This is a genomic window from Streptomyces griseoruber (assembly GCF_001514205.1).
In the GTDB taxonomy this organism is placed as follows: domain Bacteria; phylum Actinomycetota; class Actinomycetes; order Streptomycetales; family Streptomycetaceae; genus Streptomyces; species Streptomyces griseoruber.
In genome coordinates this window covers 83,805-138,030 of the sequence record NZ_KQ948772.1, presented here as the reverse complement: position 1 = coordinate 138,030, position 54,226 = coordinate 83,805, and the positions used below count along the sequence as shown (strand labels likewise).

Below are 54,226 nucleotides of genomic sequence, written 5' to 3'. Positions count from 1 at the left end.
GCGCGACATGATCGACGTCAACCTGACCGGCGTGTGGCTCACCGCCAAGGTGTCGATCCCCCACATCGTCGCGGGCGGCAGGGGCGGATCGATCATCCTCACCAGCTCGGTGGGAGGACTCAAGGGCTACGCGAACATCGGACACTACATCGCCGCCAAGCACGGTGTGGTGGGGCTGATGCGCACGCTGGGCGGGGAGCTGGGGGCGCACCGCATCCGGGTCAACACGGTGCACCCCAGCCAGGTGAACACCCCGATGGTGATGCACGAGGGCACCTACCGGATGTTCCGTCCCGACCTGGAGGCCCCCACCGTCGACGACTTCGCCGCCGTCTCCATGGGCATGCACGTGCTGCCCACCCCCTGGGTCGAGCCCGTCGACATCAGCAACGCCGTTCTCTTCCTCGCCTCCGACGAGGCCCGCTTCGTCACCGGGGTGACCCTGCCCATCGACGCCGGTGCCCTGCTCAAGTGAGCCGCACACCACCGGGAGGCGCGAACATGACCACGGCCGACACGATCCACTGGGACCCGTACGACCCCGCCCTCGCCCGCGACCCGTACCCCCTGTACGCGCGGCTGCGCGAGGAGGTGCCGCTCTACTACAACGACCAGCACGACTTCTACGCCGTCAGCCGCTACGAGGACGTCCAGCGCGGACTCGCGGACTGGCACACCTTCTCCTCCGCCCGCGGGGACATCCTGGAGATCATCCAGGCGGATGTCCAACTCCCGCCCGGCACCCTCATCTTCGAGGACCCGCCGGTCCACGACATCCACCGGCGCCTGCTCGCCCGGGTGTTCACACCGCGCCGCATCGCGACCCTGGAACCGAAGGTGCGGGCCTTCTGCCGGCGGGCGCTCGAGGCGGTGGACGGCGCCGAACGGTTCGACCTCGTGCAGGCCGTCGGCGCCGAGATGCCGATGCGCGTCATCGGCATGCTCCTCGGCATCCCGGAAGCCGACCAGCCCGCCATTCGTGACAGGACCGACGAGACGCTCGGCACCCAGGACGGCGGGAAGATCGACGAAGGGGAGATCCTCAGCACCGATGCCTTCCGGGACTACATCGAGTGGCGCAAGAAGCACCCCTCGGACGACCTCATGACCGAGCTGATGACCGCCGAGTTCGAGGACGAGAACGGGGTCACGCGCACGCTCACCGACGAGGAGGTCCTCACCTACTGCTCGGTGGTGGCCGGCGCGGGGAACGAGACCACGGGACGTCTGATCGGCTGGTTCGGCGCCCTGATGGCCCGCTATCCCGAAGCCCGCCGGGAGCTGGCCAACGACCCCTCCCTCGTCCCGAACGCCATCGAGGAGATCCTGCGGTTCGAGCCGACCGGCCCGTTCACGGCGCGGTACGTCACCCGGGACGTGGAGTTCCACGGCCGCACGGTGCCGGCCGGCAGCGCCATCCTGTTCATCCAGGCCGCCGCCAACCGCGACCCGCGGCGCGTTCCCGATCCGGACCGGTTCGACATCCACCGGGTCACCCAGCACCTGAGCTTCGGCGTCGGCGCCCACTACTGCCTGGGCGCGGCCCTCGCCCGGCTGGAGGGCAGGGTGGCCGCGGAGGAACTCCTCGAGCGGTTCCCGGGCTGGGAGGTCGACTGGGACCACGCGGAGCTGGCCCAGACCTCGACGGTACGCGGCTGGAAGACCCTGCCGCTCGTGGTGACGGGAGGCCGGCGATGACGGAGCGGTGGACCGTCAGGGTCGACAAGCGGCTCTGTGTCCGCACCGGTCTGTGCGTGGCGTCCGCGCCCGCCGACTTCGAACTCGACGAGAGCGGGCAGGGGCGCGCGCGGGCCGAGAGGACAGCGGAGTCCGACGTGGTGCTGGAGGTGGCCGAGTCCTGCCCGATCGAGGCGATCTCGATCACCGACGCGGACACCGGACACCGGGTCTTCCCGCCGGAGACCTGACAGGCCGGGGCGGCGGCCCGGTCCGGCACCCGGGCACCGGGCCGCAGCCCCGACCTGCGTAGCCGCCGAGGACGGTGCCGTGCCGGGCCCGGTCCCGGTGCCGGGGTCAGGGCCGTCGGCGGCCGTCGCCGCGCAGGAACGGCAAGGAGACCTTCGGCAGCAGCGGGGCGGGCGAACGGTGCCGCCAGGCCGACGCGGTCACGCCGGTGCCGTAGCACAGGTCGTCGAGGCATCTGAGCGCGGTCCACCGCGGGAGGTCCAGGCCGTGGCCGTGCGTCACCCATTCGGCGACGACCGGAGCGAGCATGGCCGCCGTCGCCGCGCGGGCGGTCCTGTCGCGGGGCGCGCGGGCCAGGCACAGCAGTCCCAGCGGCCACCACTCGCGACGCAGGGCCAGTCCCAGCGCGGCCGTGTCGGCGATCAGGCCCTGCGCCACGACGGACGCGCTCAGCCCCGTCGCGGCCGGCGTCCCCGACAGACGGCGCCGCAGCAGCCCCGCGGTCAGCAGCGCGCTCGCGGCGGCCGCCCGAGGACGCCCGCCGACGACGCAGGCCAGCGTGAGGAGGTTCCAGGCGGAGGGGCGGGCCGGCGCCAGCCGGCCGGGGTGGCGCTCGGCCAGCGCGGCGGCGGAGGTGCCGTACTCGTGGCGGCGGCGGGCCCACTCCCACGGGCCGAGCCGCGGTGTGTGGGCGACGCGGGCCCGCGGCTCGTAGCGCACGTGCCGCCCGCGGTCGTGCAGCCGCCAGACGAGGTCGACGTCCTCGCCCAGGCGCAGTTCCTCGTCGAACGCGGCGTCGCGCAGGGCATCCGTGCGCACGACGAGGGCAGCGGTCGGCACGAAGCCCACCCGCGCGCCCGGACGTACCAACGCCGGCTCCCGCCCCAGGTCGAGGGCGGAGCGGGCGGCCTCGTACCGGGCGAGCGCCCCGCGACCGCGGGAGCGGACGGCCGGCACGACACGCGGGGCGACGGCGGCCACCTTCGGGTCGTCGAAGCACGGGACGAGGAGATCCAGCCAGCCCTCCTCGGGCCGGCAGTCGGAGTCGACGAACGCCACCAGCGGGGTACGGACCACGGCCAGGCCGGTGTTGCGGGCCGCGGCCGGGCCGCGGTTGACCTCGTGGCGCAGCACCCGCGCGCCGTGGGCCGAGGCGGCGGCGCGGACCGGCCCGGGGTCGGGTGAGCCGTCGTCCACGACGACGACCGGCAGTCCCCGCAGCGAGGCCAGACAGCGGTGCAGTTCCGCCGGCCGGCCGAAGGCCGGGACCACGACGGTCACCGGATGGGGCCCCGGCCGGGACGGGGGCACGGGATGGGCGAGTCCCCGGTCGAGCAGTCGCCGCGCCAGCGCGCGCGCCACCGCCGTCCCGGGGGTCAGACCGGTGCGTCCCGCGCGGCGAAGGGCGGTGAGGTGGGGCAGCGCGGCCTCCTTGAGCAGGGCGACCCCCCACGGGGCGCCGCCGGTGACCACCCGCCCGCCGGCCCGGAAGGAGACGGCGTGGTCCAGGGCGACGGGCAGTCCCGGCGGCGAGAGCGACGGTGACGGGTCCGGGTTCATCGCAGCAGCCTTCCCGTGTCGTCGACCCGCCAGGCCGTGAGGCGGCCTGCCACGTCCGACGCCAGCGCCCGCAGCGTCCGCAGGCCCTGGTCCGCGCTGGCCCCGGTCGGATCGCCCAGCACGCCGGTGGGCGACACCGCGCGCACCCCGTCGGTCCGCAGCCGGGGCATGAGCACGCTGAGCGGCCGGCGGTCACCGGGGACGGCCCGCTCCGTCAGCACCAGTTCCGGGGCGAGGTGGAGCATCAGCGACGTCTCCGTGACACCGGCGTGGGCATCGCCGCCGGGCACGCGGCACGCCGTCCAGACCACGTCGTGGCCCTCCCGGCGCAGCGCGCGGACGGCCGCCGTCAGCGTCGCCCCGTTGCCGCCGTGCCCGTTGACGAAGGCGACCCGCCCGGCCCACAGGACGAGGGAGCGCACCGCCTCGACGAGCACCGCCCGCAGGGCCTCACCGCCGAGGGAGACGGTTCCGGGGAAGCCCGCGTGCTCTCCGCTCGCCCCGTACGGGATCGCCGGCGCGACCGGTGCCGCACCGGGCAGCAGGGCGGCGGCCCGCTCCGCGACGGCCCGGGCGATCACGGTGTCGGTGGACAGGGGCAGATGCGGGCCGTGCTGTTCGGTCGATCCGAGCGGCACCAGGACCAGGCCGCCCTTCGCGACATCGGGCCAGGACCGGTCGCCCAGCGGGCCGGTCATCTCACCGCTCCGCGGCCGGACCGGAGCCGAGGGTCACGGCGAACCCCCGGGGCACGTGCAGGTCCCGCGGGCGCAGTTCGTGGACCGAGCCCCGGCCGAGCCCGAGCACCGCCGAGTCCAGGCCGCCGCGCAGGATGTCCAGTACGTTCTCGACGCCGGCCTGTCCGTTCGCGGCCAGGCCCCACAGGGAGGCGCGGCCGATGAGCACGGCCCGGGCACCCAGGGCGAGCGCCTTGGCGACATCGCCGCCGCGCCGCACTCCGCCGTCGAGCAGCACCTCGACCTCGTCCCCGACCGCCTCGGCGATCGCGGGCAGCAGTCGAATGGTGGCAGGGGTGGTGTCCAGGTTGTTGCCGCCGTGGTTGGACACGGAGATCGCGTCCACGCCGGCGTCCACCGCCCTGCGCGCGTCGTCGACCCGGCAGACCCCCTTCAGCAGGAACGGCCCCTGCCACTCCTGCCGTAGCCATGTGACGTCCTCCCACGTCGGCGGCGGGGTGGACATCCACTCGCCGTACGCCCCGAAGAACGTGGGAGCCGCCCCGTCCGGCGCCCCCAGGTTCGGCGCGGTCAGGTCCGGTGCGCCGCCGGCCCGGGCGAACCGCCACAGCCAGCCGGGCCGGGCGAGGACCTGGGGCGCCATCCGCAGGGCCGTCCGCAGGTCGATCCGTTCCGGGATCACCGGGCTGCCCCAGTCGCGGCCCTGGGAGAACGACCAGTCCAGGGTCGCGACGAGCGCCTTCGCACCGGCGCGGCGGGCCCGCTCCATCCGCCGGCGCATCACCTCGCGTCCGCCGCTCCAGTAGATCTGGAAGAACACGTTCGGATGAACCGCGCAGACCTCCTCCACCGGCCTGCTCGCGAACGAGCTCAGTCCCATGATCACGCCCCGGTTCGCCGCCGCCCGGGCAACGGCGACCTCGGCCTGCGGATCGACGGCCTGCACACCGGTGGGCGAGATGACCACGGGGAACGACGTCTCCACACCCAGCACGGTGGTGGTGAGATCACGGCGGCCGTGATGTCCGGCGACCCGCGGGGCGAAGCCCAGGTCGGCGAAGGCGGCGGTGTTGTCGTCGACCGTCCGGCCGCGTTCGGAGCCCGCGAGCAGTGCCCCGTAGACACCGGCCGGCAGGCGCCGGCGGGCCCGGCGCTGTGCCTCGGCGACCGTCTCGAACCAGGGGTTGCGGCGGAAGGGACTCATCGCGGAAACCTCCTCGGGGGGCGGGACCCGGCCAGCGGATTCTCGTCGCAGGCGGACACCGGGGGCCGGCGGGTCAGCGGCACCAGCACCGGCCGGGAGTGGTCGGCCCCCGGCCGCGGCAGGTGGGTGCGGTCGGCCGGCCGCCGCGCCAGCAGTTCCTCTCCGAGGCCGCGCACGCACTCGGGGTCCGGGCCGTCCAGGGGCAGGCCGGTGAAGAACTTGGCGGCCATGCAGCCGCCCTTGCACGTGTCGTGGAAGGAGCACGAGGCACACGCACCCCCCGACTGCGGCGCGCGCAGGCGGTGGAAGAGGGGCGCGGACCGCCAGACCTCGGCGAAACCGCCCGGCTCGCGGACGTTGCCCGCGAGGAAGTCCTCGTGGATCGCGAACGGGCACGCGTACACGTCACCGACCGGATCGATCAGGCACACCACCCGTCCGGCTCCGCACAGGTTCAGCCCGGGCAGGGAACGCCCGTACGCGGACAGGTGGAAGAAGGAGTCACCGGTCAGCACGGTGTCGCCGTGGGCCAGCAGCCACTCGTACAGCTCCCGCTGCTGCCCGGGGGTGGGGCGCAGGTCGTCCCAGACGTCGGCGCCGCGGCCCGACGGCCGCAGCCGGGTCAGCCTCAGCTGCGCCCCGTAGCGGTCGGCGAGCCGCTCGAACTCGTCGAGCTGCGGGATGTTGTGCCGGGTGCACACCACCGACAGCTTGGTGCCGCGCAGGCCCGCCTCGGCGAGGTGGCGCAGCGCCCGCAGGGCGGTCGCGTACGAACCCGGCCCGCGCAGCGCGTCGTTGACCTCCTGCGTCGCTCCGTCGAGCGAGACCTGTACGTCGACGTAGTCGTTGCCGGCCAGTCGCCGGGCGGTGCCGGGGGTGATGCGCACCCCGTTGGTGGAGAACTTCACCCCCACGTGGTGTCCGGTGGCGTGGTCGAGCAGGTCCCAGAAGTCCGGGCGCACCGTCGGCTCGCCGCCGCCGATGTTGACGTAGAAGACCTGCATGGCCTCCAGTTCGTCGATGACGGCCATGGCCTCGGCCGTGGTCAGCTCGCGCGGATCACGCCGCCCGGAGCTGGACAGACAGTGGGCGCAGGCCAGGTTGCAGGCATAGGTCAGTTCCCAGGTCAGGCAGACCGGCGCGGCGAGTCCGGTCTCGAACAGCTCGGTCAGGCGACGCGGCTTCGCGGGGGCGGTCATGGGGGTACCGGATCCTTCGGCTCGGCGATGTCGGGCGGGGTGCCGACGGGGACGGCTCGTACGGGAACGGCGCCGCCGCCGGGGAGGCCGTGGTGCAGGGGCCCATGGGTGCGGCGCAGGGGCAGGGCGCTGCCGCCGTGCCGGACGGCGATCACCTCGGCGGCGATGGCCACCGCGGTCTCCTGCGGGGTGACCGCACCGAGGTCGAGTCCGATGGGAGAGCGCAGCAGCGCCAGCTCGCGGTCGGTGAGCCCGGCGGCGCGCAGCCGGGCCAGCCGCTCGTCGTGGGTCCGCCGCGAGCCCATGGCGCCCACGTAGCCCAGCGGCAGGCGCAGGGCCCTCTCCAGCAACGGCACGTCGAACCTGGGGTCGTGGGTGAGCACCACGACCACCGTGCGCGGGTCGGTCCCGGTGGACGCGAGGTAGCGGTGCGGCCAGTCGAGCACGACATCGTCGGCGTCGGGGAACCGCCCCGGAGTGGCGAACACCGGGCGGGCGTCGCAGACGGTCACGCGGTAGCCGAGGAACCGGCCGATGGTCACGACGGCACCCGCGTGGTCGTTCGCGCCGAAGACGAGCATGCGCGGCCGTGCGGCGTACGAGGAGATGAAGACCTCCGTGTCCGGACGGCACCGAACCGAACGGATCCCGGTGGCCCCGGCGTCCAGCATGGCCCGCGCCAGGGCGGCCACCGCGGCGTCGGTCTCCCCGGTGCCCAGAGTGCCGTGGCGGACGCCGGGGCCGACGGCCATGACGGAGCCCGGGCCGGTCAGGAGGTGGGCGACAGCCAGCGGGCGGGTGCCGGTGACCGCCCGCACCACCGCGGCGGGGGGTTGCGGCTGCACGAACACCTCGATCGTCCCGCCGCAGGTCAGTCCGGCCTCGACGGCGGTGCCGTCGGAATAGCCGAAGTGTGCGCGGACCGCCGAGCCGCTGTCGAGGACCTCGCCGCAGAGCTCGTACACCGCGCTCTCCACGCATCCTCCGGACACGCTGCCCCGTACGTCCCCGTTCCCGGCGACGGCCATGGCCGCTCCGGGCCGGCGCGGTGCGCTGCCGGTCGTCGCGATCACCGTGGCGAGGGCATACCGCACTCCGGTCCGCTCCCAGGCCACGAGCTGCGCGGCGATCTCACGCACGCGCGCGCTCCGACGCGCCGGGCGTCGGTCCGCCGGGCGTCCGTTCGACGAGCATGCCGCTGCCCGCCAGGGCGGCCAACGCCGACGCGAAGCGGTCGAGTTCGCCTGACGGAACGCCGCCGGCCGCGCAGGCGGAGCGGGCTGAGGGCGCGTCGGGCAGCCGGAGGACGACCTCGGCGAGCCTCGGGTCCTTGAGGAAGGTCAGCCGGCGCGTGCCGAAATGGTAGAGCAGGGCGCCGAACGCCTCCGGACGCACGGAGACCTGGCGGTGCGGCGCCCAGGCCCGGTCGAGGTCGAAGCCGGCCATCAGTAGACGCCGCACATGCCGTCGATGGACACGTCCTCGATCAGCGGGTCGGCGAGTTCCGTCACACCGTCCGCCGAGTCCGCGGCGCGGTCCTGCGGGCTGTCCGGATGCGCGGCCCGCGGCTCGTCCGCCGCGTTCGTGTCCCGCATGGCGACTCCTCACATCGATGTCGATATGGTAATTCTCTGAACTTGAGAATGGTATTTCCATGGTGGGCGGAAGGGAACCCCGGTGCGCAACCCGGACGTGGTGGTGGTGGGGGCGGGCGGCGCCGGTGCCGTGCTGGCCGCGCGTCTGAGCGAGGAGCCCGGCTGCCGCGTACTGCTGCTGGAGGCCGGGCCGGTGCCCCGCGACGGATTCCCGGCCCCTGTGCTGGACGCCCGGCTGGTACCGGGCGCGATGCCGGCCCACCCCTACGTGCGCCCGATCCCGGTACGGCTCACCCCCGACCGGTGCTACGCCGCCCCCAGGGGCCGGGTGCTCGGCGGCTCCACCACCGTCAACGGCGGCTACTTCGTCCGGGCGCGGCGGGCGGACTTCGCGCGGTGGGCCCGGTGCTGCGGCGACCCGCGCTGGTCGTACGAGCGGGTGCTGCCGCTGCTGCGCGCGCTGGAGACCGACCTGGACCTTCCGGACGACCCCGGTCACGGCCGCACCGGCCCTGTCCCGGTGCACCGGACACCTCTGACGCATCCCGCGGCGACCGCCTTCGCCGCGGCCGCCCGGGAGCTCGGCCACCCCGCGGAGCCCGACAAGAACGCGCAGGACCCACCCGGCGTCGGTCCGGTGCCGACCAACACCCTCGGCGGGCTGCGCGTCAACGCGGGCCTGGCGTATCTGCTCGGCGCTCTCGACCGGCCGAACCTCGCGGTGCGCGGTGACTGCACGGTCCGCTCGGTGGTCATCCACCGGGGGCGGGCCACCGGCGTGGTCGCCGAGAGCGCCGGGCGGCGCGTCGTCGTCCCGGCCGGTGAGACCGTCCTGTGCGCCGGATCCCTCGCCACACCCCATCTGCTGCACCTCTCCGGCGTCGGACCCGCGACGCGGCTCACCCGGCTGGGCCTTCCCGTCGCGGCCGACCTGCCCGCGGTGGGCGCCGCGCTCAGCGATCACCCCCAGGTGGCCCTGACGTGGCGCCCCCGGCGCCCCGTGGCCGATCCCGAGGGCACCTGGCTGGGCGGCGCGCTGCATCTGACGTCCTCCTTCGCCGAGCCGGGCGCGGGGGATCTGGAGATCCTCCAGTCGCTGGTGCCGATGACCGCCCTGGCCGAGGGGACCACGGCCGCCGGGCGGGCGCCGCAGCTGTTCCTGGCGTCCGTGCAGACGCCCCGCAGACGCGGCGGACTGCGGACCGTGTCGGCCGATCCGGACGTCCCGCCGCGCGTCGACCACGGCTATCTGGCGACCGCCGCCGACCGGGCCGGGCTGCGGGAGGCGGTCAGGGCCGCGGCGGCGCTGACCGCGGCGGGCGCGTTCGCGGAGATCGGCGCGGGCGTGGAGGACCCGGCCGCCTCCGTCCTCGGCGACGACCGTGCCCTGGACGGCTGGATCCGGGCACGGCTCGGCACGGCCCAGCACACCTGCGGCACCGTTCCGATGGGCCCGTCCGCCGCCGTCGACGCCCACGGGCGGGTGCACGGCGTCGCCGGCCTGCGGGTGGCCGACACCTCGATCCTGCCGGACGCGCCGCTGCGCGGGCCCGCCGCGACGGCCGTCCTCATCGGGGAACTCGCCGCCCGGTCTCTCCGGTACGGCGTCTGAGGCGGTACGGCGTCCGAGGCGGTACGGCGTCCGAGGGGGGCGCAACTGCCGTGCCGCCAAGGCGGTTGACTTCGCCGTCGGCGCGTGGTTCGATTTTTCCTCGTACGGAAATGACATTCTTCTTTATATAAAGTATCGCTCTCCAATTTTGGGAGTGACCTTGACGTCTCCGTCGGTGAAGCAGCAGATCGTCCTGTCCAGGAGATCGTCGAGTAGCGGCTTCCGGGCCTGAACGAACGCCGCAGGCCGCTGAGAACGCGATGCTCCAGCAGTACGGCCGCCGGGACGTCTTCGAACGGAGCCGGCGCATCTGCCCGATCCCCTGCGCGGTCACCGGATCGCTCTTCACCGTCGCTCGCCGGGACCGAGCCGCACGAACCCGTACCGCCGCTCCACCCCTGACCAGCCGTCCCGGCCACGAGCGAAGGAGTCACAGCCCGATGAGCATCGACCTGCACCACGCCGTGGCCGTGGTGACCGGCGCGGGCAGCGGGATCGGCCGTGCCGCCGCACACGCCTTCGCCCGGCGCGGCGCACGGGTGGTGGTGACCGATCTGATCGGCGAGCGGGCGCGGACCGTGGCAGACGAACTGGGTCCCAGGGGGGTCGCCGCGGCGTGCGACGTCACCAGCGTCGACGACCTGCGAGCGGTCCGCGGCCTGGCTCTCGACCACTTCGGCCGCGTCGACCTGGTCATGAACAACGCCGGTGTCCTGGCAGTCGGCCCCGCCGAGGACATCCCCCTCGAGGCCTGGCAACGCGTCGTGGACGTCAATCTGCTGGGCGTGGTGCGCAGCAACCTCGTCTTTCTGCCCGGGTTGCTGGAGCAGGGGTCGGGGCATGTCGTCAACACCGCCTCCACGGCCGGTCTGCTGCCGTACGGCTTCGACCGGCTGCCGTACACCGCGACCAAACACGCGATCGTCGGCCTGTCCGAGGCGCTCGCCCTCTATCTGCGTCCGCGCGGCATCGGCGTCTCCTGCCTGTGTCCGGCGGGCGTGGCCACGAACATCGTCGAGCAGATCGCCTTCTACGGAAAACCGGCACCACCCCGCGGACCCGCCTTTCCCGTCCTGGACGCCGAGTCCGTCGGTGAACTCGTCGCCGACGGTGTCCTGCGCGACCGGTTCCTCATCCTCACCGCACCACAAGCCGCCGACGAACTGCGCGAACACGGCGCCGACATCGACGCCTACCTGTCCCGTCTGACGAAGGACACCCCATGAGCAGCAGCACACTCGACCGGCTGCGTCTCGACGGCAAGGTCGCCGTCGTGACCGGTGGGGCCGGTGCCATCGGGCAGGTCTACGGCCGGGCGCTGGCCGAGGCCGGAGCCGCCGTCGTCCTCGCGGACCTCGACGGCGCACGGGCCGAGAGCGCCGCCGCGACGCTGGCCTCCGACGGTCTGCAGGCCCTCGGCGTGCAGACCGACATCACCGACAGGGCCTCCACCGCCGACATGGCCGCGAAGAGCACCGCCGCGTTCGGCGGCATCGACATCCTGGTGAACAACGCGGCACTCATGGCGGAGATCCCCCAGGTCGACATCCTGGACCTGCCCACGGACTGGTTCGACCGGGTCATGCGGGTGAACGTGCTCGGCGCCGTCCTCTGTGCGGGGGCCGTCAAGGCGTCGATGACCGAACGCGGCGGTGGACGGATCATCAACCAGGTGTCCGCGGGCGCCTTCATGGGCGGCGGCATCTACGGCGTCAGCAAACTCGCCCTGGTCAACATCACCGTTGGCCTCGCCCGCTCGCTCGGCCCGCTCGGCATCAACGTCAACGCCATCGCCCCCGGCCTGGTCGAGAACGAACCCGGGCTGCGCAGCCTGCCCGCCGACCACCCCGCTCGGGCCGCCCTGACCGCCGCCATCCCGGGCAAGAAGTCCGCTCCCGCCGAAGACCTGCTGGGCACGTTGCTCCTGCTCGCCTCGCCGGCCGGTGAATGGATCAACGGCCAGGTGATCAGCGTCGACGGCGGCTGGGTCACCCGGTTGTGACCGAGCCGGCCGCCGCGTGCCGCGCGCATGCCCCACCGCCCCACCCGGACGATCCCAAGGCGGAACCGACATGACCTCCTCCTCGACCACCGCGTCCCACGACCTCGGTACCACCGGCCCCCTCGTCGACGGTGTCTGGCTCGACCGCCCGTCCGCCGGCCGTGCCGACCACGTCAACCCCGCCACCGCCCGCCCGAACGGCGCCGTCCTGCTTGCCGGGCCGCAGGAGATCGACGCGGCCGTCGCCGCGGCGAAGGCCGCCTTCCCCGCCTGGCGGGCGATGTCCCCGGACGAACGCCGCCGCATACTCCAGCGGATCGAGGACCTGCTGCGGGAACGCGTTCTCGAACTGGCCCGGCTCACCACCCTCGAACTCGGCGTCCCGTTCCGTACGTCGGCCGGCCTGGCCCATCTGTCCTCCGCGTGGTTCGGCTACTACGCGGGCTGGGCCGACAAGATCGAGGGGGCGACGGTCCCGCCGAGCCCCCGCATCGCGGCGGGGCTCGACTACACCGTGCCGGAGCCGTACGGCGTCGTCGGGGTCGTCCTCACCTGGAACGGCCCGGTCATGTCGCTCGGGATGAAGGTCGCTCCCGCCCTCGCGGCGGGCAACTGCGTCGTGGTCAAGTCCCCCGACCTGGCCCCGTTCACCGTCGCCCGGTTCGCCGAGATCGCGCTGGAGGCCGGGCTGCCTCCCGGGGTGCTGCACGTGCTGCCGGGCGGGCCGGAAGCGGGGGACCGGCTGGTCCGGCACCCCGACGTCGCCAAGATCTCCTTCACCGGCGGGATTCCGACCGCGAAGAAGATCCTCGACGCCGCACGCCACACCCTCAAGCCCGTCCTGCTCGAACTCGGCGGGAAGACCGCCAACGTCGTCTTCCCCGACGCCGATCTCGCGGCGGCCGTCGCCGAGACCGTCCGTTCCTGCTTCAACCTGTCGGGCCAGGGCTGCAACCTCACCACCCGCATGCTCGTGCACCGGTCCGTGTACGACGAGGCGGTCGCCGCGGCCGTCGGGGCCGCCGGCGCGCTGCGGGCCGGAGACCCGTTCGACCAGGGGACGGCACTCGGCCCGGTCGTCGCCGAGGCCGCCCGCGAACGGATCCTCGGGATGATCGAGCGGGCGGCGAAGGACAGCCGGGTGGTCGCCGGTGGCCACGCCACCGACCCGTCCCGGCTCGCGCCGGCCGTCCGCGACGGCTTCTTCATCGACCCGACGGTCCTCGCCGACGTCGACCCGCACAGCGAGGTGGCACAGCACGAGGTGTTCGGTCCCGTGCTGTCGGTGATCCCCTTCGACGGCGAGGACGAGGCGGTCGAACTGGCCAACGCCACCCCCTACGGGCTGGGCACCGTCCTGTACACGCGCGACGCGTCGCGGATCCAGCGCGTCGTGCCGCTGCTCCAGTCGGGCACCGTGCTCGTCAACGGAGCCTCGGGCCAGCCGCCGGGCGCCCCGTTCGGAGGCTACAAGCACAGCGGGTACGGCCGGGAGGGCGGCAAGGAGGGCCTGTACGAGTTCCTCCAGACCAAGAACGTCTTCATCAGCGCTTGAGGCTTTCCCGACGCCGACCTCAGGAGGCACCCATGGACGGCACCGACGCGACCCGGACCCGGGCCGAGGTCATGGCCACCGCTGGACAGTCCGCCGTGAACACCCCGTTCGCCCGAGCCTCACGCGAGTTCCTGTTCGGCGAGGTGTGGTCACGTCCCGGACTGAGCCGCAGGGACCGGCGCTGGGTCACCCTGACCTGTGTGGCCGCCGCCGACGCGCCCGGTCCCATCGAGGACCACGTCTACGCGGCGCTCGCCGGCGGGGACATCGGGCTGGAGGCCCTGCTGGAGTTCGTCCTGCACTTCGCGGTGTACTGCGGCTGGCCCAAGGCCTCCCACCTGGAGGGGGCCATCGCCCGGCAGTGGGACCGTGTTCACCGCGAGCGAGGTGAGGAGACCCCACCCTGGCCGCTCCTGACCGACGACACCCTCGGCCCGGCCGTCTGGGACGAACGGCTCAAGCGCGGCGTCGAGGAGTTCGTCGACGTCAACCTGACCCCCGCGCCGCCGGTCAACTCGCCGTACCGGCAGGCCGGGATCCTCAACTTCGTGTTCGGCCACGTCTGGCAGCGGGCCGGACTGACCCGCCGGGAGCGGCGGATCGTGACGGTGGCCAGCGTCGCGCTGGACGACTCGCCCCTGCCGCTGCGCACCCATGTCACCGCGGCGCTGCACTCCGGCGACCTGACCAAGGAGGAGATGGACGAGATCGTGCTGCAGTTCGCCGCGTACTACGGTTTCGCGAAGGGCGAGGCACTGGCCGACGCCGCCGAGGCGGCCTGGGAGACCAGGCCCGCCTGACAGGCCCCTAGAGCGGTACGGCGTCCTCCCCCATCCCCCCGTCGTCCATCCCGGCGTCGTCCATCCCGGCGTCGGGTTCCACGCCGAAGGCGTTGTAGGCCAAGGCCTGCAGCCCGTATGCGCCGACGATGAACACGAACTCCATGAGCTGCCGTTCATCGAGTTCCCCGGCCAGTTCCGCGTAGGTCCCGTCGGAGAGCGCGAAGGCGGTCTCCAGCTCGTCCACGGCCCGGTTGACCAGGGTGTCGGCGCCCCGCCGCACCTGGTCCAACTCGTCTTCCGTGATGCCTGCCCGAGGTGCCATCCGTATGTGGTGCGCCCACTCGTAACGGCACCGGCGCCGCCAGGCGACCCTCAGGATCGCCAGTTCCCGTGTCCTGTCCGGCAGCGTGCCGCGGTAGACCAGCTGGGTGCTGAAGGTCAGGAAGGCCTTCGCCAGGCGGGGGTGGTTGAGAAGCAGGCCGAGGGCGTTGGACGGGGGTATCGTGCGCCCGCCCGTCAGCGGGCGCAGGACCTCGGCGTCCCACTCCTCGTAGGGGATCGGGGGGATCCTCGTCATGTGGTGCGGCCCCCGTTCACCCCGAGGATCTGGCCGGTGATGTAGCCGGCCTCCTCGCTCACCAGGAAGGAGCAGGCCGCCGCGATGTCCTCCGGGCGGCCGACGCGGCGTACCGGCGTACGGGCGATGTGGTCCTCGACGGAGCCGCCGAGCTGCTGCTCGCGCTCGGCGGTGCGCAGCATCGGGGTGTCCACGAAGCCGGGCGGGACCGCGTTGACGGTGATGCCGCGCGGGCCGAGCTCCAGGGCCAGGGACTTGGTCAGGCCGTTCACCGCGGACTTGGCGGCGACGTAGTGCGCCATGAAGGGCTGGCCGGAGTGGGTGCTGCTGGAGGAGATGTTGACGATCCGGCCCCAGCGGCCGTCCCACATGTCCGGCAACGCGGACTGCACACAGTGGAAGACGCCGTTGAGGTTGATGTCGACGATCCGCTGCCAGTCGGCGAAGGACAGATCGCCGAACCGGGTGAAACCGTCCTTCCCGGCCGCGTTCACCAGCACCGAGATCGGGCCGAGGCGCTCGCGGACCGCGTCCATGGCCTTGTCGACCTGCGTCCGGTCGGTGACGTCGGCCGTCAGGCCGTAGCCCTCTTCGGCGGGCGTGAGGTCGAGGACGGCGACCTCCAGGCCGTCGGCGGCCAGGCGCCGGGCGACGGCCCGGCCGATGCCCGAGGCGCCCCCGGTCACCACGGCGACCCGCGCGGCCCTCATGCGAACGCCTCGTCGCCGACGACCGTCGTCCGGTGCAGCAGCCGCTCGGAGTTCTCCTCGTAGGGCAGCGCCCGGTGCAGGATCCCGGTGTTGTCCCAGATCACCAGGTCGCCCACGGACCAGTCGTGGGCGTACCTGAACCGTTCCCGAGTGGTCCAGTCGAGGAGTTCGTCGAGCAGGGCGCGGCTCTCCCCGGGGCCCATTCCCACGATGTGGTCGGCGGTGGCTCCGGTGACCAGGGAGCGGCGGCCGTCGCGGCGCCGCCAGATCAGGGACATCTCGTGGGTGGGCTGGGTGCGCCATCCGGCCAGTTCGCTCTCCGTGGGATCGGGTTTGACCAGCCGCTGCGCCGCCTCGAAGCTGTGCACCACGCGCAGGCGCTCGTAGCGCTCGCGGTCCTTGCGCGGCAGGTTCTCGTAAGCGGCGTAGGTGCTGGCGAACTCCGTTCCGCCCCCGACCGCGGCGACATGACGGGCCGTCAGTGTGGTCGCCTTGACGGGTACGTCGTCGGTGGTGCCGTCGAGGTGCCAGTAGAAGGCGCCCTTCAGGTACTCGGCGGTGCGGTTGACGGCGGGGTCGAGGGAGATCGGGAAGATCTCCCGGCCCCTGAGCGAGACCACCTCGCCGAGCCGCCGGCTGAACGCCAGCTGCTGCTCGTCGTCCAGGTGCAGCCCGCGGACCAGCAGGACTCCCCGCCACTTCAGGGCCTCGGCGGCACGCGTGACGAAGGCGTCGTCGAGGGGATCGGACACGCCCGTGAACTCCACCCCGAGCGACGGGCTCAGGGCCTTCGAACCGATCATGGAAACACCCCTTCCGTTCGCGAGAACCATATTCTCATCAGGGTTGCGACGGGAAGTGCAGAGCATCAGATTCTCTCGTCCGAATCCTTGATTCGCACAAATAGAGAATGTAGTTTCCGGACATCGGAACGAGGAGGCGGGATGCGGTTCAAGGACAAGGTGGCGATCGTCACCGGGGCCGGACAGGGCATCGGCGAGGGGTGCGCGAAGGCGCTGGCCGCCGAGGGCGCGAAGGTCGTCGTCGCCGAACTGAACGAGGAACAGGGGCAGCGGGTCGCCAAGGAGATCGGCGACGCCCTCTTCGTGAAGGTCGACGTCGCCGACCCGGCCTCGGCGCAGGCCCTCGCCGACACCGTGGTCACCGAACTCGGGCGCGTCGACCACCTGGTCAACAACGCCGCGATCTTCCACGGCATGCGCCGCGAGGGCATCGTCACCGTCGACTACGACTACCTCGACCGCTTCCTCAAGGTGAACCTGCTGGGCGCGCTGCACGTGACCCGTGCCGTCCTGCCCCACCTGAAGGAGGGCGCGGCGATCGTCAACCAGTCGTCCACCGCCGCCTACCAGCCCACCGGGTTCTACGGGCTGGCCAAGGCCGGCATCAACCACCTCACCGTCTCCCTCGCCGCCGAACTCGGCGGGCGCGGCATCCGCGTCAACGCGATCGCCCCCGGGCCGACGGACACCGAGGCCACCCGCAGCATCGTCCCCGAAGAGCACCGCGGCGCGATGGTGCAGAACCTCGCCCTCAAGCGGCTGGGCACCCCCGCCGACCAGGCGGGCGCGGTGCTCTTCCTGCTCTCCGACGACGCGAGCTGGCTCACCGGACAGATCGTCGCGGTGGACGGCGGACAGGTGGTGCGGCTGTGAGCTCCCTCGTCGTCAAGTCACAGCTGATCGACGGCAAACTGGTCGCGGCGGAGACCACCTTCGCCTCCCACAACCCCGCCACCGGTGAACTGCTCGGCCACGCCCCCGACGCCACGGCCGCGGACGCACAGAGCGCGGTCGCCGCCGCCCGCCGCGCCTTCGACACCACCGGCTGGTCCACGGACCGGGAGCTGCGGCTGCGCTGTCTGCGCCAGTTGGAGCGGGCCCTCGACGAACACCGTGAGCAGCTGCGCGAGTTGACCATCGCCGAGGTGGGCGCCCCGCGCCAGCTCACCCACGGCCCCCAGCTCGACGAGCCGATCGGCCTGGTGACGTACTACGCCGACCTGCTGGAGACGTACGAGTTCACCGAGGATCTCGGGGAGATCGCCTCGCGTGGCCGGCGCCACCACCGCTGGGTGGAGAAGGAGGCCGCCGGGGTCGTCGCCGCGATCCTGCCGTACAACTACCCCAACCAGCTCGCCCTCGCCAAGCTCGCCCCCGCCCTCGCGGCCGGCTGCACGGTCGTCCTCAAGGGCGCCCCGCAGAACCCGCTCATCACCCTCGCCCTCGGCGAACTCATCGCCGAACACACCGACATACCGCCCGGCGTCGTCAACGTGCTCAGCTCCTCGCGCGCCGAGGTCGGCGAACTCCTCACCACCCACCCGGACGTGGACGCCGTCACCTTCACCGGGTCGACCCCCGTCGGCCGCCGGATCATGGCCGCCGCCGCGGACACCGTGAAGCGGGTCTTCCTGGAACTCGGCGGCAAGTCCGCGATGATCGTCTTCGAGGACGCGGACTTCGCCGAGGCTGCCCTGTTCGCCGCGTTCACCATCTGCTCCCACTCCGGCCAGGGCTGCGCGCTCACCTCCCGGCTCCTCGTCCCGCGCGCCCACCACGACGAGATCGTCCGGTTCGTCGCCGCCGGGCTCGACCGCGTCAAGGTCGGCGACCCCACCGATCCGAAGACCTCCATGGGCCCGCTCATCAGCGAGCAGCAGCGCGACAAGGTCGACGGCATGGTGCGGCGGGCGGTCGCGGACGGCGCGACCCTCGTCCGCGGCGGCCACCCCGTCGACCCCGGCTGGTTCTACGAGCCCACCCTCCTCGCGCATGTCGACCCCGACAGCGAGATCGCCCAGGAGGAGGTCTTCGGACCGGTCCTCGCGGTGATCCCCTTCGACGACGAGGAGGACGCCGTCCGCATCGCCAACCACTCCCGGTACGGCCTGTCCGGCGCCGTCCACAGCGCCGACGAGGAACGCGCCCTGCGCGTCGCCCGCCGTATCCGCACCGGCACCTTCTCCATCAACGGCGGCAACTACTTCGCCCCCGACGTGCCCTTCGGCGGCTACAAGCAGTCCGGCGTCGGACGGGAGAGCGGACGGGCGGGCTTCGAGGAGTTCCTGGAGGAGAAGTCGTTCGCCCGCGTGGTCGTTCCGCAGGACCCGGCATGAGGCCCCTCGAAGGCATCCGGGTCCTGGAGGTCGCGATGTACGGCTTCGTGCCCTCCGCCGGGGCCGTGCTCGCCGACTGGGGCGCCGACGTCGTCAAGGTCGAGCACGCCGTCACCGGCGACCCGCAGCGCGGACTGCGCCGGACCGGCACCTTCGAGGTGGAGGGCGAACCCAACCCGAACGTCGCCCACGCCAACCGCGGCAAGCGCTCCCTCGGCCTCGACATGGCGACCGAGGACGGCCGCGAGGTGCTGTACGAGCTGGCCCGGGGCGCCGACGTCTTCCTCACCAGCTTCATGCCCGCCTCCCGCGCCCGCCTCCGTATCGACGTCGACGACATCCGCGCCGTCAACCCGCGGATCGTCTACGCCCGCGGCAGCGCCCTCGGCCCCCGCGGCCCCGAGTCCGGCAAGGGCGGCTACGACATGACCGCCTTCTGGTCCCGCGCCGGAACGGCCCGCTCCGTCACCCCGCCCGGCACCGAGGGCCTGATCAGCCCGCCCGGCCCGGCCTACGGCGACACCGTCTCCGGCACCAACCTCGCGGGCGGCATCGCGGCCGCCCTGCTGTGCCGCGAGCGCACCGGCGAGGCCCCGGTGGTCGACGTGTCCCTGCTCGGCAGCGGGCTGTGGGCGCTCGGCCACTCCATCGGGCTCTCCCTCCACCTCGACCGGGCCTGGGAGGGCGTCACCCCGAGCGCCCACGGCTCGCCGACCAACCCCCTCTCCGGCCTCTACCGCACCGCCGACGACCGCTGGATCTCCTTCGTGATGCTCCAGCCCGCGAGGTTCTGGGCGAACGTCTGCCACTGCCTCGGCCGCCCCGACCTCGCCGGCGACCCCCGGTTCGCCACGGCCGAGTCCATCGCCGCGCACACCGACGAAGCGGTGAAGATCCTCCGCGAGGTGATCGCCGGCCGCACCCTCGCCGACTGGTCAGAGGACCTCGCCGCCCTGGACGGCCCCTGGGCCCCGGTCCAGGACACCCTCCAGGCCGCCGCCGACGCACAGGTGCGCGCCAACGGCTACATCGGACAGGCCGGCGAGCTCGAACTCGTCGCCAGCCCGGTCCAGTTCGACGTCGAGGACACCCGCCTCGGCCCCGCTCCCGAGTTCGCCGCGCAGACGGAGGAGATCCTCTCCGAGCTCGGCTACGACTGGGACCGCATCCTCGCCCTCAAGGCGAGCGGCGCGGTCACCTGAGTTCCCCGAAGGCCCCGCACTTCCCGAGGAGACATCGTGCGCAGGCTGCTCATCGGCTCGGTCACCGTGCTTGCGGTGCTGCTGGCCGGCTGTTCCACCCGATCCGACGACGACACCGGCACCGGCGCCGCGCAGACCCCGGCCACCGGCGCCTCCACCACCTCGGCCGACTTCGGCACGCTCAAGGACGTCTGCGGCCCCGGCACCGCCAAGCCCTCGTCCGTACAGGGTGTCACCGGCAGCAGCGTCAAGGTGGGCGTCATGTCCGACGTCGGCTTCACCAAGAAGTCCGAATTCGCCGACGCCGCCAAGGTGTTCACCGACTGGTGCAATGACGCGGGCGGCATCGGGGGGCGGAGGATCGAGCCCGTCGTCCGCGACACCAGGCTCATGGACGTCCGCCAGCGCGTGCTGGAAGCCTGCACGTCCGACTTCGCCCTGGTCGGCGGAGGCGCCGCACTGGACGCCCTCGGAGTCCAGGACCGGCTGAAGTGTCTGCTGCCCAACTTCCCCGCGCAGTCCAGCCAGACCGGCGCCGTCGGCTCCGACCTCCAGGTGATCGCCTCGCAGCCCGTGGCCGGGTACTTCCAGTACACCGGCTACTACGGCTGGCTGATCGGGAAGAAGTACCCCGGCTCCGCGCAGCACGTCGGCATCGTGTCCGGTGACTCGCCCGTCACCAAGCTGATGTCCACTCAGTTCGAGGAGGGGGTCGCGGGTCTCGGCGGCAAGGTCGCCTACACCGACCTCTACCCGGCGGCCGGCGTCTCCGACTGGACTCCCTACGCCCAGGCCATCAAGACCAGGAAAGTCAGGGGCCTGATCTTCCTCGGGGACTTCGCGAGCCTCGCCAAGCTGGAACAGGCCCTCACCAGCATCGGCTACGCGCCCGACTGGACCGACGCCAACAACAACGCCTACGGCCCGGCCTTCCTGCAACTCGCGGGACCGGCCCTGGCCAAGCAGCACAACTACGCCGAACTGGCCGCCACCGCACCCCTGGAGAGCGCCGCCGACAACCCGGCCACCCAACAGGTCGTCGACCTGTTCAGGAAGTACGCGCCGGACAAGCAGATCACCTACCCCGTGCTGCGCGCCTTCTCCGCCTGGCTGCTGTTCGCCGTCTCCGCCCGCGACTGCGCCGAACTCACCCGCAGGTGCGTCTACGACAACGCGCTCAAGCAGACCGCCTGGACCGCCGGCGGCCTCCAGGCGCCCTTCGACCTGTCCTCGAAGGAACCGACCAGGTGCTACTCGGTCGTCGTGGCCACGGCCGAGGGATGGAAGGCGGCCGACTTCGACCCCGATCAGGGTGCCTACCGCTGCGACGCCCCCGTCTACAAGTACAAGGGGAACTACGGACAGCCCGCCACCCTGGCCTCCGTGGGCAAGTCCCTCTCCGACCTCACCTGAACGGGAGTTGAGCAACGTGAAGGTTCGTGTCGACCCCGAGCGCTGCCAGGGCCACACCCTGTGCTTCATGCGCGCCCCGGAGGCCTTCGAACTCAGCGAGATCGACGGGCACTCCACACCGGTCGCCGACGAGGTGCCCGAGGACCAGGAGGCAGCGGTGGTCGAGGCCGTCCGCTCCTGCCCCGAGCGAGCCATCGGCGTGTTCTGAGAGGAGGTACACCGGATGAGCGATGACGACGAGGCCCGCAAACACCCCCGCGTCCACTTCGACCGGCACGCACCCGAGTACCGCGACCGGTTCGAGGAGGAGACCCGCGGCTTCCACGAGGGCTGCCCGCTCGCCTGGTCCGACACCTACGGCGGGCACTGGGTGGCCGCGGGCAACCGCGAACTGCTCGCCTTCGCCCGCGCCCGGGAGAAGCTCTCCAACGACCACGACGTGCACGGCGAACGCCGCGGCTACCAGGGCATCAACATCCCCGCCCCGGCACGCGGACGCGGTATCCGGGGCGGCTTCCTGGAGATGGACCCGCCCGAGCAGCGCGCCTACCGGGACGCCCTGAACCCCTACCTGTCCCCGGCGGCGATCGCCCGCTGGATCCCGTTCATCGACGAGGTGGCCCACGCCTGCCTCGACGAGCGGATCGAGTCCGGCCGGATCGACTTCGTCGACGACCTCGCCAACATCGTCCCCGCCGTCTTCACCCTCGCCATGATGGGCATCCCGCTGAAGAAGTGGGAGCTGTACAACGAGCCCGCCCACGCCGGCGTCTACACCCCGCCGCACTCCCCGGAGACGGCCCGCGTGGTCGAGGCGCACCGGGCCATGCTCAAGGACATCGGCGCCACCCTCCACGAGGTGCGGGCGAACCCGCGCCCCGGCCTCGCCGACGCCCTCGCCCGCATGGAGATCGACGGGCGGGCGCCGTCCGACGGCGATCTCGTCGGCGCGCTCGCCCTCCTCATCGGCGGCGGCTTCGACACCACCACCGCGCTCACCGCGCACGCCCTGGAATGGCTCTCCCAACACCCGGCCGAACGGGACCGGTTGAGCCGGGAGCGGGCCACCCTGCTCGACCCGGCGACCGAGGAGTTCCTGCGCTACTTCACCCCGGCGCCCGGCGACGGCCGTACCGTCGCCGAGGACTGCGAGATCGCCGGCAAGGAGTTCCGGGAGGGCGACCGGCTCTGGCTGTCCTGGGCGATGGCCAACCGCGACCCGGCCGTCTTCCCCGACCCCGACCGCGTCGACCTCGCCCGCCCCGGCAACCGCCACACCGCCTTCGGCCTCGGCATCCACCGCTGCATCGGATCCAACGTGGCCCGTACGGTGTTCAAGCGGATGCTCCTCCACGTCCTCGACCGTGCCCCGGACTTCGTGTGCGATCCCGGGGGCGCCGTCCACTACGAGACCATCGGCGTCATCCAGGGGATGCGCCACCTCCCCGCCACCTTCACCCCCGGCCCGCGGCTCGGCCCCGGTCTGGCGGAGACCCTGGAGACCCTCCAACGGATCTGTGACGAGCAGGGGTTGGCGGAGCCGGTCACCGTCCGCAAGGCGGAGGCGAAGATCCGTTGAGCCCGCAGCACGAACAGAGCGCCCGTCCGCAGCCGGTCGTGTCCCAGGAGACCGAGTTCTTCTGGACCTCCGGCCGCGACGGGCGGCTCCGCTTCCAGGCCTGCACCGCCTGCGAGGCCCTCGTCCACCCGCCGCAGCCGGTGTGCCGGCACTGCCGCTCCCACGACCTCGCGCTCCGCGAGGTCTCCGGCCGTGCCACCCTCATCGGCTTCACCGTCAACCACCGCTTCCCGTTCCCCGGCCTGCCCACCCCGTTCGTCGTCGCCCAGGTGGCCGTCGAGGAGGACCCCCGGGTCCGCCTGACCACCAACGTCGTCGACTGCGCACCGGAGGACCTGCGGATCGGCCTGCGGATGAAGGCCGTCTTCGCGCAGGCCGGGGACACCTGGCTCCCCCTGTTCCGCCCGGCCCCCGACCAGCCGCCCCCGGCCGAACTCCCCCCGGACGACCCGCTCCCCGAGCGCATCGGCGCGTGCGTCCGTCCGCCGGTGAGCCCCCGCAGGTTCGAGGAGCGGGCCGTCATCAGCGGGGCCGGTGCCTCCCGGCTGGGCCGCCGTCTGATGGTCCCGCCCCTCGAACTCACCGTGGAGGCCTGTGAGAAGGCCGTCGCCGACGCCGGGCTCGCCTTCGACGACATCGACGGCCTCTCCACCTACCCCGGCGGCGGCGCGTACGGCGGCTTCGCCGAGGGCGGCGTCACCGCCCTGGAGTCCGCCCTCGGTATCCGCCCCGTCTGGCACAACGGCGCCGGCGAGACCTTCGGCCCCGGCGGCTCGATCATCGCCGCGATGCTCGCCGTCGCGGGCGGACTCGCCCGGCATGTGCTGTGCTTCCGTACGGTGTGGGAGGCGACGTACGCCGAACTGATCCGGCAGGGCCGCATCCGTCCGCCGCAACCGGCGGGCCCCGAGGGCTGGTTCAAGCCCTTCGGCGCGGTCTCGCCCGCGATCATGCTGGCGATGAACGCCCAGCGCCACATGCACCGCTACGGCAGCACCCGCGAGACGCTCGGCTGGATCGCCCTCAACCAGCGCGCCGGCGCGGCCCTCCACCCGGACGCGATCTACCGCGACCCGCTCACCATGGACGACTACCTGTCCGCCCGCACCATCACCACCCCCTTCGGCCTCTACGACTGCGACGTCCCCTGCGACGGGGCCACCGCCGTCGTGGTCTCCGCCGCCGAGACCGCCCCCGACCGGCCCGGGCCCGTGATCCGGATCGAGGCCGTCGGCACCCAGATCGTCGAACGCCCCGAGTGGGACCAGGCCACTCTCACCCACGAACCCCAGGTACTGGGCCAGGCCGCCCACTTGTGGACCCGTACCGCGCTGCGCCCCGCCGACGTCGACGTGGCGCTGCTCTACGACGGCTTCACCTTCAACTGCCTGTCCTGGCTGGAGGCGCTCGGCTTCTGCGGCATCGGCGAGGCCCGGGACTTCCTGGACGGCGGCAAGAACATCGCCCGCGACGGGGTGATCCCGCTCAACCCGCACGGCGGCCAGCTCTCCCACGGCCGCACCCACGGCATGGGCCTGCTGCACGAGGCCGTGGTCCAGCTCCGCGGCGAGGGCGGCGCGCGGCAGGTGGCGGGCGCGCGGACCGCCGTGGTCTCCAGCGGCGGGCTCACCCCCGGCGGCGTACTCCTGCTCAGGACGGACGGATGACCTCACTCGGACCCGAACTCGCCACCGCCGTACGGCGGCAGACCGTGGACGTGCGCGGTGTGCCCGCCTCCGCGCTCGTCGCCGAGGCCACCCGCCCGCAGGCGGTGATCGTCGCCCTGCACGGCGGCGCCACCACCTCCGCCTACTTCGACCACCCCGGCCACCCCCGGCTCTCCCTCCTGCGCACCGCGGTCGCCGCCGGATGCACCGTGATCGCCCTCGACCGTCCCGGCTACGGCAGTTCGGCCGGACACGAGGACCGGATGCGCACCCCCGAACAGCGCACGGACTTCGCCTTCGCGGCCGTCGAGGCGCTGCTGGAGGGCCGGGAGCGCGGGGTCGGTGTGTTCCTGTGGGCGCACTCGGCCGGCTGCGAGCTCACCGTGCGGATGGCGAGCGACCCGCGCGGAGCGGACCTGCTCGGCGTCGAACTCGCCGGGATGGGCCGGGTGCACCACCCCAACTCCCTGCGGGCGATGGAGGAATGGCGCCGCGACCCGACCCGTGCCCGGCCCGACCTGCGCCGTGTCCTGTGGTATCCGCCGCACGCCTACCCGCCGGACGTGCACGGCGGCCGGGGCATCGGCGCGGCCTCGCCCGCCTACGAGGGTCACCGGGAGAACTGGCAGGCGGAGTTCGCGCGCCTCGCCGCACGTGTGCCGGTGCCGGTGCATCTGACCGTCGCCGAGTACGAGCAGGTCTGGCTGAGCGGCCCCGAGGGACTCGCCGACCTCGCCTCCCTCTTCACCGGCGCGCCCCGCGTCGTACGGCACGAGCAGGCGGGGGCGGGCCACAACACCAGCGTCGGCCGCACCGCCCTCGCCTACCATCTGCACGTCCTCGCGTTCGTGGCGGAGTGCGCGCTGGGGGTCCGGGCGCTGCCGGGCGTGGAGGGCCGCCATGGGTGAGGCCTCGGACGCGGCCCTGCTGCTGGTGCGGGTCGTCCTCGGCGCGGTCATGGCCGCCCACGGCTGGAACCACTGGCGGGGCGGCGGCGGCATCACCGGCACCGCGGGCTGGTTCGCCGGCCTCGGCCTCACCCGCCCCCGCCTCCAGGCCCGGCTCAGCGTCCTCACCGAACTCGGCGCGGGCGCCCTGCTGCCGGCGGGTCTCTTCACGCCCCTGGCCTGCGCGGCGGTGCTGTCCGTGATGCTGGTCGCGGGACTGCTCGCCCATCGCCGCAACGGCTTCTTCGTGTTCAAGGAGGGCTATGAGTACGTCCTCGTCCTGGGCGTCCTCGCGCTCGCGCTCGGGGCCTGGGGGCCGGGGCGGTACGCGGCCGACCGGGCCCTGGACATCACCCTGACCGGCTGGGCCGGCGCCGGCACGGTGCTCGGCGTGGGCACGGCGGCCACCGCCGGACTCCTGGCCGTCTTCTGGCGCCCCACGAGAGAGGACTGATCACATGCGTGTCGGCTTCATCGGACTGGGCAGCCAGGGGGCGCCCATGGCCCGCCGGATCGTCGAGGCGGGCTTCGAGACCACGGTGTGGGCACGGCGCCCCGCCACCCTCGCCCCCTTCGCCGGCACCGCCGCCCGCACCGCGGACTCACCAGCCGAACTGGGAGCCGCCAGCGACCTGGTGTGCCTGTGCGTGGTGGACGACGCCGATGTGGAGCAGGCCGCCGAGGGCGTGCTCGCGGGCCTGAGCCCGGGCGGGGTCATGGCCGTGCACTCCACCGTCCACCCGGACACCTGCCGACGCCTGGCCCACCGTGCCGGAGCCCAGGGTGTCCGCGTGCTCGACGCGCCCGTCAGCGGGGGAGGCCGGGCCGCCGAGAAGGGCACCCTGCTGGTCATGGTGGGCGGCGACCAGGAGGCCTTCGCGTCCTGCCGCCCGGTCTTCGCCACCTACGGCGACCCGGTCGTCCACCTCGGACCCACCGGCTCCGGGCAGATTGCCAAGCTCCTCAACAACCTCCTGTTCACCGCCCAGTTGGGCCTGGCCGCCGACACCCTCGCGCTCGGCGACCGCCTCGGCCTGGACCGGGACGGCCTCGGCCGGATCCTCCCGCGCGGCAGCGCCGCGAGCTTCGCGCTGGAGCGGGTCGTCGACGCGGGCGGCACCCTGGACCGTATCGCCGCGCACGCGGGCGGGCTGCTCGCCAAGGACGTACGGCTGCTCACCGAGGTCGCGGGCACGGCCGGTGCGGGACCGGCCCGGGACGCGGCCCGCACCGCCCTCGCCGCGATGGGTCTGTGAGGAACATCCCGTGATCGGTACTGTGTGCGGGCACCCGTCCAACGGCGGAAAGGGGCGTTCCGTGGTGTCCGCACGGCGTGGGGAGATCCTCGAGGCGGCGCTGGAGGTGTTGGCCGACCGCGGGTTCAAGGGCACCTCGATCGACGCCGTCGCCGAGTGCGCCGGGCTGACCCGGCAGGGCGTCCTGCACTACTTCCCCAGCAAGACGCGGCTGCTCCTGGAGGTGCTGGACCTCCGCAACGCGTTGAACCGGGAGCATCTGGCCGACCGCAACGTGGGCGAGGACTGGGCCGGCGACTTCGCCGAGGCCGTCGCCTTCGAACAGGACCACCCCTCCCTCGCCCGGATGCAGTGCGTGGTGCTGGCCGAGGCGGTGACCGGCCAGGAGCCCGCTCGCGGCTATGTCCGCGACCGCTGCCGCACCGTCCAGGACCATCTCGCCGGGCACCTCGCCGCCCGGTACGGGGACCGGCTGCCCAGCGGCCTGGACACCCGCACCGGCGCCATCGCGCTGTTCGCCCTGATCGAGGGCGTCCACCAGCTGTGGCTGGCCGACCAGGACGGCGAGGACCACTACCCCGAGGTCGTGCGCGAGGTGCTGTCGGTGCTGCTGGGGGACTCGGCGGTTCCCGCGGTGAAGGGATAGATCCGGGTGAAGTCCGCCCCCGGCTCCGCCGCCGCGAACGCCCCCCACACCCCTTCCGTCACCACCGCCACCGCCACCGCCACCGCGCCGCCCAGTCCGGCGGCCTCGCGCAGATAGAGCCGTACGTCCTTCGCCATCAGCGTGTTGCTGAACCCCGACGCGTACCGCCCGGTCAGCACCTCGTCGGGGAACTTGTCCGCGGTGGCCCCGCTGCGGCCGCTGGAGGCGTCGAGGACCTCCACCATCACCGCCGGATCCAGCCCCGCCGCCGTGCCGAAGGCCACCGCCTCGCTGGTCGCGGCCAGCGCGGTGGCGGACAGGAAGTTGTTGGCGAGCTTCAGCGCCTGCGCCTGGCCCGGCCGGTCGCCCACCCGGCGCCGGCGGTCGCTGAGCCCCGCGAGCACCGGCTCGACCTGCGCGCAGTGCTCGTCGGTGCCCGCGTACATGACCATCAGGGTCCGCCCGCGGGCCCCGGCCGCGCCGCCCGACACCGGTGCGTCCACATAGGCGAGCCCCATCGAGGCCAGCCTGCGCGCCGCCGCCACCCCGACCGTGGAGGTGTCCACGACATGCGTGACCCGCCGGTCGCGGACGCCCACCAGATCCCGCACCACCTCCTCGCAGACCGTCCCGTCGGGCAGGCTCAGCACGGCGAGGTCGGCACCCCGCGCCACGTCCGCCGGCCCGGGCGCCCAGCGGGCCCCGAGCGGGGTGCGCTCCGGTCCCGCGGCGTCGTACGCGACGACCTCGAACCCGGCCCGCACCAGGTTGGCGGCCAGTGCGCCGCCCATGTTCCCGAGCCCGACGAAACCCACGACCGGCGCGGTCACGCTCCCTCCCGCGCGGCCCGCACCTCACGGATGGCCGAGCGGGCCGCGGTGCCCGCCGGAGCGCCGCAGTACGCGGTGATCTGGTACAGCAGCTCGTTCACCTCGTCGTCCGTCACGCCCGCGTTCACCGAGGCCCGCAGATGGATCCGGAACTCGTCCATCCGGCCGTTCGCCGCCGTCATCGCCAGCACCAGCAGGCTGCGGTCGCGGTTGCTGAGCGGGCCGCCGCGGGCCCAGACGCCCCAGGCCATCGCGGTGAGGTAGTCCTGGTACTCGCGCGGCACCGGGTCCCCGGGCGGGGCCGTCCGGCCGCCGTCGTCGCCGATGACCTCCGCGCGTACCGCGCGTGCGGCCCGCTGCCAGTCGTTGTCGTCCATCCGCTGCCTCCTCGTCAGAGCCGTGCGCTGACGGTCTCGAGCTGGGTGTACTCGTGCAGGGCGGCCAGCCCCTTCCCCCGCCCGTGACCGCTGCGCCGGCAGCCGTCGAACGGGGTCTCGACGGTCAAGGGGCCGCCGTTGACGGCCACTTGGCCGGCGTCCATACGCTCGGCCGACCGCAGCCCGCGGGCCAGGTCGCCGCTCGCAGGCGCGCCGGGACCTTGCCGCGCACTCCCGCTCCAGTCGCATCAGCGTCGTCGCGTCCTCCTCCACCACGTCGGCGGCCGCGTCCTCCCGGGGCCGGGTGTTCTGAGAACTCTGTCGACGATAGGTGGAAACGGTATTCTCTTCAAGAGAGATCGCTGTTATCTTGACGGGGTCAACCGACCGGAGGTTCCGTTCCATGGCGCACTTCCCGAAGCCCTCCGAGGGCAGTTGGACCGAGCACTTCGAGATCGACACCCAGCCGGTCTCCTACGCGGACTCGATCTCACCGGAGTTCTACGAACGCGAACGAGACGCGATCTTCCGCCGGACCTGGCTGAACGTCGGACGCGTCGAACAACTCCCCCGCAAGGGCAGCTACTTCACCAAGGAGCTGGACGCCGCCCGGGCCTCCGTGATCGTGGTGCGCGGCACGGACGGCGAGGTGCGCGCCTTCCACAACGTCTGCCGGCACCGCGGCAACAAGCTCGTCTGGGACGACTATCCGCGCGAGGAGACCAAGGGCACCTGCCGCGCCTTCACCTGCAAGTACCACGCCTGGCGCTACGACCTCGAGGGCAAGCTCTCCTTCGTCCAGCAGGAGTCGGAGTTCTTCGACCTGGACAAGTCCCGCTACGGACTGCTGCCGGTGCACACCGAGGTCTGGGAGGGGTTCATCTTCGTCAACCTCGACCCCGACAACACCCGGACGCTCAAGGACTACCTCGGCAGGTTCGGCGCCGGCATCGAGGGCTACCCGTTCCACAAGCTCACCCAGGTCCACAAGTACCGCGCCGAGATCGGCAGCAACTGGAAGCTGTTCATCGACGCGTTCGCCGAGTTCTACCACGCGCCGATCCTGCACTCCGGCCAGTACGTCGCCGAAGAGGCCGCCAAGGTCAAGAAGTACGGCTACGAGGCGCTGTCGTACGACATCGACGGCCCGCACAGCATGGTCTCCTCCTGGGGCGGCATCGCCCCGCCGAAGGAACGGGCCATGGTCAAGCCGGTCGAACGGGCCCTGCGCAGCGGTCTGTTCGGTGCCTGGGAGGCACCCGACATCGGCCTGGCCACCGAGGAGCTGCCACCGGCGGTCAACCCCACCCGCAGCAAGGTCTGGGGCATGGACTCCTTCGTGTTCTTCCCCAACTTCATGCTGCTGATCTGGCGGCCCAACTGGGTGCTGACCTACCACTACTGGCCGACCTCGTACAACACGCACATCTTCGAGGGCACCGCCTACTTCGTCCCGCCGGAGAACGCCTTCCAGCGCCTGCAGCAGGAACTCGCGGTGGTGTCGTTCAAGGAGTACGGCCTCCAGGACGGCAACACCCTGGAGGCCACCCAGACCATGCTGGAGTCGCGCACCCTGGACAGCTTCCCGCTGTGCGACCAGGAGGTTCTGCTGCGCCATCTGCACTCCACGGCCCGCAGGTTCGTGGACGAGTACGCGAAGTGAGGGAGAACCCGGACATGGCCAACGTCTTTCCCGCCGAGTTCGCCGCCCTGGAACCCTTCGCCGACTGGGCGATCCACGGCGAACGGGCCCGCTACGCCAAGCGGATCGCCTCCACCATGGAGGAGCTCCAGGCCTTCTACGACGTCGCCTTCCCGCTGCTGGAGAAGGGCACCGCGTATCTGGAGAAGGTCCGGCTCGACGGCATCGGCGACGAGGACACCCACCTGCTGTGGGCGTTCTGCTCACTGATCACCGTCGCCTTCCCCGTGGAGTCCTGGGGGCAGCCGCGGGTCCCCGACAGCGGTCCGTCGAGCATCGACGCCGTCGTCGAACCGGCCGTGTGATGAGACGGCCCCCCGAGCCACCGGTCCTGCTGCGGGCCGCCCGCCTCCTCGACGTCGACAAGGGCGAACTCGTCGAACCCGGCGAACTGCTGGTGGTCGGCGACCGGATCGCCGCGGTCGGCCGGCCGGCCCGGCTGCCCGAGGGCACGGTGGTGCGCGACCTGGGGGACGTCACCCTGCTGCCGGGCCTGATGGACATGGAGGTCAACCTCTTCCTCGGCGGCCCCGACCACCGCAGTCCCCTCATCCCGGTCCAGGAGGACCCCGCCGTACGGACCCTGCGCGCGGTCGCCAACGCCCGCCGCACCCTCCACCACGGCTGGACGACCGTACGCAACCTCGGTCTGTTCGTGCAGACCGGGGGCGTGCTCCTGGACGTGGCGCTGAAGAAGGCGATCGACCTGGGCTGGGTCGACGGACCGCGGATCGTGCCCGCCGGACACGCGATCGCGCCGACCGGCGGCCATCTCGACCCCACCATGTTCCAGGCGTTCGCGCCGGGCGTACTGCCGCTGACCGTCGAGGAGGGCATCGCCGACGGCGTCGCCGAGGTCCGCAAGGCCGTCCGGTACCAGCTCAAGTACGGCGCCCGGGTGATCAAGGTGTGCGCCTCCAACGGCGTCATGTCGCACACCGGACCGGCCGGCGCCCAGCAGTACTCCGACGAGGAACTGCGCGCCGTCGTCGACGAGGCGCACCGGGCCGGGGTGAAGGTCGCCGCGCACTGCATGGGCGACACCGCGATCCGGGCCGCCGTCGAAGCGGGCGTCGACTGCATCGAGCACGGCTTCCTCGCGAGCGACGCCACCCTCGACCTGATGGCCGAACGCGGCACCTACCTGGTCGCGACGACCTCTCTCACCGAGGGCATGAACACCTCCCACGCCGACCCGGAACTCCAGGCCAAGGCCGCCCAGGTCTTCCCGCGCGCCCGCGAGTCCACCGCCCGGGCGATCCGGCGCGGCGTCAAGGTCGCCCTCGGCACCGACGCGCCGGCGATCCCGCACGGCCGGGGCGCCAGGGAACTGCTCGCCCTGGCCGACCGGGGCATGCGGCCGCTCGACGCGCTGCGCGCCGCGACCGTCGTGGCGGCCGGGCTCATCGACGCCGAGGACCGCGGACGGCTGTGCGAGGGACTCCTCGCGGACATCGTCGCCGTCCCCGGCGACCCGCTCGCCGACCTCTCGGTCACCGAACGGGTGTGCTTCGTGATGAAGGGCGGGCGGGTGTACCGCGACGACCAGTGAGGAGAGACGGATGTACGACTACGTCGTCGTCGGCGCCGGATCGGCGGGCTGTGTACTCGCCGACCGGCTCTCGCGCGACCCCGGGACCAGGGTGCTGCTCGTCGAGGCGGGCGGCACCGGGCGGCACCCGTATCTGAGGATCCCCAAGGGCGTCGGGAAGCTCTTCGGCGACCCCGCCTTCTCCTGGCACTACCGCACCCGCCCGCTCCGGGAGGGCGGCAGCCCGGAGATGTGGGTACGGGGCAAGGTGCTGGGCGGCTCCAGCGCCGTCAACGGCATGGTCTACAACCGGGGCACCCGCGCCGACTGGGACTCACTGGCGGAGCTCGGCAACGCCGGCTGGGGCTGGGACGAGATCCTGCCCGTGTTCCGCGCGATGGAGGACAACGCGTTCGGCGCCACCGCCACCCGGGGCGCGGGCGGCCCCCTGCATGTGTCGGGGGTGCGCGACCCGGACCCGCTGTGCGACGAACTCCTCGCCACCGGCGCCCGGTTCGGTCTGCGGACCGTCCCCGACGTCAACGAGGAGGACGGCGAGCGCATCGGGTACGCCATGGCCACCATCAAGGCCGGACAGCGCTTCAGCGCCGCCCGCGCCTTCCTCCGCCGGGCCCGCTCCCGCCCCAATCTGACCGTCGCCCACCGTACGACCGCCCTGCGCGTCCTGTGCGACGGCGACAGGGCCGTCGGTGTGCGGGTCCGCACCGCCGAGGGGCACGAGGAGGACGTCCGGGCACGGCGCGAGGTCGTCCTCGCCCTCGGCAGCCTCGGCACCCCCCGCCTGCTCCAGCTGTCCGGCATCGGCCCCGCCGAGACGCTCCGGCAGGCCGGCGTCGACGTCCGCCTCGACCGGCCGCAGGTCGGCGCCCGGCTGCGCGAACACCGCTGCCTGGCCCTGCGGTTCCGGCTGAACGCCCCCCTCGGCGTGAACCACCGCCTCGCCACTGCGGCCGCCCAGGCCCGCACCGGCGCCGGATACCTGCTCACCCGCAGGGGCCCGCTCGCCCGGCCCGCCTACGACGTGATCGGCTTTCTGCGGACCCGCCCCGAGTCGGCCCGCCCCGACGCCGAGATCCTCCTCGCCCCCTGGTCGCTCGGCGCGCTCACGCCCGGGAAACCCGCCGGGGTGGAGCGGGAACCGGGCGTGTCCGCCTGCGCGATGGTGCTCCGGCCCACCTCCGAGGGCTCCCTCGCGATCACCTCCGCCGACCCGGACGCCGGACTGGACATCGACCCCGGGTACTGGCGGTCGGCGTACGACCGTGAGGTGGGCGCCGCGCTCTTCCGGCGGCTGCGGGAGTTCTTCGCCACCGAGCCGATCGCCTCGCGGATCCGCCGGGAGACGTTTCCCGGGCCGGGGACCGGCACCGACGAGGAGATCATCCGCAGCTCGCTCGACGGCGGGTACTGCGGGTTCCACGCGATCGGCACCTGTGCGATGGGCTCCGCCCCGGACGACGTGACCGACTCACGGCTGAAGGTGCGGGGCGTCGACCACCTGCGGGTCGTCGACGCGTCCGTACTGCCCGTGATGGTGTCCGGGAATCTCAACGGGCCCGTGATGGCCCTCGCGTGGCGGGCGGCGCGGTTCATCCTGGATGAAGACTGAGATTCCCCGACCGGCACCTGGACGTCAGGTACTCCGCCGTCGCCCCCGTCTGCCGCAGCCCCAGCGCGGAGGCGTCCTCGTACACCCGCAGGTCCACCGCGACCCCCGAGTGCGCCGCCCGGGTCGCGAAGGACAGGGCGTCGTCCAGCAGGACCTCGGTGCCGGCCGCGTGCAGCTGTATCGGGGGCAGTCCGTGCAGATTGCCGTGCAGCGGGCTGAGCAGGGGAGTGGCGCGCGGGGTGGGCCCGGCGTACGCCGCCGCCCGCGCCGGAAGCGACTGCGCGTCCATCGTGCGGTCGGCGGCCGCGTTCAGCAGCAGGCTCGGCGCGTCCAGGGTGAAGTCGAGGAGCGGGGAGACGAGCACCGCGCAGGTGGGCGGGGGCGCGCCCTCGTCGCGCAGCCGCAGCAGCAGCCCGGCGGCCAGCGCCCCGCCGAGCCGTTTGCCGGCCACCGCCACGGCGCCGCCCCGGGCCCGGCAGTGCTCCCAGGCGTCGTACACGTCCTGGAGCGCCTGGGGGAACCGGGGCCGGTAGCGGGCGCAGAGCACGGCGTACCCGGTGCTGCGCGCCAGTTCACGGGCGGTGGGCAGGGCGTCCTGCGGGGTGCCCGCGAGCCGCGGGTCGCCGTGCAGATACAGCACGGTCTGCTCCACCGGTCCGCCGGGGCGGACCTCCGGCCCGAACGGACCCTCCTCGACGCGGACTTCACTTGCCACGGGACATCACCCTCTCGGCCGCTTCCCAGTGCTCGTCGGCCACCCACAGCCGGGCGAAGGCCGCGGCGGCCTCCTCCGGCGTTCTCGTGCGGGTGGTCAGCTTCTTGATCTCTCGGGCCTGCGCGGTCGCCAGCGCGCGGGCCACCTCCCGCCAGGCGCCGCTGAATCCGGCGCGCGGCAGGACCAGGTCGACCAGGCCGAGGCGTTCGGCCTCGGCGGCGTCGAGGATCCGGCCGGTGCCGGCCAGCAGCAGCGCCCGCCCCGGGCCCACCAGCCGGGCCAGCCGTTCGGCTCCGCCCCAGGCGGGCACGATCGCCAGCCGGGACTGGTTGAAGCCGATACGGACGTCCTCGGCGGCGATCCGGAGGTCGGCGGCGACCGCGACCTCCGCGCCCCCGCCGAACGCGTGCCCGTTGAGGGCGGCGACGACCGGGCCGGGGAAGGCGGCGACGCGGTCGCAGATGGCGCGCATCCTGAGCGCCATCTGCGCCGCCTCCGGCTCGGTGCGCAGCCGGGCCAGTTCCTTGAGGTCGCCGCCGGACACGAACGCCTTGTCGCCCGCCCCGGTGACCGCGAGCGCGAGCGCGCCCCCGGCCGCGTCCAGGGCCTTCTCCAGCTCCGCCATGGTCGTGAGGTCGACGGCGTTGCGGGCGTGCGGGCGGTCGATGGTGACGACGGCGAGGCCGTTCTCGATCTCCAGCTCGACCATGTCAGTCCTCGTACTCCACCGTCACGTCCGGCGAGGCCGGCTCGGCCTGGCAGGTGAGCACATACCCCTCGGCGACTTCGTCGGCGTCGAGGGCGTTGTTCACCCGCATCCTTGACTCCCCCGCGGTGACCCTGGCCATGCAGGTCGCGCAGTCGCCCGATTCGCACGAGAAGGGCGGGGTGAATCCGGCGCGGCGGGCGCTCTGGAGCAGCGTCTCGCCCGTCCGCCGGGGTACGGAGCGCCGCTGACCTCGCAGAACGACGGTGACCGTGCCGTCGGCCACCGGCCGTGCGGGCGGGGCCGCCATGCCGTTCACCGGGGTGAAGCGTTCGACGACGATCCGCTCCCGGGGGACGCCCCGTGCGGTGAGCGCCTCCTCGACCAGGGTCATGAACGGCTCCGGACCGCAGAGGTAGAAGTCGGCCGAGCCGTCGGCCGCGAGGTCGCGGACCTGCTCGGCCGTCACCAGGCCGTCGCGGTCGTCGAAGTGCTGCCGCAGGGTGAGCCGCCCGGGACGGCGGTCCGCCAGCGCGTCCAGCTCGGCGCGGAAGATCGCGGCCGGCGCGTCGCGGTGGGCGGTGAGCAGCCGTACGGGCCGTGCGGTCGTCGCCAGCGCGCTCTTCACCAGGGAGTACACGGGGGTGATGCCGCTGCCGCCGGCGAACGCGACCAGCGGGCGCGCGCCCGCGTCGGGGCGCAGACAGAACGATCCGCCGGGCCGGGTGGCCTCCAGGACGTCCCCGGGACGCAGCTCGTCGTGCATCCAGCCGGACACCAGCCCGCCCGGCACCCGTTTGACGGTCACGCACAGCTCGCCGTCGGTGTCGGGAGAGCTCGACATCGAGTAGCTGCGCAGGGTGCCGCACAGCCGGAACGTCAGGAACTGCCCCGCCCGGTAGGAAAACCCGGCGTCGAGGGCGAACGTGCGCACATCCGGCGTCTCGTCGACGATCCGGGTGATCCGCACCGGATGGAAGCCGTGGTCGCGTGCCATGTATGGAAGTTACCTTCTCTCTATGCGAGAGTGCAATTCTCGTGAGGGTGATGCGGGGTGATCCCCCTGCAGCAGAGGAGGCGTTCCCGTCATGCCGACCTTTCCTTCCGGTGCCCTGCGGCCGGTCCCGCCCGAACTGGCCGCGCGCTACGAGGCCGAGGGGTGGTGGACCCGTGAGACCCTCGGCGACCTGCTGACGAAGGGGCTGGCCGCGGCGGGGGACACCGAGTTCCGGGTCCACTCCGGGGTGCGGCCCTGGGCGGGCACCTTCGCCGAGGTCGAGCGGGTGGCCCGGCGGCTGGCCGGCGGGCTCGCCGCGCGGGGCGTCGGCCCCGGCGACGTGATCGTCATGCAGCTGCCCAACTGGTGCGAGGCGGCGGCCGTCTTCTGGGCCTCGGCCTTCCTGGGCGCGATCGTCGTCCCGGTGGTCCACTTCTACGGCCCCAAGGAGGTCCGGTACATCGTCGAGGCCACCCGGCCCAAGGCCTTCTTCGCCGCCGCACGCTTCGGACGCCTCGCCTTCGACCCCGAGCTGTGCGCCTCGGTGCCGGTCGTCGGGGTCGTCGGGCGGGACTTCGACGACCTGCTCGCCGACGAGCCGCTGCCCGGCACCCTCCCCGCCGACCCGGACGCCCCCGCCCTGATCGCCTTCACCTCCGGCACCACCCGCGACCCCAAGGGTGTGATCCACAGCCATCGCACCCTCGGCTTCGAGACCCGCCAGCTCGCCGCGAGCTACCCGCCCGACCGGGGCCGGCAGTTCACGGTCGCGCCGGTCGGCCACTTCATCGGCATGGTCAACGCCTTCCTCATCCCCGTGCTCGACGGCACCCCGGTCCACCTCGGCGACACCTGGAACCCCGCCCAGGCGCTCGCGTTGATGAAGGACGAGGGGCTGACCGTCGGCGGCGGTGCGACGTACTACATGACGAGCCTGCTCGACCACCCCGACTGCACGCCCGAGCACCTCGCGCGGCTGCGGTACGCCGGCCTCGGCGGCGCGTCCGTCGCCTCCGCCGTGACGACCCGGCTGGAGGACCTGGGCATCACGGTGTTCCGGGCGTACGGCTCCACCGAGCATCCCTCGGTGACCTGCACCCCGTACGACGGACCGGCGGCCGGGCGACTGCACACCGACGGAATCCCGCTGCCCGGAGTGGAGCTGAGACTCGCCGCCGACGGCGAGATCCTCACCCGCGGCCCCGACCTCTGCCTCGGCTACACCGACCCGGCCCTGACCGCCGCCGCCTTCGACGAGGACGGCTGGTACCGGACGGGCGACATCGGGGTCGTCGACGACGAGGGTCGGCTGTCGGTCACCGACCGCAAGGCGGACGTGATCATCCGGGGCGGCGAGAACATCAGCGCCCTGGAGGTCGAGGAGGTCCTGATGGGCCTGCCGGGCGTGGCGGAGGCGGCGGTCGTCGCCGCGCCCGACCCGCGGCTCGGGGAGCGGGCCGCGGCGGTACTGCGGATGCTGCCCGGCTGGTCGGCGCCGGGCGTGGCCGAGCTGCGGCTGCACTTCCAGCGCTCCGGCATGGCTCGGCAGAAGTGGCCCGAACAGGTGCACACCGTCGACGACTTCCCCCGCACCCCGAGCGGCAAGGTCAAGAAGTTCGTGCTCCGCGAAGGCATTGCCACTCCACTCAAGCGAGAATAGGATTCTCGTGATTGGCGAAGGAGGATCTCTCATGCCCTCTCGTGATCTCGCGTATCCGCTGTTCGACGCGGACAACCACCTCTACGAGACGCAGGAAGCGCTCACCCGGTACCTCCCGAAGGAGTACGACGGGGCGATCGAGTACGTGAACGTCCGCGGCCGCACGAAGATCGCGATCCGCGGGCAGATCAGCGAGTACATCCCGAACCCCACCTTCGACGTGGTCGCCCGCCCGGGCGCCATGGAGGAGTACTTCAGGGTCGGCAACCCCCACGGCAAGACCCGCCGGGAGATCTTCGGCGAGCCCATGCGCTCGGTCCCCGCCTTCCGCGAACCGGCCCCGCGGCTCGCCCTCATGGACGACCTGGGCATCCGGCGCAGCCTGATGTTCCCGACCCTCGCGAGCCTCATCGAGGAGCGGATGAAGGACGACCCCGAGCTGATCCACGCGGTCGTCCACGCCCTCAACCAGTGGCTGCACGAGACCTGGGGCTTCGCCTACAAGGACCGGATCTTCACCGTCCCCGTCATCACGCTCCCGATCGTCGGGAAGGCGATCGACGAGCTGAACTGGGTCGTCGAGCGCGGCGCCCGCGCGATCCTGATCCGTCCGGCCCCGGTGCCCGGCTTCGGCGGCACCCGGTCCTTCGCGCTGGAGGAGTTCGACCCGTTCTGGAAGCGGGTGGTGGAGACCGGCGTCCTGGTCGCCTTCCACTCCTCCGACTCCGGGTACGCGCACTACGCCAACGACTGGGAGGGCAACAGGCGCGAGTTCCTGCCGTTCAAGCCCAACGCGTTCCGGCAGGTCAACGAGTGGCGGCCGATCGAGGACGCGGTGTCCTCGCTGATCTGCCACGGCGCGCTCTCCCGCTTCCCCGAGCTCAAGGTCGCCGTCATCGAGAACGGCGCCTCCTGGGTGCTGCCCGTCCTGGACCGGCTGGCCGACGTGTACAAGAAGATGCCGCACGAGTTCCGGGAGGACCCGGTCCAGGTCTTCCGGCGGAACATCCACATCAGCCCGTTCTGGGAGGAGGACATGGCCGCCCTCGGCGATCTCATCGGCATCGAGCGCGTCCTGTTCGGCTCCGACTACCCGCACCCCGAGGGCCTGGCCGACCCGGTCACCTACGTCGACCACCTGGTGAAGCTCACCGAGGAGGACAAGGCCAAGGTCATGGGCGGCAATCTGGCCCGCCTGATCGACGGATGAGACGGACGAGACGGATGAGAGGCATGAGTGCGACCGTGCGGTGGCCGAGCATTCCCGCTCTGGTGCGGGACGCCGCCGAGCGCTTCGGCGACGCCGAGGCCGTCGTCGACGGCGACCGGCGGCTGAGCTTCGCCGAGCTGGCCGATCAGGTCCGGCGCACCGCCGGGGCGTTCGCCGCGGCGGGTGTCGGCCCCGGCGACCGGGTGGCGCTGTGGGCGCCCAACTCGGCCGAGTGGATCGTCGCCGCGTTCGGCCTGCTCACGGCCGGCGGGGTCCTCGTCCCGGTCAACACCCGCTTCCGCGACGAGGAGGCGCACGACATCGTCGTCCGCAGCGGCGCCAAGCTGCTGCTGGTGCAGGGCGGCTTCCTGGACCGGGAGTTCACCGGACCGCCCGGGGTCCCGGTGATCGATCTGCGCCAGGACGGGTTCCTCGGCTCGGGCGAACCCCTGGAACACCCGGTCGGCCCCGACGACCTGGCCGACATCATCTTCACGTCCGGGACGACGGGCCGCCCCAAGGGGGTGATGACCACCCACGGCCAGACCCTGCGGCTCTACCAGGAGTGGTGCGACCTCGCGCAACTCCGCACCGGAGACCGCTACTTGATCGTCAACCCGTTCTTCCACATCTTCGGCTACAAGGCCGGCCTGGTGGCCTCCGTGATCCGGGGCGCGACCGTGCTGCCGCTGGCCGTGTTCGACGTCGACCGGGTGCTGGAGCTGGTGGAGAAGGAGCGGGTCACGGTCCTGCCGGGCCCGCCGACCCTGTACCACTCCCTCCTCCGGGCGGGCGGCGGGCGGGACCTGTCCTCCCTGCGGGTCGCGGTCACCGGCTCCGCCGACATCCCCGTCGAGCTGGTCCGCCGGATCACCGACGAGCTGCCGTTCCGCCACCTGATGACCGGCTACGGCCTCACCGAGGCCGGCACCGTCACCGCCTCCCGCCCCGGCGACCCCTACGAGGCGGTCGCCACCACCGTCGGCCGCCCCTGCGAGGGCTTCGAGATCCGGATCGCCGACGACGGCGAGGTCCTCGTCCGCGGGTACGGCGTGATGCGCGGCTATCTCGACGACCCCGCCGCCACCGCCCGGGCCATCGACACCGACGGCTGGCTGCACACCGGCGACCTGGGAGAAATCGACGACGAGGGCCGCCTCAGGATCGTCGGCCGCAAGAAGGACATGTTCGTCGTCGGCGGCTTCAACGCCTACCCGGCCGAGATCGAGGGCTTCCTCATGCGCCATCCCGCGGTCGCCCAGGCCGCCGTGATCGGCGTGCCCGACGAGCGGCTCGGCCAGGTCGGCAAGGCGTTCGTGGTGGCGCGCGGCGCGGTCACCGAGGCCGAGCTGATCGCCTGGGCGAAGGAGCGCATGGCCGGCTTCAAGGTGCCCCGGCGGATCGAGTTCCGCACCGGACTGCCGCTGAACGCCACCGGCAAGGTGATGAAGGACGAGCTGTCATGACGTACGACGACACCACGGCCTCCGGGATCCCCCTGAAGCCGGTCTACGGCCCGGGCGACCGGCGCGCCGAGCCGCCCGCCCCGGGCGCCTTCCCCTTCACCCGCGGCAACTACCCCACCGGCTACCGGGGCCGCACCTGGACCCTGCGCCAGTACTCCGGCTTCGGTACCCCCGAGGAGTCCAACCGCCGCTACCGCTACCTCCTCGACCAGGGCGGCACCGGGCTGTCCGTCGCCCTCGACCTGCCCACCCAGTGCGGCTACGACTCCGACGACCCCGAGTACGCCGACGAGGTCGGCCGGGTCGGAGTCGCCGTCGACACCCTCGCCGACGCCGGGATCCTCTTCGACGCCATCCCGCTGGACCGCGTCAGCACCAGCTTCACCATCAACGGCACGGCGGCGATCCTGCTCGCCCTGTACGTGGCCGCCGCCGAGCGGCGTGGCATCCCGCGCGCCAAACTCACCGGCACCATCCAGAACGACATCCTCAAGGAGTACGCCTCGCGCGGCACCTGGATCTGGCCGCCCGAGCCCTCGCTGCGGCTGATCGCCGACACCATCGAGTTCTGCGCCGCCCAGGTGCCCCGCTTCAACGCGATCTCCGTCGCCGGCGCCCACTTCCGGGACGCGGGCGCCACCGCCGTCCAGGAGATGGCGTTCACGCTCGCCGACGGGGTGACGTACTGCGAGACCGTCCTCGCCCGCGGACGCATGACCATCGACGAGTTCGCCCCGCAGATCTCCTTCTTCTTCTACACCCACGGGGAGTTCTTCGAGGAGATCGCCAAATACCGTGCGGGCAGACGGCGTTGGGCGACCCTGGTGCGCGAGCGGTTCGGCGCGAGGACCGACAAGGCGGGCATGTTCCGCTTCGGCTGCGTCGCGGGCGGCGCCTCGCTGTACGCACCGCAGGCCCGCAACAACACCGTCCGGGTCGCCTACGAGGCACTCGCCTCCGTCCTCGGCGGGGTGCAGTCGATGTTCACCGCCGCCTGGGACGAGCCGTTCGCGCTGCCCAGCGAGGAGTCCGCCACGCTCGCCCTGCGCACCCAGCAGATCCTCGCCCACGAGACGGGCGTGACCAAGGTCGCCGACCCGCTGGGCGGTTCGTACTTCGTGGAGGCGCTGACCGACGCCACCGAGGAACGCATCGAGAGCGTCATGGCCGACCTGGAGGCACACGGCGGCATGGTCCGCTGCATCGAGGACGGCTATCTGCAGGGACTGATCGCCGACGAGGCATGGCGGCTGCACCGGGCGGTCGACTCGGGGGAGCGTCCGGTGGTGGGCGTCAACCGGTTCACGGTCGACGAGCCGCCGCCCGACCTCGCCACCTACGAACTGGACGCCGAGGGCCGCGAGCGGCAGTTGAAGCGGCTGGCGCGGGTGAAGGCGGAGCGGGGCGCGGGTGACGTACGGGCCCGGCTCACGGAGTTGAGGCGTGCCGCCGAAGGGGACGCCAATCTGATGGAGCCGCTGATCGCCTGCGCCAACTCCTTCTGCACGGTGGGGGAGATGGCGGGCGCCCTGCGCGACGTGTGGGGCGAGTTCCGGCAGCCGGTGGTGTTCTGATGCCCACCCGGGTCCTGGTCGCCAAGCCCGGTCTCGACGGTCACGACCGCGGGGCCAAACTCGTCGCGCGCGGGCTGCGCGACGCCGGGTTCGAGGTCGTCTTCACCGGCATCCGGCGCCGCGTCGACGACATCGCCGCCACCGCCGTACAGGAGGACGTGGCCCTCGTCGGGCTGTCGATCCTGTCCGGTGCGCATCTGGCGCTGACCCGGCGCACGGTCGAGGCGCTGAGGGCGGCCGGCGGGGCGGACATCCCGGTCGTCGTCGGCGGGACCATCCCGGCGGGGGACGTACCGCGGCTGCGCGCGGCCGGAGCGGCCGCCGTGTACCCGACCGGCACCCCGCTCGACATCATCGTCGCGGACATCCGCGCGCTCACCGAAGGACAGGACCGACGATGCGCATCGGAGTGATGAGCGGCCCCGAGCGGGGCGACGCCGTACACAAGGCGGCACGGATGGTCGACGACGCCCGCTGGGCCGAGGAGGCCGGCTTCGACACGGTGTGGGTGCCGCAGGTGCCCACGGACTTCGACGCGCTGACGGCCGTCGCCCTGATGGGGCAGGCCACGTCCCGTGTCGAGATCGGCACCGCGGTCGTCCCGGTGCACGCCCAGCACCCCGTCGCCCTGGCCCGGCAGGCCCTGTCGGCGCACGCGGCGGCCGGCGGCCGGCTCGCGCTCGGCGTCGGCGCCTCGCACCACTGGATCGTGCGGGACATGCTCGGCGTCCCGTACGAGAAGCCCGCCGCGTACACCCGTGACTACCTCGACGTGCTGGGCGAGGCGGTGGGCGGGACGGCCTCGGTGGACGTCGAGAACGAGCGCTTCCGGGTCCACAACCCGCTGACGATCGCCCCCGTCGCCCCGCTGCCCGTGCTGATGGCGGCGCTGGGTCCGGTGATGCTGAGGATCGCGGGGGAGCGCACCGACGGCACGATCCTGTGGATGGCGGACGAGCGGGCCGTCGCCGGCCATGTCGTCCCGGGCATCACCAAGGCGGCGGAGTCGGCCGGCCGGCCGGCGCCGCGGATCGTCGCGGGCATCCCGGTGTGCCTGTGCGCGCCGCACGAGGTGGACGCGGCCCGTGAGCGCGCCAACCGCATCCTCGGCGAGGCCGAGATCTCGCCCAACTACCAGCGGCTGCTGGAGTACGGCGACGCCCGTGACGTCGGCGACCTGTGCGCGGCGGGCGACGAGGCGGCCATCGAGGCCCGCTTCCGGCGGTTCGCGGACGCGGGGGTGACGGACCTGTCGGTCCGCCTGCTGCCCATCGGTGAGGGGCGGGACGAACTGGTCGCCTCGAAACTGCGCACCCGGGACGCCGTGGCGGCCCTCGCGGCGGCGTTCCGATGACCGGGCCCCTCGCGGGCCTGCGGATCCTGGAGGTCGGCCACATCCTCGCGGGCCCCTACGCCACCATGCTCCTGGCCGACCTGGGCGCGCGGGTCACCAAGATCGAGCCGCCCGGCGGGGACCTCTCCCGTCAGGTCTCGGACGCCTACTTCGCCAGCCTCAACCGGGGCAAGCGCTCGGTGCGCGTGGACCTGGCGACGGCGCAGGGGCAGGAGCACCTGCACGCGCTGGTCCGGGACGCCGACGCCCTGCTGGTCAACCTCAAGCCCTCCGCGGTCCACCGCTTCGGCCTCACCCACGAGGCGCTCGCGCCCTGGAACGAGCGGCTGGTGTGCGTGATCCTCACCGGCTGGGGCATGGACGCGGGCGACGCACCCGCCTTCGACTACGTCGTCCAGGCCGCCACCGGCATCGCGGCCCTGACCGGCGCCCCGGACGGCCCGCCCCTGCTGCCCGGCTACTCCTCGGCGGACAACTCCGCCGGTCTCGCGGCGGCTCTGGGCCTGCTGGCCCAGGTGCACTCCGGGCGCGGCGGCCAGATCGAGGTCTCGCTGCGGGACGTGATGCTCTCCCAGCTGAACTACCATGCCGCCGCCTGGCTGAACGAGGGACGCGCTCCCCGCCGCCTGGGCGGCGCCCACGCCTACTACGTCCCGGCCCAGCTCTTCCCCACCGCCGACGGCCATCTGGCCCTCTTCATCACCCACGACGGCTTCTGGCGCTCCTTCGCGGCCGAGGCCGGTATCGAGGGCCACGCGACGATGGCCGAGCGCGCGGCCCACCGCGAGGAGGTCGTCGCCGCGGTCACGAAGGCCCTGGCCGCCGACACGGCGACCGGCTGGGAGGCCCGGCTGCGGCCCCTGCGGGTGCCCGCGGCCGCCGTACGCACCCTCCCCGAGGCCCTGGCCGCCACCCCGGGCGCGGTCGTCGGGGCGGGCGGCCACCGCCTGGTCGCCAGCCCCTTCCGCATCCCCGGCCACGAGCCGCCGTACGGACCGCCGCCCGCGCTCGGCGAGCACGGCGATCTCACCTGAGGGTCACGGCATCCCGCCGTCCACCCGCAGGGTCGCCCCGCTCGTGTACGACGACGCGTCCGACAGCAGATAGAGCGCCGCGCCGACGATCTCGTCCGGGGCGCCGATGCGCCGCAGGGCGTGCGGGCGGACCCCCTCGGCGAGCTGCGCCGGGTCCTCGTGCCAGCTCCGGGTCGCCCACCTCAAGGCCGGGCTCGACCGGCTCAACGCCTGGGCCGGCCTCGGCGACCTCCCCGGCGACGGACCGGTGGCCGCCCTCGAACCCCTCACCGGCGGCGCGCAGAACCTCCTGTTCACCCTTCGCCGCGCCGACGGCACCGAACTCGTCCTGCGCCGCCCCGGCCGCCATCTGCGCTCAGGCGCATCCGACGCGTTCCGCCGCGAGAGCCGCGTCCTCGCCGCCCTCGCCGGCACCGACGTACCGCACCCCGGGCTGCGGGCGAGCGTGCTCGACGACGACGTGCTCGGCGGGCCCTTCTCCGTCCTGGAGAAGATCGACGGCTTCGCACCGCGCGGCACGCTCCCCGGCCGGTACGCGCAGGACGCCGAGTGGCGCCGGTCCCTCGCCTTCGCCCTCGTCGACGGCGCCGCGAAGCTCGCGGCCGTCGACCCGGCCCGGCACGGCCTGGCCGATCTCGGGCGCCCCGAGGGCTGGTTGGCCCGCCAGACGCCCAAGTACCTGAAGATGCTGCACGGTTACCGCGACACCCCCGGCTACCGCGAGGGCGAGTCCCCCGAGGTCGACCGCGTCGCCGACTGGCTCACCGCGCACACCCCGGAGGAGACCGCCACCGGGATCGTCCACGGCGATCTGCAGTTCGCGAACGTCATGTTCGCCCACGACGCCCCCCGCCTCGCCGCGATCGTCGACTGGGAGATGGCCTCCCTCGGCGACCCCCTCCTCGACCTCGCCTGGATCCTCACCGCCTGGCGCGAGAAGGGCGACCCGCCCGGCGGCGACCCCCAGTTCCAGCCCTGGGACGGCGTGCCCGGCCGCGCCGAACTCCTCGCGCGCTACGGCGAGTCGACCGGCCGGGACGTCTCCGGCTTCCGCTGGTACCAGGTCCTCGCCTGCTTCCGCCTCGCCGCCCTTCTGGAGGGCAGCTACGCCCGTGCCCTCGCCGGAAGGATGAGCCGCAGGCTCGGAGAGGGGCTGCACGGCTACGCGGGCTGGCTGTGGGCGAAGGCGCGGCAGGAGATGGACGCGGACTGAGTTCTACTTGGGCGGGAACCTCAACGCGCCGTCCAGGCGCACCACTTCACCGTTGAGGTAGTCGTTCTCGCACAGGTGCTGGACCAGGGCCGCGTACTCCTCGGGTCGCCCCATCCTGCGGGGGTGGGGCACCTGCGGCCCCCAGTACGCCTCCAGCCGCTCGCCCGCCTGGCCGTAGGCGGGGGTGAGGATCGTGCCGGGAGCCACCGAGACGACCCGGACACCGAGGGGGGAGAGATCGCGGGCGGCCACCAGGGTCATCGCCGTCACCCCGCCCTTGGCCGCCGCATAGGGGAGTTGGCCGATCTGGCCCTCGTACCCGGCGATCGACGAGGTGGTGACGACGACCCCCCGCCCGCCGTCCTCGCCGAGGGGTGCCGTGCGGGCGATGGCGGCGGCGGCCAGCCGCAGGACGTTGAACACACCCGTGAGGTAGACGTCGACCGTCGTGCGGAACCCCTCCAGCGCCATCGGCGCGCCGTCCCTGCCGACCAGCCGGCCGCCGCTCGCCGGGCCGCCGTGGCAGTCCACCGCGATCCGGAACTCTCCCGCGTCCTCGGCCTCCCGGACCGCCGCGGCGACCGAGTCCCCGTCCGTGGCGTCGGTGCGCACGTACCGCACCCCCAGCTCGTCCTGGAGCGCCTTGCCCTTGTCGTCCGCCAGATCGGCCACCACGACCCGGGCCCCGGCCGCGCGCAGACGCCGTACCGTCGCCTCGCCGAGACCGCCCGCGCCGCCGACCACCAGGGCCGAGGAACCTTCGATCAGCATCGTCATTCCCCTCTCTTGCGAGTCAGCCTCTGAGTGTATGAGAATGGCGTTCTCATGAACATAGCCGTGATCCTGGAAATGGCCGCATCCGCGGGGGACCGGCCGGCCGTCACCGAGGGCGGCCGGTCGCTCTCCGCCGCCGGACTCCAGCGCCTCGCACATCACGCGGCCGACCGTTTCCGTGACCGTTCCGCGGTCCTGTACCTGGGGACGAACCACCTCGCCTACCCCGTCGCCCTGTTCGGCGCGGCCCTGGCCGGCGTCCCCTTCGTACCCCTCAACTACCGCCTCGCACCGGAGCAGTCGGCCGAACTTACCGCCCGCCACCCGGGCGCCGAACTGCTCCGCCCGGACGACCTGGACAGCCTCCTTCTCCCGCCCGGCGACCCCGCCCCACGGCCCACCCCCGACGACCGCGACGCCACCGCCGTCGTCCTCTACACCAGCGGCACGACGGCCGCCCCCAAGGCGGCCCTGCTGCGCCACCGCCATCTGCTCTCCTACGTCTTCAACACCCAGGACTTCGGCTCCGCCGACCCGCACGACGCGACCCTGGTGGCGCTCCCGCCGTATCACGTCGCCGGCCTGATGAACCTGCTCACCAACCTCTACGCGGGCCGCCGCATCGTCTACCAGGCCTCCTTCGACCCGGCCGGCTGGCTGGCGACCGTGCGCCGGGAGCGGGTCACGCACGCCATGCTCGTGCCGACCATGCTCGCCCGGATCACCGCCGAACTCGGCGACGCCCCCGCCGAGGCGCCCAGCCTGCGCAGCCTCGCCTACGGCGGCGCCCGCGCCCCCCGGCCGGTGGTGGAGCGGGCGCTGCGGCAGTTCCCGGACACCGGTTTCGTCAACGCCTACGGCCTGACCGAGACCGCCTCCTCGGTGTGCGTGCTGGGCCCCGACGACCACTGGCGGGCCGTCGCCTCGGACGAACCGGCGGTCCGCGAGCGGCTCAGCTCGGTCGGCCGCCCGCTGCCCGGCATCGAGGTCGAGATCCGCGACGCGGACGGCAAGACCCTGGACGCGGGGGCCACCGGGCTCGTCTTCGTGCGCGGGGAACAGATCTCCGGCGAGTACGCGGGCGCCGAGGACACCGTCACCGACGGCTGGTTCGCCACCCGCGACCGGGGGCGGCTCGACGCCGACGGCTACCTCCACATCGAGGGCCGCGCCGACGACACCATCATCCGGGGCGGCGAGAACATCGCCCCGGCCGAGATCGAGGACGTCCTCCTCGAACACCCGGGCGTGCGGGAGGCCGCCGTGCTCGGGGTGCCGGATCCGGAGTGGGGGCAGCGCCTGGTCGCCGTCCTCGTCGGAGCGGGCGATCCGGAGGAGATCCGGGCCTACGCCAAGGCGCGGCTGCGCTCGGCCAAGACCCCGGACACCGTCGTCTTCCGCCCCGAACTGCCCCGCACCGCCACCGGCAAGCTGCTGCGCCGCACCCTCGTCGCCGAACTGGAGGAGGCCGCCGATGCCTGAAGCCGTGATCGTCGCAGCCCTGCGCACGCCGATCGGCACCGCGTTCAAGGGCACCCTGCGCGACACCACCGCCCATGAGCTGGCCGAGCGGGTGGTCGGCGCGGTGGCGGAGGGCCTGGACCCGGACCGGGTGGACGACGTCGTCCTCGCCGAGTCGCACTACGGCGGGGGAGTCGTCGCCCGCCACGCCGCCCTCACCGCAGGCCTGCCGAACGTACCGGGGCTGGCCCTGAACCGGCACTGCGCGGGCGGCCTGGCCGCCGTCCAGACCGCCGCCGCCTCGATCCGGGCCGGCATGGACCGGCTGGTGCTCGCGGGCGGGGTGCAGTCCCTGTCCACCGCGCCCCGGCTGACCTTCCGGGGCGCCGACGGCTGGGTGCCGCCCTCCCACCCCGACCGCCCCGACGCCCCCCACCTCGACATGTCGGTCACCGTCGGCTGGAACACCGCCGTCCGGGCCGGCATCGGCCGCGCCGAGCTGGACGAGTGGGCGCTGCGCTCCCACCGCAACGCCGTCCGCGCCCTGGACGAGGGCCGCTTCAAGGACGAGACCGTGCCCCTCGACACCCCGCACGGTGTCTTCACGGCCGACGAACACCCGCGCCGCGACACCAGCGCGGGGAAACTGGCCCGGCTGAAGCCGCTCCACCCGGAGATAGCGGGCTTCTCGATCACGGCCGGGAACGCCTCCGGGGCCAACGACGCGGCGGCACTCCTCGCCGTGGCCGACGACCGCTCGGGCCTGCCCGTGCTCGCCACCGTCCGCGCCTGGGCCTCGGTCGCCGCCGACCCGGCGGAGACGGGACTGACCCCGGTCCAGGCCATCCCCAAGGCCCTCGGCCGGGCCGGCATGTCCGTCGCCGACGTCGCACTCTTCGAGATCAACGAGGCCTTCGCCTCCGTCCCCGTCGCCGCGATCCACCGCCTCGGCCTCGACGCCGACACGGTCAACGTCAACGGTAGCGGCTGCTCCCTCGGCCATCCCGTCGCCGCCTCCGGCGCCCGCATGCTGGTCACCCTCGTCCATGAACTCCGCCGCCGGGGCGGGGGAGTGGGAGTGGCGTCGATGTGCGCGGGCGGGGGGATGGGCTCGGCGGTCGTGGTGGAGGTACCGGCGCCCTGAGGGCGCCGGGGCTCCCCGACCCGGCGGCTCAGAGGAACCGCAGCAGCGCCTCCTGCGCGTACGAGGCGACCAGGGTGCCCTCGGCGGTCAGCACATCCCCGCGCCCGAAGCACCGGCCGTGCGCGGCGACGGGGCTGTGCTGGCGCAGGAGCAGCCAGTCGCCGGCCTCGGCCGGGCGGTGGAACCACACCGTGTGCGAGGTCACCGCCGAGACGAACACCCGCCCGGAGTCCGTCTGCGTCACCCCCGTCACCGGCCGCAGCGCGGTGCCGATCGGGGTGAGGTCGGTGGCGTACGCGAGGAGAGCGGGCGCGAGGGGCCAGGTCACCCTCGGCACCCGGGTCCACAGCTCGAAGACGGGCGGCTCGGGCTTCTCGGTGTCCAGGTCGGTCGCGGCCCGTGACTCCCATGGCAGCAGCGGGAGTTCGGCGGTCCGCTCGGGGCCGGGGAGTGCGGGGACGGGGTCGACGGTCTGCCGGTCCGGCCCCTCCTCCCACACATGCAGGCTCGCGTCGGCCACGGCGACGATCCCGTGCTCCTGCCGGGCGGTGAGCCGTACGGCGGCGAAGGTACGGCCGTCCTGCGGGACTTCCGCCGTGTACCGCACCGGCTCCCCGGTCCGGCCCTCCCGCAGGAACTGGGTGTGCAGCGACTTCAGGCCCTTGCCGGGAGCGGCCAGGGTGGCGGCGCGGGCGAACTGCGCGAGCAGTTGCCCGCCGAACAGCCGCCGGTACTGGAGCTGTTGGGACCGGCCTTCGTGGACACCCGGCTCCCGCGGCGTGAGGTCGAGGCAGTCGAGCAGGTCGGGCCAGGGATCGGCAGGGGTCATCCGGGGCTCCTCAGAGGTCGACCAGGCGAGGCGTGCGGCCCTCGCGCACCAGCAACACGCCCGCCTCACGGGTGAGTTCGCGGGCGGAGCCGAGCAGTGCGTCCAGCACGAGCGCCCTGCGGACATGCCGGTGCAGCTCGTGCTCGGCGGTGAACCCGATGCCGCCCAGGGCCTGTTGGCAGTGCCGGGCGGCGGTCAGCGCGGCCCTCCCGGCGGCGGCCTTGGCCAGCAGCGAGCCCGTGTCGTCCGTGGCGGCGGTCAGAGCCGCCTCCGCGCCCTCCAGCGCGACGTACGTCTCCGCCAGCCGGTGGCGCAGGGCCTGGAAGGACGCGAGCGGACGCCCGAACTGCTCGCGGTCGAGGACATGCCGGCGGGCCAGGGCGAGCATCGCGTGGCCGGTGCCGAGCAGCCACCAGCCCAGGGCCCGGCGCCCGGCGGCGAGGGGGACGGACGGTTCGTCGCCCCGGGCGTGGCGCAGCGGCAGTTCGGGGTCGAGCGGGCTGTCGTACGACGATCCGTCCCTGAGCCAGACCAGGCGGGCGCCGCCGAACGGGAGGGCCGGGGTGCCGGTGAGGGGGAGGCCCGCCGCGTGCAGGAGGACGTCGTTGAGGGCGGGGGTGTGCCGGCCGGTCTCGCCGAGCAGCCGGAAGAGCAGTGGGACGACCGTCTCCGGCTCCTCGGCCAGCATGTCGGGCCAGCCCAGGTCGGCGAGGCCGGCGCCGGAGACGAGCGTCTTGCGCAGGGCGTCCGCCAGGAGGGTGCGTTCGGCCGGGTCCACGGGTCACTCCTTTCCGAGGTCCAGCAGACGGCGGGCGACGATGTTGCGCTGGATCTCGGCCGTGCCGCCGTAGATCGTCGCGGCCCGTGAGTAGAGGTACCCGGTGCGCCAGCCGGCGTGCGGCGAGAGCTCGACGGTGCCCGGCAGCAGGTCCCTGGCGGTGTCGAACAGCCGTTGCTCGGCACCGGCCAGCAGGATCTTGTCCACGGAGGTCTCCGGGCCCAGCCGTCCGCCCCCGGCCAGCCGGGCCTGGGTGGCGGCGGACCGGCAGCGGATCGTGTGCAGGTCGAGCCAGGCCGCGCCGAGCGCGTCCGGGTCGGCCTCGCAGCCGTCGGCGAGCAGCCGGTCGAGACGGCTGTAGAGATGGGCGATCCGGTGCCAGAAGCAGGTGGAGCGTTCGTGCGGCAGCAGGTCCATCGCGAGCCGCCAGCCGTCGCCGGGGGCGCCGAGCAGCCTCGGGGCGGGGACGTGCACGTCGTCGAGGAACACCTCGGCGAACTCGTCCACGCCGTGCATCGTGCGCAGTGGGCGGACCGTGATCCCGGGGGAGTCCATGTCGACGAGGAACGCGCTGATCCCGGCATGTCCCGGGCTGCCGGTGCGGGCCAGCAGGACACAGCGGGCCGCGTACTGGGCGAGGCTCGTCCACACCTTCTGCCCGGACACCCGCCAGCCCTCCCCGTCGGCCGACGGGACCGCCCGGGTCGACAGGGACGCCAGATCGCTGCCCGAGCCCGGCTCGGAGAAGCCCTGGCACCACTGCTCCTCGCCGCCCAGCAGACGGGGCACCAGCTCGGCGGCCAGCGCGGGCGGCGCGTAGTCGATCAGGGTCGGGACCAGCACCTCCACCATCGACCAGATCCCGGGCTCGGCGAGGTCCCGGGCGGCGACCTCCTCGCCGAGCACCGCGCGCAGGGCGCTTGGCCCGCCGAGCCCGCCGACCTCGGCCGGCCAGCCGTAGCGCATCCAGCCCGCCGCCCACAACGCCCTCCGTACCCGCGCGAGTTGCCCGACCTGCCCGTCCAGGCCGCCGTCGTCACCGGCCGGGGACAGATCGTGCTCGTCGAGCCAGTCGCGCAGCTCGCGCCGGAACGCGCCGAGCCCGGCCGGGCCGGTGAAGGGGGAGTTCCTCATGACCGGGTGAAGGCGTGCGGGCGCCCCGAGTCGTGGTCGCCGCTGCGCCGGATGAAGGTCATCGCCCGGGTGCGCAGCCGCCAGCCGTCCGGGGTGCGGGCATAGGTGTCGTCGTAGTAGCCGATCCGCATCTCGTGCCGGGCGTGCTCGACGAAGCACAGCGGCTGGGTGCCGGTCGCGGCATCGCCGTCCAGCTCGATCACCGGTGTGCCGACGAGGAACAGGCCCTTGGGGGCGGCCGCGACCAGGGCCGGGAACTCGTCGAGCGGGTAGGTGTCGCCGAACGCGCTGTAACTGCCGTCCGCGGTGAAGACGGCGAGCACCCGGTCCACGTCGCCACGGGTCATCGAGACCGCGTAACGGCCGAGGAGCTGCTCGATCTCCACCAGGTCGTCGGTGTCGCTCAAGAGGCCTCCCGAGAATCATATTCTCCAGAACGAGTATCACGTTTCCATGTCCGGTGCCGCCCGTCAACGCCGCAGCTTGCCGAAGTCCCAGCCGACCACCTCCTCCGGGACCGGCCGCAGCCACCCGTGCCGCCCCCGCGCGGCTCCACCCCGCGCAGCTCCAGGAAGTCGGGTCCGCCCTCGTCCACCACGACCGCGATCCGGCCCTGTTTCACCACGTCGGCCCAGCGGCGGCTGCGCACCGGCGAGTTGAGCCACAGCGCCGTCCCGTCCCCGACGAACCACGGCGGGCTGAGGTGCGGATGGCCGTCGGACGCCGTGACGGCGACCCGGCAGACCGGCTGGGCGCGCAGGAACGCGTCGACCTCCGCGGTGTCCCTCGCGATCGCGGCGCCGCGCTTCCGTGCCCCGGTCAAGGAACCTCCCTCTGTCCGAATGGTTGATTCTCCAATAGTGAGAAGATAGTTTCCAGTCATGGATCAGTTCCTGGCCTTCACGGTGGTCGGCCTGAGTACCGCCGCGATCTACGCCGTGATCGGCAGCGGCCTGGTGCTCACCCACACCACGGCCGGTGTCTTCAACTTCGCCCACGGCGCGGCCGGGATGCTCGCGGCCTTCGCCTACTGGCAGCTGGCCGTCGGCTGGCGCTGGCCGGTGCCGCTCGCGCTCGCCGCCGTCCTCCTCGTCCTCGCGCCCGCCTTCGGCCTCCTCGTCGAGCGGGTGCTGATGCGCCCGGTGCAGGCGCTCGGCGAGGCGGAACGCCTGGTCATGACGGTCGCCCTGCTCACCGGGTGCATCGCGCTGGCCCGCTGGGTCTGGGACCCCAACACCGCCCGTCCCCTCACCCCCTTCTTCGCCGACCGCCCCGCGCTGCGGCTCGGCCCGGCCGCCGTCACCTGGCACCAGGCCGTCACCACGGCGGTCGCCGTCGCGGTCGCCGCCGGCCTGTGGTTCCTGCTGCACCGCACCCGCGCCGGCACCGAGATGCGCGCCTGCGTCGACGACCGGGCGCTCGCCGGACTCACCGGCGCCGATCCGCTGCGGGCCGGACGGCTCGCCTGGGTGCTCGGCATCCAGCTCGCCGCCGTCGGCGGCATCCTCATCGCGCCGGCCGTCGCGCTCGACGCCCAGCAGCTCTCCCTGCTCATCGTCAGCGCCTACACCGCCGCCGTCTTCGGCCGGCTGCGCAGCCTCCCGTTCACCTTCCTCGGCGCGGTCGTCGTCGGCCTGCTGGAGGCCTATCTCGCCGGCTACCTCCCGCAGAACGACTACCTCCCCGGACTGCGTCTGGCCGCCCCCGCCCTGCTCCTCCTCCTCGCCCTGCTCGCCTTCCCGCACCGCCGGCTGCGCGGCCGGGACCGGCGCCTGGTCCCCGTCCCGCTGCCCGGCCGGCGCGGCGCCCTGATCCTGGCGGCCGCGATCCCCGGCCTCGCCCTGGTCCTCGTCACCGTCCTCGCCGAGGACTCCCTCGTCCCGTACGGCACGGTCTTCGCCCTCGGTGTCGTCGCCCTGTCCTATGTCCCGCTCGCCGGGTTCGCCGGGCAGGTCTCCCTGTGCCAGATGTCCATCGCCGGGATCGGCGCGGTGGTCTGGGGGCACCTCGGGGCACACGGTGAGCCGTGGGCGCTGCCGGCCGCCGTGCTGGTCGCCGCGGCCGTCGGCGCGCTCGTCGCCGTACCGGCGCTGCGGCTGTCCGGGATCTACCTCGCCCTCGGCACCACCGCGTTCGCCGTGATCCTCGACCGCTGGATCTTCACCCTGCCCGCGTTCGACGTCCTCGGGGTGCGCATCGCCCTGTTCGACCAGGGCTCGGTGACCGTCACCGGCCCCGACCTGTTCGGACTGCACCTGACCAGCCCGGCCCAGCTCCTGCTGCTGGCCGCGGTCTGTCTCGGCCTCGCCTCGCTCGGGGTGGTCGCGCTGCGCCGGGGCCGGTTCGGGCGCCGGCTGATCGCGCTGCGCGACAGCGAGGCCGCCTACGCCACCCTCGGCGGCCGGCTCCTCGGCGCGAAGGTCGCCGTCTTCGCCCTGTCCGCCGGCATCGCGGGGCTGGGCGGGGCCCTGTACGGCATGCAGCTGCAGACCGTCACCGCCGACCAGTTCAACCTCGTCGCCGGGCTGCCGCTCTTCCTGATCGCGGTCATCGCCGGACTGGGCTCGGTCGGCGCCGGTCTCTTCACCGGAGTCGCGTTCGTCGTCCCCACCCAGCTGCTCGGGGAACTCGGCACCTGGGCCCAGGACCTGTCGGCCCTGCTCATCGCCCTGGCCGGCATGGGACTCGCCCACAGCCCCAGCGGGGTCATCACCCGACTGCGCGCCGAGTGGGCGCCGCCGGCCCGGGACCGGCTGCTGCTCGGCGCGGCGGGCGTGGTGCTCGCCGGATGCTGGCTGCTCGCGGCACTGGACGCGGTGAACGGGTGGCTGCTGCTCG

At 73.2% G+C, this 54,226-nt stretch carries 57 protein-coding genes (2 of these 57 only partly in view); 34 read left to right on the top strand and 23 right to left on the bottom strand.

The genetic code is table 11. From position 1 onward, the window contains the following. The 3 genes in view from AQJ64_RS24680 to AQJ64_RS24670 are tightly spaced (at most 26 nt apart) and all read left to right on the top strand, a layout consistent with a single transcriptional unit that may run on beyond the window. Positions 1–475: the 3' portion of a mycofactocin-coupled SDR family oxidoreductase gene (locus AQJ64_RS24680; protein WP_055637879.1), read on the top strand. The gene continues 362 nt to the left of window position 1, outside the view; only the last 475 of its 837 coding nucleotides appear in the window; its start codon lies beyond the left edge, outside the window; the stop codon is at positions 473–475. Positions 476–501: 26 nt separating this feature from the next. Further along, positions 502–1,698 (top strand): cytochrome P450, encoded by a 1,197-nt coding sequence (locus AQJ64_RS24675; protein WP_055637878.1) that lies wholly within the window; start codon positions 502–504, stop codon positions 1,696–1,698. Then, complete coding sequence (locus AQJ64_RS24670; protein WP_055637877.1) at positions 1,695–1,928, top strand: ferredoxin; 234 nt, start codon at positions 1,695–1,697, stop codon at positions 1,926–1,928. The genes AQJ64_RS24675 and AQJ64_RS24670 overlap by 4 nt, the downstream gene beginning before the upstream one ends. A 106-nt stretch (positions 1,929–2,034) precedes the next feature. Here the strand turns inward: AQJ64_RS24670 and mftF are convergent, their stop codons facing one another. Genes mftF through mftA form a run of 7 tightly spaced genes read right to left on the bottom strand, consistent with a single transcriptional unit; the run spans position 2,035 to position 8,182 of the window. Beyond that, positions 2,035–3,486 (bottom strand): mycofactocin biosynthesis glycosyltransferase MftF, encoded by a 1,452-nt coding sequence (gene mftF, locus AQJ64_RS24665; RefSeq protein ID WP_055637876.1) that lies wholly within the window; start codon positions 3,484–3,486, stop codon positions 2,035–2,037. Next, positions 3,483–4,184 (bottom strand): mycofactocin biosynthesis peptidyl-dipeptidase MftE, encoded by a 702-nt coding sequence (mftE, locus tag AQJ64_RS24660; protein ID WP_055637875.1) that lies wholly within the window; start codon positions 4,182–4,184, stop codon positions 3,483–3,485. The genes mftF and mftE overlap by 4 nt, the downstream gene beginning before the upstream one ends. A 1-nt stretch (position 4,185) precedes the next feature. Continuing rightward, complete coding sequence (gene mftD / locus AQJ64_RS24655; protein ID WP_055637874.1) at positions 4,186–5,388, bottom strand: pre-mycofactocin synthase MftD; 1,203 nt, start codon at positions 5,386–5,388, stop codon at positions 4,186–4,188. Next, on the bottom strand, positions 5,385–6,587 hold the full coding sequence (gene mftC, locus AQJ64_RS24650) for a mycofactocin radical SAM maturase (RefSeq protein ID WP_055637873.1): 1,203 nt from the start codon (positions 6,585–6,587) through the stop codon (positions 5,385–5,387). The genes mftD and mftC overlap by 4 nt, the downstream gene beginning before the upstream one ends. Then, entirely contained in the window at positions 6,584–7,726 is a 1,143-nt protein-coding gene (locus AQJ64_RS24645; protein ID WP_055637872.1) for an XdhC family protein, read from the bottom strand. Before AQJ64_RS24645 ends, mftC begins: the two co-directional genes overlap by 4 nt. Further along, entirely contained in the window at positions 7,719–8,033 is a 315-nt protein-coding gene (gene mftB / locus AQJ64_RS24640) for a mycofactocin biosynthesis chaperone MftB (RefSeq protein ID WP_055637871.1), read from the bottom strand. Before mftB ends, AQJ64_RS24645 begins: the two co-directional genes overlap by 8 nt. Further along, a complete protein-coding gene (gene mftA, locus AQJ64_RS44975) occupies positions 8,033–8,182 on the bottom strand; it encodes a mycofactocin precursor MftA (RefSeq protein WP_063788858.1) in 150 nt (49 codons plus the stop codon). The genes mftB and mftA overlap by 1 nt, the downstream gene beginning before the upstream one ends. Positions 8,183–8,264: 82 nt before the next feature. Between mftA and mftG the strand changes: the two genes are divergently transcribed. From mftG to AQJ64_RS24615, 5 genes are all read left to right on the top strand, one after another. After that, positions 8,265–9,794 (top strand): mycofactocin dehydrogenase MftG, encoded by a 1,530-nt coding sequence (gene mftG / locus AQJ64_RS24635; protein WP_055637870.1) that lies wholly within the window; start codon positions 8,265–8,267, stop codon positions 9,792–9,794. Between the two features lie 440 nt (positions 9,795–10,234). Beyond that, positions 10,235–11,020 carry an SDR family oxidoreductase gene (locus tag AQJ64_RS24630; protein ID WP_055637869.1) on the top strand — a complete coding sequence of 262 codons (786 nt, stop codon included), beginning with the start codon at positions 10,235–10,237 and terminating at the stop codon, positions 11,018–11,020. Beyond that, positions 11,017–11,796, top strand: a complete 780-nt coding sequence (locus AQJ64_RS24625) for an SDR family oxidoreductase (protein ID WP_055637868.1) — start codon at positions 11,017–11,019, stop codon at positions 11,794–11,796. Before AQJ64_RS24630 ends, AQJ64_RS24625 begins: the two co-directional genes overlap by 4 nt. A gap of 70 nt (positions 11,797–11,866) precedes the next feature. Beyond that, positions 11,867–13,351, top strand: a complete 1,485-nt coding sequence (locus AQJ64_RS24620; protein WP_055637867.1) for an aldehyde dehydrogenase family protein — start codon at positions 11,867–11,869, stop codon at positions 13,349–13,351. Between the two features lie 32 nt (positions 13,352–13,383). After that, positions 13,384–14,151: a carboxymuconolactone decarboxylase family protein gene (locus AQJ64_RS24615; protein WP_055637866.1), complete on the top strand. Its 768-nt coding sequence runs from the start codon at positions 13,384–13,386 to the stop codon at positions 14,149–14,151. Between the two features lie 7 nt (positions 14,152–14,158). Here AQJ64_RS24615 and AQJ64_RS24610 read toward each other — a convergent pair whose 3' ends face one another. Genes AQJ64_RS24610 through AQJ64_RS24600 form a run of 3 tightly spaced genes read right to left on the bottom strand, consistent with a single transcriptional unit; the run spans position 14,159 to position 16,223 of the window. Continuing rightward, positions 14,159–14,710, bottom strand: a complete 552-nt coding sequence (locus AQJ64_RS24610) for a carboxymuconolactone decarboxylase family protein (RefSeq protein ID WP_055637865.1) — start codon at positions 14,708–14,710, stop codon at positions 14,159–14,161. Then, positions 14,707–15,420, bottom strand: a complete 714-nt coding sequence (locus AQJ64_RS24605) for an SDR family NAD(P)-dependent oxidoreductase (RefSeq protein ID WP_055637864.1) — start codon at positions 15,418–15,420, stop codon at positions 14,707–14,709. Before AQJ64_RS24605 ends, AQJ64_RS24610 begins: the two co-directional genes overlap by 4 nt. Next, complete coding sequence (locus AQJ64_RS24600) at positions 15,417–16,223, bottom strand: TauD/TfdA dioxygenase family protein (RefSeq protein WP_055637863.1); 807 nt, start codon at positions 16,221–16,223, stop codon at positions 15,417–15,419. The genes AQJ64_RS24605 and AQJ64_RS24600 overlap by 4 nt, the downstream gene beginning before the upstream one ends. 141 nt (positions 16,224–16,364) lie before the next feature. Between AQJ64_RS24600 and AQJ64_RS24595 the strand changes: the two genes are divergently transcribed. From AQJ64_RS24595 to AQJ64_RS24545, 11 genes are read left to right on the top strand one after another with little or no spacing between them, the layout of a single operon-like run. Next, the gene (locus AQJ64_RS24595; RefSeq protein ID WP_055637862.1) at positions 16,365–17,096 is read left to right on the top strand and encodes an SDR family oxidoreductase; all 732 of its coding nucleotides are present in this window, start codon (positions 16,365–16,367) and stop codon (positions 17,094–17,096) included. Continuing rightward, entirely contained in the window at positions 17,093–18,559 is a 1,467-nt protein-coding gene (locus AQJ64_RS24590) for an aldehyde dehydrogenase family protein (protein ID WP_206189898.1), read from the top strand. Before AQJ64_RS24595 ends, AQJ64_RS24590 begins: the two co-directional genes overlap by 4 nt. Beyond that, on the top strand, positions 18,556–19,761 hold the full coding sequence (locus AQJ64_RS24585) for a CaiB/BaiF CoA transferase family protein (RefSeq protein WP_055637861.1): 1,206 nt from the start codon (positions 18,556–18,558) through the stop codon (positions 19,759–19,761). Before AQJ64_RS24590 ends, AQJ64_RS24585 begins: the two co-directional genes overlap by 4 nt. Before the next feature lie 36 nt (positions 19,762–19,797). Beyond that, positions 19,798–21,174: an ABC transporter substrate-binding protein gene (locus tag AQJ64_RS24580; RefSeq protein WP_055637860.1), complete on the top strand. Its 1,377-nt coding sequence runs from the start codon at positions 19,798–19,800 to the stop codon at positions 21,172–21,174. Positions 21,175–21,190: 16 nt separating this feature from the next. Next, on the top strand, positions 21,191–21,382 hold the full coding sequence (locus tag AQJ64_RS24575) for a ferredoxin (RefSeq protein WP_055637859.1): 192 nt from the start codon (positions 21,191–21,193) through the stop codon (positions 21,380–21,382). A gap of 15 nt (positions 21,383–21,397) precedes the next feature. Beyond that, a complete protein-coding gene (locus tag AQJ64_RS24570; protein ID WP_055637858.1) occupies positions 21,398–22,753 on the top strand; it encodes a cytochrome P450 in 1,356 nt (451 codons plus the stop codon). After that, positions 22,750–24,420, top strand: a complete 1,671-nt coding sequence (locus tag AQJ64_RS24565) for a thiolase C-terminal domain-containing protein (protein WP_059202986.1) — start codon at positions 22,750–22,752, stop codon at positions 24,418–24,420. The genes AQJ64_RS24570 and AQJ64_RS24565 overlap by 4 nt, the downstream gene beginning before the upstream one ends. Next, a complete protein-coding gene (locus tag AQJ64_RS24560; RefSeq protein WP_055638065.1) occupies positions 24,417–25,328 on the top strand; it encodes an alpha/beta hydrolase in 912 nt (303 codons plus the stop codon). The genes AQJ64_RS24565 and AQJ64_RS24560 overlap by 4 nt, the downstream gene beginning before the upstream one ends. Further along, the gene (locus AQJ64_RS24555) at positions 25,321–25,821 is read left to right on the top strand and encodes a DoxX family protein (protein WP_055638066.1); all 501 of its coding nucleotides are present in this window, start codon (positions 25,321–25,323) and stop codon (positions 25,819–25,821) included. The genes AQJ64_RS24560 and AQJ64_RS24555 overlap by 8 nt, the downstream gene beginning before the upstream one ends. Before the next feature lie 4 nt (positions 25,822–25,825). After that, the gene (locus tag AQJ64_RS24550; protein WP_055638067.1) at positions 25,826–26,623 is read left to right on the top strand and encodes an NAD(P)-dependent oxidoreductase; all 798 of its coding nucleotides are present in this window, start codon (positions 25,826–25,828) and stop codon (positions 26,621–26,623) included. Positions 26,624–26,633: 10 nt separating this feature from the next. Then, positions 26,634–27,269, top strand: coding sequence for a TetR/AcrR family transcriptional regulator (locus AQJ64_RS24545; RefSeq protein ID WP_240512930.1), 636 nt, complete (start codon positions 26,634–26,636; stop codon positions 27,267–27,269). On the opposite strand, the gene AQJ64_RS24540 is transcribed toward AQJ64_RS24545, so the two are convergent. Genes AQJ64_RS24540 through AQJ64_RS46390 form a run of 3 tightly spaced genes read right to left on the bottom strand, consistent with a single transcriptional unit; the run spans position 27,197 to position 28,670 of the window. Beyond that, positions 27,197–28,099, bottom strand: coding sequence for an NAD(P)-dependent oxidoreductase (locus AQJ64_RS24540; RefSeq protein ID WP_079061929.1), 903 nt, complete (start codon positions 28,097–28,099; stop codon positions 27,197–27,199). The two genes, AQJ64_RS24545 and AQJ64_RS24540, sit on opposite strands and share 73 nt — an antisense overlap. Next, complete coding sequence (locus AQJ64_RS24535) at positions 28,096–28,476, bottom strand: carboxymuconolactone decarboxylase family protein (RefSeq protein ID WP_055638068.1); 381 nt, start codon at positions 28,474–28,476, stop codon at positions 28,096–28,098. The genes AQJ64_RS24540 and AQJ64_RS24535 overlap by 4 nt, the downstream gene beginning before the upstream one ends. 14 nt (positions 28,477–28,490) lie before the next feature. Further along, positions 28,491–28,670, bottom strand: coding sequence for an aldehyde dehydrogenase family protein (locus tag AQJ64_RS46390; protein WP_276206732.1), 180 nt, complete (start codon positions 28,668–28,670; stop codon positions 28,491–28,493). Between the two features lie 209 nt (positions 28,671–28,879). Between AQJ64_RS46390 and AQJ64_RS24530 the strand changes: the two genes are divergently transcribed. The 4 genes from AQJ64_RS24530 to AQJ64_RS24515 are packed head-to-tail and all read left to right on the top strand — an operon-like array spanning position 28,880 to position 33,339. After that, the gene (locus AQJ64_RS24530) at positions 28,880–30,139 is read left to right on the top strand and encodes an aromatic ring-hydroxylating oxygenase subunit alpha (RefSeq protein WP_055638069.1); all 1,260 of its coding nucleotides are present in this window, start codon (positions 28,880–28,882) and stop codon (positions 30,137–30,139) included. A 14-nt stretch (positions 30,140–30,153) separates the two neighbouring features. After that, positions 30,154–30,483, top strand: coding sequence for a hypothetical protein (locus AQJ64_RS24525; protein ID WP_055638070.1), 330 nt, complete (start codon positions 30,154–30,156; stop codon positions 30,481–30,483). After that, positions 30,483–31,730: a metal-dependent hydrolase family protein gene (locus tag AQJ64_RS24520; RefSeq protein WP_055638071.1), complete on the top strand. Its 1,248-nt coding sequence runs from the start codon at positions 30,483–30,485 to the stop codon at positions 31,728–31,730. The genes AQJ64_RS24525 and AQJ64_RS24520 overlap by 1 nt, the downstream gene beginning before the upstream one ends. A 10-nt stretch (positions 31,731–31,740) precedes the next feature. Beyond that, positions 31,741–33,339 carry a GMC family oxidoreductase gene (locus AQJ64_RS24515; RefSeq protein WP_059202985.1) on the top strand — a complete coding sequence of 533 codons (1,599 nt, stop codon included), beginning with the start codon at positions 31,741–31,743 and terminating at the stop codon, positions 33,337–33,339. Here AQJ64_RS24515 and AQJ64_RS24510 read toward each other — a convergent pair. The 3 genes from AQJ64_RS24510 to AQJ64_RS24500 are packed head-to-tail and all read right to left on the bottom strand — an operon-like array spanning position 33,320 to position 35,757. After that, positions 33,320–34,054: an alpha/beta hydrolase fold domain-containing protein gene (locus AQJ64_RS24510; RefSeq protein ID WP_055636227.1), complete on the bottom strand. Its 735-nt coding sequence runs from the start codon at positions 34,052–34,054 to the stop codon at positions 33,320–33,322. The two genes, AQJ64_RS24515 and AQJ64_RS24510, sit on opposite strands and share 20 nt — an antisense overlap. Continuing rightward, on the bottom strand, positions 34,044–34,763 hold the full coding sequence (locus AQJ64_RS24505; RefSeq protein WP_055636228.1) for an enoyl-CoA hydratase/isomerase family protein: 720 nt from the start codon (positions 34,761–34,763) through the stop codon (positions 34,044–34,046). Before AQJ64_RS24505 ends, AQJ64_RS24510 begins: the two co-directional genes overlap by 11 nt. A gap of 1 nt (position 34,764) precedes the next feature. After that, entirely contained in the window at positions 34,765–35,757 is a 993-nt protein-coding gene (locus AQJ64_RS24500; protein WP_055636229.1) for a ferredoxin--NADP reductase, read from the bottom strand. 91 nt (positions 35,758–35,848) lie between these two features. Here AQJ64_RS24500 and AQJ64_RS24495 point away from each other — a divergent pair, with 91 nt between their 5' ends. Genes AQJ64_RS24495 through AQJ64_RS24465 form a run of 7 tightly spaced genes read left to right on the top strand, consistent with a single transcriptional unit; the run spans position 35,849 to position 44,055 of the window. Next, positions 35,849–37,417, top strand: coding sequence for an AMP-binding protein (locus AQJ64_RS24495; protein ID WP_206189794.1), 1,569 nt, complete (start codon positions 35,849–35,851; stop codon positions 37,415–37,417). A gap of 31 nt (positions 37,418–37,448) precedes the next feature. Continuing rightward, complete coding sequence (locus tag AQJ64_RS24490; protein WP_055636230.1) at positions 37,449–38,627, top strand: amidohydrolase family protein; 1,179 nt, start codon at positions 37,449–37,451, stop codon at positions 38,625–38,627. Between the two features lie 23 nt (positions 38,628–38,650). Further along, positions 38,651–40,093, top strand: coding sequence for a FadD3 family acyl-CoA ligase (locus AQJ64_RS24485; protein WP_206189795.1), 1,443 nt, complete (start codon positions 38,651–38,653; stop codon positions 40,091–40,093). Next, positions 40,090–41,667, top strand: a complete 1,578-nt coding sequence (locus tag AQJ64_RS24480; RefSeq protein WP_055636231.1) for a methylmalonyl-CoA mutase family protein — start codon at positions 40,090–40,092, stop codon at positions 41,665–41,667. Before AQJ64_RS24485 ends, AQJ64_RS24480 begins: the two co-directional genes overlap by 4 nt. Further along, the gene (locus AQJ64_RS24475) at positions 41,667–42,080 is read left to right on the top strand and encodes a cobalamin B12-binding domain-containing protein (protein ID WP_055636232.1); all 414 of its coding nucleotides are present in this window, start codon (positions 41,667–41,669) and stop codon (positions 42,078–42,080) included. The genes AQJ64_RS24480 and AQJ64_RS24475 overlap by 1 nt, the downstream gene beginning before the upstream one ends. Beyond that, positions 42,065–43,021, top strand: a complete 957-nt coding sequence (locus AQJ64_RS24470) for a TIGR03564 family F420-dependent LLM class oxidoreductase (protein ID WP_055636233.1) — start codon at positions 42,065–42,067, stop codon at positions 43,019–43,021. Before AQJ64_RS24475 ends, AQJ64_RS24470 begins: the two co-directional genes overlap by 16 nt. Beyond that, positions 43,018–44,055, top strand: coding sequence for a CaiB/BaiF CoA transferase family protein (locus AQJ64_RS24465; RefSeq protein ID WP_055636234.1), 1,038 nt, complete (start codon positions 43,018–43,020; stop codon positions 44,053–44,055). The genes AQJ64_RS24470 and AQJ64_RS24465 overlap by 4 nt, the downstream gene beginning before the upstream one ends. Positions 44,056–44,058: 3 nt before the next feature. On the opposite strand, the gene AQJ64_RS51790 is transcribed toward AQJ64_RS24465, so the two are convergent. Continuing rightward, positions 44,059–44,241: an SDR family oxidoreductase gene (locus AQJ64_RS51790; RefSeq protein WP_397805821.1), complete on the bottom strand. Its 183-nt coding sequence runs from the start codon at positions 44,239–44,241 to the stop codon at positions 44,059–44,061. Between the two features lie 61 nt (positions 44,242–44,302). On the opposite strand from AQJ64_RS51790, the gene AQJ64_RS24460 reads away from it, so the two are divergent. Next, positions 44,303–45,268 (top strand): phosphotransferase family protein, encoded by a 966-nt coding sequence (locus AQJ64_RS24460; protein ID WP_157881035.1) that lies wholly within the window; start codon positions 44,303–44,305, stop codon positions 45,266–45,268. A gap of 3 nt (positions 45,269–45,271) precedes the next feature. On the opposite strand, the gene AQJ64_RS24455 is transcribed toward AQJ64_RS24460, so the two are convergent. Then, a complete protein-coding gene (locus AQJ64_RS24455; RefSeq protein ID WP_055636235.1) occupies positions 45,272–46,039 on the bottom strand; it encodes an SDR family oxidoreductase in 768 nt (255 codons plus the stop codon). A gap of 54 nt (positions 46,040–46,093) precedes the next feature. On the opposite strand from AQJ64_RS24455, the gene AQJ64_RS24450 reads away from it, so the two are divergent. After that, the gene (locus tag AQJ64_RS24450) at positions 46,094–47,524 is read left to right on the top strand and encodes a class I adenylate-forming enzyme family protein (RefSeq protein WP_059202984.1); all 1,431 of its coding nucleotides are present in this window, start codon (positions 46,094–46,096) and stop codon (positions 47,522–47,524) included. Continuing rightward, positions 47,517–48,647 carry a thiolase family protein gene (locus AQJ64_RS24445; RefSeq protein ID WP_059202983.1) on the top strand — a complete coding sequence of 377 codons (1,131 nt, stop codon included), beginning with the start codon at positions 47,517–47,519 and terminating at the stop codon, positions 48,645–48,647. The genes AQJ64_RS24450 and AQJ64_RS24445 overlap by 8 nt, the downstream gene beginning before the upstream one ends. Before the next feature lie 28 nt (positions 48,648–48,675). Here AQJ64_RS24445 and AQJ64_RS24440 read toward each other — a convergent pair whose 3' ends face one another. The 5 genes from AQJ64_RS24440 to AQJ64_RS24420 are packed head-to-tail and all read right to left on the bottom strand — an operon-like array spanning position 48,676 to position 52,271. Further along, on the bottom strand, positions 48,676–49,476 hold the full coding sequence (locus AQJ64_RS24440) for an acyl-CoA thioesterase (protein ID WP_055634385.1): 801 nt from the start codon (positions 49,474–49,476) through the stop codon (positions 48,676–48,678). Between the two features lie 10 nt (positions 49,477–49,486). Then, on the bottom strand, positions 49,487–50,254 hold the full coding sequence (locus AQJ64_RS24435; RefSeq protein WP_055634384.1) for an acyl-CoA dehydrogenase family protein: 768 nt from the start codon (positions 50,252–50,254) through the stop codon (positions 49,487–49,489). Positions 50,255–50,257: 3 nt separating this feature from the next. Then, complete coding sequence (locus AQJ64_RS24430) at positions 50,258–51,388, bottom strand: acyl-CoA dehydrogenase family protein (RefSeq protein ID WP_055634383.1); 1,131 nt, start codon at positions 51,386–51,388, stop codon at positions 50,258–50,260. After that, a complete protein-coding gene (locus AQJ64_RS24425) occupies positions 51,385–51,795 on the bottom strand; it encodes a nuclear transport factor 2 family protein (protein WP_079061927.1) in 411 nt (136 codons plus the stop codon). Before AQJ64_RS24425 ends, AQJ64_RS24430 begins: the two co-directional genes overlap by 4 nt. After that, the gene (locus tag AQJ64_RS24420) at positions 51,792–52,271 is read right to left on the bottom strand and encodes a pyridoxamine 5'-phosphate oxidase family protein (protein ID WP_338059980.1); all 480 of its coding nucleotides are present in this window, start codon (positions 52,269–52,271) and stop codon (positions 51,792–51,794) included. The genes AQJ64_RS24425 and AQJ64_RS24420 overlap by 4 nt, the downstream gene beginning before the upstream one ends. Between AQJ64_RS24420 and AQJ64_RS24415 the strand changes: the two genes are divergently transcribed. Then, positions 52,270–54,226 carry the 5' portion of a branched-chain amino acid ABC transporter permease gene (locus AQJ64_RS24415; protein WP_055634381.1) on the top strand. 152 nt of this gene lie beyond the right edge of the window, so 1,957 of the gene's 2,109 nt are visible here — the first part of the coding sequence; its start codon is at positions 52,270–52,272; its stop codon lies beyond the right edge, outside the window. The two genes, AQJ64_RS24420 and AQJ64_RS24415, sit on opposite strands and share 2 nt — an antisense overlap.

What these genes read in the sequence shown, in the direction of transcription:
- AQJ64_RS24515 (WP_059202985.1), top strand. Translation starts at nt 31,741, where the DNA reads ATGTACGACTACGTCGTCGTCGGCGCCGGATCGGCGGGCTGTGTACTC.
- AQJ64_RS24465 (WP_055636234.1), top strand. Translation starts at nt 43,018, where the DNA reads ATGACCGGGCCCCTCGCGGGCCTGCGGATCCTGGAGGTCGGCCACATC.
- AQJ64_RS24500 (WP_055636229.1), bottom strand. Translation starts at nt 35,757, where the DNA reads ATGGCACGCGACCACGGCTTCCATCCGGTGCGGATCACCCGGATCGTC.
- AQJ64_RS24615 (WP_055637866.1), top strand. Translation starts at nt 13,384, where the DNA reads ATGGACGGCACCGACGCGACCCGGACCCGGGCCGAGGTCATGGCCACC.
- AQJ64_RS24535 (WP_055638068.1), bottom strand. Translation starts at nt 28,476, where the DNA reads ATGGACGACAACGACTGGCAGCGGGCCGCACGCGCGGTACGCGCGGAG.
- AQJ64_RS24455 (WP_055636235.1), bottom strand. Translation starts at nt 46,039, where the DNA reads ATGCTGATCGAAGGTTCCTCGGCCCTGGTGGTCGGCGGCGCGGGCGGT.
- mftC (WP_055637873.1), bottom strand. Translation starts at nt 6,587, where the DNA reads ATGACCGCCCCCGCGAAGCCGCGTCGCCTGACCGAGCTGTTCGAGACC.
- AQJ64_RS24585 (WP_055637861.1), top strand. Translation starts at nt 18,556, where the DNA reads ATGAGGCCCCTCGAAGGCATCCGGGTCCTGGAGGTCGCGATGTACGGC.
- AQJ64_RS24475 (WP_055636232.1), top strand. Translation starts at nt 41,667, where the DNA reads ATGCCCACCCGGGTCCTGGTCGCCAAGCCCGGTCTCGACGGTCACGAC.
- AQJ64_RS24625 (WP_055637868.1), top strand. Translation starts at nt 11,017, where the DNA reads ATGAGCAGCAGCACACTCGACCGGCTGCGTCTCGACGGCAAGGTCGCC.
- AQJ64_RS24620 (WP_055637867.1), top strand. Translation starts at nt 11,867, where the DNA reads ATGACCTCCTCCTCGACCACCGCGTCCCACGACCTCGGTACCACCGGC.
- AQJ64_RS24605 (WP_055637864.1), bottom strand. Translation starts at nt 15,420, where the DNA reads ATGAGGGCCGCGCGGGTCGCCGTGGTGACCGGGGGCGCCTCGGGCATC.
- AQJ64_RS24420 (WP_338059980.1), bottom strand. Translation starts at nt 52,271, where the DNA reads ATGACTGGAAACTATCTTCTCACTATTGGAGAATCAACCATTCGGACA.
- AQJ64_RS24450 (WP_059202984.1), top strand. Translation starts at nt 46,094, where the DNA reads ATGAACATAGCCGTGATCCTGGAAATGGCCGCATCCGCGGGGGACCGG.
- AQJ64_RS24480 (WP_055636231.1), top strand. Translation starts at nt 40,090, where the DNA reads ATGACGTACGACGACACCACGGCCTCCGGGATCCCCCTGAAGCCGGTC.
- mftA (WP_063788858.1), bottom strand. Translation starts at nt 8,182, where the DNA reads ATGCGGGACACGAACGCGGCGGACGAGCCGCGGGCCGCGCATCCGGAC.
- AQJ64_RS24610 (WP_055637865.1), bottom strand. Translation starts at nt 14,710, where the DNA reads ATGACGAGGATCCCCCCGATCCCCTACGAGGAGTGGGACGCCGAGGTC.
- AQJ64_RS24670 (WP_055637877.1), top strand. Translation starts at nt 1,695, where the DNA reads ATGACGGAGCGGTGGACCGTCAGGGTCGACAAGCGGCTCTGTGTCCGC.
- AQJ64_RS24525 (WP_055638070.1), top strand. Translation starts at nt 30,154, where the DNA reads ATGGCCAACGTCTTTCCCGCCGAGTTCGCCGCCCTGGAACCCTTCGCC.
- AQJ64_RS24495 (WP_206189794.1), top strand. Translation starts at nt 35,849, where the DNA reads ATGCCGACCTTTCCTTCCGGTGCCCTGCGGCCGGTCCCGCCCGAACTG.
- AQJ64_RS24550 (WP_055638067.1), top strand. Translation starts at nt 25,826, where the DNA reads ATGCGTGTCGGCTTCATCGGACTGGGCAGCCAGGGGGCGCCCATGGCC.
- mftB (WP_055637871.1), bottom strand. Translation starts at nt 8,033, where the DNA reads ATGGCCGGCTTCGACCTCGACCGGGCCTGGGCGCCGCACCGCCAGGTC.
- AQJ64_RS24440 (WP_055634385.1), bottom strand. Translation starts at nt 49,476, where the DNA reads ATGACCCCTGCCGATCCCTGGCCCGACCTGCTCGACTGCCTCGACCTC.
- AQJ64_RS24530 (WP_055638069.1), top strand. Translation starts at nt 28,880, where the DNA reads ATGGCGCACTTCCCGAAGCCCTCCGAGGGCAGTTGGACCGAGCACTTC.
- AQJ64_RS24505 (WP_055636228.1), bottom strand. Translation starts at nt 34,763, where the DNA reads ATGGTCGAGCTGGAGATCGAGAACGGCCTCGCCGTCGTCACCATCGAC.
- AQJ64_RS24630 (WP_055637869.1), top strand. Translation starts at nt 10,235, where the DNA reads ATGAGCATCGACCTGCACCACGCCGTGGCCGTGGTGACCGGCGCGGGC.
- mftF (WP_055637876.1), bottom strand. Translation starts at nt 3,486, where the DNA reads ATGAACCCGGACCCGTCACCGTCGCTCTCGCCGCCGGGACTGCCCGTC.
- AQJ64_RS24570 (WP_055637858.1), top strand. Translation starts at nt 21,398, where the DNA reads ATGAGCGATGACGACGAGGCCCGCAAACACCCCCGCGTCCACTTCGAC.
- AQJ64_RS24555 (WP_055638066.1), top strand. Translation starts at nt 25,321, where the DNA reads ATGGGTGAGGCCTCGGACGCGGCCCTGCTGCTGGTGCGGGTCGTCCTC.
- AQJ64_RS24595 (WP_055637862.1), top strand. Translation starts at nt 16,365, where the DNA reads ATGCGGTTCAAGGACAAGGTGGCGATCGTCACCGGGGCCGGACAGGGC.
- mftD (WP_055637874.1), bottom strand. Translation starts at nt 5,388, where the DNA reads ATGAGTCCCTTCCGCCGCAACCCCTGGTTCGAGACGGTCGCCGAGGCA.
- AQJ64_RS24675 (WP_055637878.1), top strand. Translation starts at nt 502, where the DNA reads ATGACCACGGCCGACACGATCCACTGGGACCCGTACGACCCCGCCCTC.
- AQJ64_RS24470 (WP_055636233.1), top strand. Translation starts at nt 42,065, where the DNA reads ATGCGCATCGGAGTGATGAGCGGCCCCGAGCGGGGCGACGCCGTACAC.
- AQJ64_RS24490 (WP_055636230.1), top strand. Translation starts at nt 37,449, where the DNA reads ATGCCCTCTCGTGATCTCGCGTATCCGCTGTTCGACGCGGACAACCAC.
- AQJ64_RS24600 (WP_055637863.1), bottom strand. Translation starts at nt 16,223, where the DNA reads ATGATCGGTTCGAAGGCCCTGAGCCCGTCGCTCGGGGTGGAGTTCACG.
- AQJ64_RS24560 (WP_055638065.1), top strand. Translation starts at nt 24,417, where the DNA reads ATGACCTCACTCGGACCCGAACTCGCCACCGCCGTACGGCGGCAGACC.
- AQJ64_RS24520 (WP_055638071.1), top strand. Translation starts at nt 30,483, where the DNA reads ATGAGACGGCCCCCCGAGCCACCGGTCCTGCTGCGGGCCGCCCGCCTC.
- AQJ64_RS24445 (WP_059202983.1), top strand. Translation starts at nt 47,517, where the DNA reads ATGCCTGAAGCCGTGATCGTCGCAGCCCTGCGCACGCCGATCGGCACC.
- mftE (WP_055637875.1), bottom strand. Translation starts at nt 4,184, where the DNA reads ATGACCGGCCCGCTGGGCGACCGGTCCTGGCCCGATGTCGCGAAGGGC.
- AQJ64_RS24485 (WP_206189795.1), top strand. Translation starts at nt 38,651, where the DNA reads ATGAGTGCGACCGTGCGGTGGCCGAGCATTCCCGCTCTGGTGCGGGAC.
- AQJ64_RS24430 (WP_055634383.1), bottom strand. Translation starts at nt 51,388, where the DNA reads ATGAGGAACTCCCCCTTCACCGGCCCGGCCGGGCTCGGCGCGTTCCGG.